The organism is Parabacteroides acidifaciens (assembly GCF_003363715.1).
In the GTDB taxonomy this organism is placed as follows: domain Bacteria; phylum Bacteroidota; class Bacteroidia; order Bacteroidales; family Tannerellaceae; genus Parabacteroides; species Parabacteroides acidifaciens.
In genome coordinates this window covers 1-53,520 of the sequence record NZ_QREV01000033.1, presented here as the reverse complement: position 1 = coordinate 53,520, position 53,520 = coordinate 1, and the positions used below count along the sequence as shown (strand labels likewise).

47 protein-coding genes are annotated in these 53,520 nt (G+C 46.4%); 24 read left to right on the top strand and 23 right to left on the bottom strand.

Features of this window, described 5'->3' with window-relative positions; translation table 11 throughout:
* Positions 1–427: 427 nt before the first annotated feature.
* From DWU89_RS13515 to DWU89_RS13505, 3 genes are read right to left on the bottom strand one after another with little or no spacing between them, the layout of a single operon-like run.
* Entirely contained in the window at positions 428–757 is a 330-nt protein-coding gene (locus DWU89_RS13515; protein WP_115500156.1) for a DUF5056 domain-containing protein, read from the bottom strand.
* A 16-nt stretch (positions 758–773) separates the two neighbouring features.
* Entirely contained in the window at positions 774–1,310 is a 537-nt protein-coding gene (locus DWU89_RS13510) for an RNA polymerase sigma factor (protein ID WP_115500155.1), read from the bottom strand.
* Positions 1,300–1,674, bottom strand: coding sequence for a DUF6249 domain-containing protein (locus DWU89_RS13505; RefSeq protein WP_115500154.1), 375 nt, complete (start codon positions 1,672–1,674; stop codon positions 1,300–1,302). The genes DWU89_RS13510 and DWU89_RS13505 overlap by 11 nt, the downstream gene beginning before the upstream one ends.
* Positions 1,675–1,816: 142 nt before the next feature.
* On the opposite strand from DWU89_RS13505, the gene DWU89_RS13500 reads away from it, so the two are divergent.
* Positions 1,817–4,729, top strand: a complete 2,913-nt coding sequence (locus DWU89_RS13500; RefSeq protein ID WP_115500153.1) for an ATP-binding cassette domain-containing protein — start codon at positions 1,817–1,819, stop codon at positions 4,727–4,729.
* A gap of 34 nt (positions 4,730–4,763) precedes the next feature.
* A complete protein-coding gene (locus DWU89_RS13495) occupies positions 4,764–5,594 on the top strand; it encodes a hypothetical protein (RefSeq protein ID WP_115500152.1) in 831 nt (276 codons plus the stop codon).
* Positions 5,595–5,674: 80 nt separating this feature from the next.
* Here the strand turns inward: DWU89_RS13495 and DWU89_RS13490 are convergent, their stop codons facing one another.
* Genes DWU89_RS13490 through DWU89_RS13470 form a run of 5 tightly spaced genes read right to left on the bottom strand, consistent with a single transcriptional unit; the run spans position 5,675 to position 9,538 of the window.
* Entirely contained in the window at positions 5,675–6,838 is a 1,164-nt protein-coding gene (locus DWU89_RS13490) for a PP2C family protein-serine/threonine phosphatase (protein WP_115500151.1), read from the bottom strand.
* A 19-nt stretch (positions 6,839–6,857) separates the two neighbouring features.
* Positions 6,858–7,691: a sensor histidine kinase gene (locus DWU89_RS13485; RefSeq protein WP_115500150.1), complete on the bottom strand. Its 834-nt coding sequence runs from the start codon at positions 7,689–7,691 to the stop codon at positions 6,858–6,860.
* Positions 7,684–8,805, bottom strand: coding sequence for a sensor histidine kinase (locus DWU89_RS13480; protein WP_115500149.1), 1,122 nt, complete (start codon positions 8,803–8,805; stop codon positions 7,684–7,686). Before DWU89_RS13480 ends, DWU89_RS13485 begins: the two co-directional genes overlap by 8 nt.
* A gap of 1 nt (position 8,806) precedes the next feature.
* Positions 8,807–9,217 (bottom strand): ATP-binding protein, encoded by a 411-nt coding sequence (locus tag DWU89_RS13475; RefSeq protein WP_115500148.1) that lies wholly within the window; start codon positions 9,215–9,217, stop codon positions 8,807–8,809.
* A gap of 21 nt (positions 9,218–9,238) precedes the next feature.
* Entirely contained in the window at positions 9,239–9,538 is a 300-nt protein-coding gene (locus DWU89_RS13470; RefSeq protein WP_115500147.1) for an STAS domain-containing protein, read from the bottom strand.
* A 139-nt stretch (positions 9,539–9,677) separates the two neighbouring features.
* Here DWU89_RS13470 and DWU89_RS13465 point away from each other — a divergent pair, with 139 nt between their 5' ends.
* On the top strand, positions 9,678–9,902 hold the full coding sequence (locus tag DWU89_RS13465; RefSeq protein WP_115500161.1) for a DUF6722 family protein: 225 nt from the start codon (positions 9,678–9,680) through the stop codon (positions 9,900–9,902).
* A 160-nt stretch (positions 9,903–10,062) separates the two neighbouring features.
* Here DWU89_RS13465 and DWU89_RS13460 read toward each other — a convergent pair whose 3' ends face one another.
* Positions 10,063–12,747, bottom strand: a complete 2,685-nt coding sequence (locus DWU89_RS13460; protein ID WP_115500146.1) for a calcium-translocating P-type ATPase, PMCA-type — start codon at positions 12,745–12,747, stop codon at positions 10,063–10,065.
* A 162-nt stretch (positions 12,748–12,909) separates the two neighbouring features.
* Positions 12,910–14,304 carry a methyltransferase RsmF C-terminal domain-like protein gene (locus DWU89_RS13455; RefSeq protein ID WP_115500145.1) on the bottom strand — a complete coding sequence of 465 codons (1,395 nt, stop codon included), beginning with the start codon at positions 14,302–14,304 and terminating at the stop codon, positions 12,910–12,912.
* Positions 14,305–14,389: 85 nt separating this feature from the next.
* On the opposite strand from DWU89_RS13455, the gene DWU89_RS13450 reads away from it, so the two are divergent.
* Together DWU89_RS13450 and DWU89_RS13445 are read left to right on the top strand one after the other, a co-directional pair.
* Positions 14,390–15,094 carry an SAM-dependent methyltransferase gene (locus DWU89_RS13450; RefSeq protein WP_115500144.1) on the top strand — a complete coding sequence of 235 codons (705 nt, stop codon included), beginning with the start codon at positions 14,390–14,392 and terminating at the stop codon, positions 15,092–15,094.
* The gene (locus DWU89_RS13445) at positions 15,095–15,673 is read left to right on the top strand and encodes an acyltransferase (RefSeq protein ID WP_115500143.1); all 579 of its coding nucleotides are present in this window, start codon (positions 15,095–15,097) and stop codon (positions 15,671–15,673) included.
* Between the two features lie 143 nt (positions 15,674–15,816).
* On the opposite strand, the gene DWU89_RS13440 is transcribed toward DWU89_RS13445, so the two are convergent.
* The 3 genes from DWU89_RS13440 to DWU89_RS13430 form a co-directional block, all read right to left on the bottom strand.
* Positions 15,817–16,074, bottom strand: coding sequence for a DUF6722 family protein (locus DWU89_RS13440; RefSeq protein ID WP_222940356.1), 258 nt, complete (start codon positions 16,072–16,074; stop codon positions 15,817–15,819).
* Positions 16,075–16,156: 82 nt separating this feature from the next.
* Positions 16,157–17,014 carry a carboxylating nicotinate-nucleotide diphosphorylase gene (nadC, locus tag DWU89_RS13435; protein WP_115500142.1) on the bottom strand — a complete coding sequence of 286 codons (858 nt, stop codon included), beginning with the start codon at positions 17,012–17,014 and terminating at the stop codon, positions 16,157–16,159.
* A gap of 8 nt (positions 17,015–17,022) precedes the next feature.
* Entirely contained in the window at positions 17,023–17,394 is a 372-nt protein-coding gene (locus tag DWU89_RS13430) for a DUF4783 domain-containing protein (RefSeq protein ID WP_115500141.1), read from the bottom strand.
* 90 nt (positions 17,395–17,484) lie between these two features.
* On the opposite strand from DWU89_RS13430, the gene rlmH reads away from it, so the two are divergent.
* On the top strand, positions 17,485–17,958 hold the full coding sequence (gene rlmH / locus DWU89_RS13425) for a 23S rRNA (pseudouridine(1915)-N(3))-methyltransferase RlmH (protein WP_115500140.1): 474 nt from the start codon (positions 17,485–17,487) through the stop codon (positions 17,956–17,958).
* Between the two features lie 94 nt (positions 17,959–18,052).
* On the opposite strand, the gene aroC is transcribed toward rlmH, so the two are convergent.
* Both aroC and DWU89_RS13415 read right to left on the bottom strand, forming a co-directional pair.
* A complete protein-coding gene (aroC, locus tag DWU89_RS13420) occupies positions 18,053–19,123 on the bottom strand; it encodes a chorismate synthase (protein ID WP_115500139.1) in 1,071 nt (356 codons plus the stop codon).
* A 6-nt stretch (positions 19,124–19,129) separates the two neighbouring features.
* Positions 19,130–19,708 carry an FKBP-type peptidyl-prolyl cis-trans isomerase gene (locus DWU89_RS13415; protein ID WP_115500138.1) on the bottom strand — a complete coding sequence of 193 codons (579 nt, stop codon included), beginning with the start codon at positions 19,706–19,708 and terminating at the stop codon, positions 19,130–19,132.
* Positions 19,709–19,891: 183 nt separating this feature from the next.
* Between DWU89_RS13415 and DWU89_RS13410 the strand changes: the two genes are divergently transcribed.
* Complete coding sequence (locus DWU89_RS13410; RefSeq protein WP_115500137.1) at positions 19,892–21,703, top strand: LTA synthase family protein; 1,812 nt, start codon at positions 19,892–19,894, stop codon at positions 21,701–21,703.
* A gap of 19 nt (positions 21,704–21,722) precedes the next feature.
* On the opposite strand, the gene DWU89_RS13405 is transcribed toward DWU89_RS13410, so the two are convergent.
* The 5 genes from DWU89_RS13405 to DWU89_RS13385 form a co-directional block, all read right to left on the bottom strand.
* Entirely contained in the window at positions 21,723–22,898 is a 1,176-nt protein-coding gene (locus DWU89_RS13405) for a MalY/PatB family protein (RefSeq protein ID WP_115500136.1), read from the bottom strand.
* An 80-nt stretch (positions 22,899–22,978) separates the two neighbouring features.
* A complete protein-coding gene (locus DWU89_RS13400; protein WP_115500135.1) occupies positions 22,979–23,665 on the bottom strand; it encodes an outer membrane beta-barrel protein in 687 nt (228 codons plus the stop codon).
* Positions 23,666–23,868: 203 nt separating this feature from the next.
* Positions 23,869–24,972: a hypothetical protein gene (locus DWU89_RS13395; RefSeq protein ID WP_115500134.1), complete on the bottom strand. Its 1,104-nt coding sequence runs from the start codon at positions 24,970–24,972 to the stop codon at positions 23,869–23,871.
* A gap of 16 nt (positions 24,973–24,988) precedes the next feature.
* A complete protein-coding gene (locus DWU89_RS13390) occupies positions 24,989–25,354 on the bottom strand; it encodes a DUF3244 domain-containing protein (RefSeq protein WP_222940355.1) in 366 nt (121 codons plus the stop codon).
* 198 nt (positions 25,355–25,552) lie between these two features.
* Entirely contained in the window at positions 25,553–27,208 is a 1,656-nt protein-coding gene (locus DWU89_RS13385; protein ID WP_115500133.1) for a helix-turn-helix domain-containing protein, read from the bottom strand.
* Between the two features lie 1,535 nt (positions 27,209–28,743).
* Between DWU89_RS13385 and ilvD the strand changes: the two genes are divergently transcribed.
* The 14 genes from ilvD to leuB all read left to right on the top strand — a co-directional run bounded on the left by ilvD (position 28,744) and on the right by leuB (position 45,650).
* The gene (gene ilvD / locus DWU89_RS13380) at positions 28,744–30,579 is read left to right on the top strand and encodes a dihydroxy-acid dehydratase (RefSeq protein WP_115500158.1); all 1,836 of its coding nucleotides are present in this window, start codon (positions 28,744–28,746) and stop codon (positions 30,577–30,579) included.
* A gap of 23 nt (positions 30,580–30,602) precedes the next feature.
* Positions 30,603–32,303 (top strand): biosynthetic-type acetolactate synthase large subunit, encoded by a 1,701-nt coding sequence (gene ilvB / locus DWU89_RS13375; RefSeq protein ID WP_115500132.1) that lies wholly within the window; start codon positions 30,603–30,605, stop codon positions 32,301–32,303.
* A 12-nt stretch (positions 32,304–32,315) separates the two neighbouring features.
* On the top strand, positions 32,316–32,873 hold the full coding sequence (ilvN, locus tag DWU89_RS13370; protein ID WP_115500131.1) for an acetolactate synthase small subunit: 558 nt from the start codon (positions 32,316–32,318) through the stop codon (positions 32,871–32,873).
* Positions 32,874–33,046: 173 nt separating this feature from the next.
* Positions 33,047–33,778, top strand: coding sequence for an acyl-[acyl-carrier-protein] thioesterase (locus tag DWU89_RS13365; RefSeq protein WP_115500130.1), 732 nt, complete (start codon positions 33,047–33,049; stop codon positions 33,776–33,778).
* Between the two features lie 44 nt (positions 33,779–33,822).
* On the top strand, positions 33,823–34,866 hold the full coding sequence (ilvC, locus tag DWU89_RS13360; protein WP_115500129.1) for a ketol-acid reductoisomerase: 1,044 nt from the start codon (positions 33,823–33,825) through the stop codon (positions 34,864–34,866).
* A gap of 160 nt (positions 34,867–35,026) precedes the next feature.
* On the top strand, positions 35,027–36,529 hold the full coding sequence (locus DWU89_RS13355) for an InlB B-repeat-containing protein (RefSeq protein WP_115500128.1): 1,503 nt from the start codon (positions 35,027–35,029) through the stop codon (positions 36,527–36,529).
* Positions 36,530–36,554: 25 nt separating this feature from the next.
* Positions 36,555–37,721 (top strand): metallophosphoesterase, encoded by a 1,167-nt coding sequence (locus tag DWU89_RS13350; RefSeq protein ID WP_115500127.1) that lies wholly within the window; start codon positions 36,555–36,557, stop codon positions 37,719–37,721.
* Positions 37,722–37,725: 4 nt separating this feature from the next.
* Positions 37,726–38,532, top strand: coding sequence for a carboxypeptidase-like regulatory domain-containing protein (locus DWU89_RS13345; RefSeq protein WP_115500126.1), 807 nt, complete (start codon positions 37,726–37,728; stop codon positions 38,530–38,532).
* A gap of 336 nt (positions 38,533–38,868) precedes the next feature.
* A complete protein-coding gene (locus DWU89_RS13340; RefSeq protein WP_115500125.1) occupies positions 38,869–40,365 on the top strand; it encodes a 2-isopropylmalate synthase in 1,497 nt (498 codons plus the stop codon).
* Between the two features lie 8 nt (positions 40,366–40,373).
* Positions 40,374–41,768: a 3-isopropylmalate dehydratase large subunit gene (gene leuC / locus DWU89_RS13335; RefSeq protein ID WP_115500124.1), complete on the top strand. Its 1,395-nt coding sequence runs from the start codon at positions 40,374–40,376 to the stop codon at positions 41,766–41,768.
* Between the two features lie 41 nt (positions 41,769–41,809).
* A complete protein-coding gene (gene leuD / locus DWU89_RS13330) occupies positions 41,810–42,400 on the top strand; it encodes a 3-isopropylmalate dehydratase small subunit (RefSeq protein ID WP_115500123.1) in 591 nt (196 codons plus the stop codon).
* A gap of 27 nt (positions 42,401–42,427) precedes the next feature.
* Entirely contained in the window at positions 42,428–43,936 is a 1,509-nt protein-coding gene (locus DWU89_RS13325; protein ID WP_167451682.1) for an alpha-isopropylmalate synthase regulatory domain-containing protein, read from the top strand.
* 102 nt (positions 43,937–44,038) lie between these two features.
* Complete coding sequence (locus DWU89_RS13320) at positions 44,039–44,482, top strand: methylglyoxal synthase (RefSeq protein WP_115500122.1); 444 nt, start codon at positions 44,039–44,041, stop codon at positions 44,480–44,482.
* A gap of 97 nt (positions 44,483–44,579) precedes the next feature.
* Complete coding sequence (gene leuB, locus DWU89_RS13315; protein ID WP_115500121.1) at positions 44,580–45,650, top strand: 3-isopropylmalate dehydrogenase; 1,071 nt, start codon at positions 44,580–44,582, stop codon at positions 45,648–45,650.
* 50 nt (positions 45,651–45,700) lie between these two features.
* On the opposite strand, the gene DWU89_RS13310 is transcribed toward leuB, so the two are convergent.
* On the bottom strand, positions 45,701–46,522 hold the full coding sequence (locus DWU89_RS13310) for a tetratricopeptide repeat protein (RefSeq protein WP_115500120.1): 822 nt from the start codon (positions 46,520–46,522) through the stop codon (positions 45,701–45,703).
* A gap of 220 nt (positions 46,523–46,742) precedes the next feature.
* Between DWU89_RS13310 and DWU89_RS13305 the strand changes: the two genes are divergently transcribed.
* Both DWU89_RS13305 and DWU89_RS13300 read left to right on the top strand, forming a co-directional pair.
* Complete coding sequence (locus tag DWU89_RS13305) at positions 46,743–47,525, top strand: mechanosensitive ion channel family protein (RefSeq protein ID WP_233547782.1); 783 nt, start codon at positions 46,743–46,745, stop codon at positions 47,523–47,525.
* Between the two features lie 375 nt (positions 47,526–47,900).
* Positions 47,901–50,402 carry a DUF6383 domain-containing protein gene (locus DWU89_RS13300; RefSeq protein ID WP_115500118.1) on the top strand — a complete coding sequence of 834 codons (2,502 nt, stop codon included), beginning with the start codon at positions 47,901–47,903 and terminating at the stop codon, positions 50,400–50,402.
* An 82-nt stretch (positions 50,403–50,484) separates the two neighbouring features.
* On the opposite strand, the gene DWU89_RS13295 is transcribed toward DWU89_RS13300, so the two are convergent.
* A complete protein-coding gene (locus tag DWU89_RS13295) occupies positions 50,485–51,315 on the bottom strand; it encodes a hypothetical protein (protein WP_115500117.1) in 831 nt (276 codons plus the stop codon).
* 116 nt (positions 51,316–51,431) lie between these two features.
* Between DWU89_RS13295 and DWU89_RS13290 the strand changes: the two genes are divergently transcribed.
* Positions 51,432–52,865: a CCA tRNA nucleotidyltransferase gene (locus tag DWU89_RS13290; protein ID WP_115500116.1), complete on the top strand. Its 1,434-nt coding sequence runs from the start codon at positions 51,432–51,434 to the stop codon at positions 52,863–52,865.
* Here the strand turns inward: DWU89_RS13290 and DWU89_RS13285 are convergent.
* Positions 52,846–53,097, bottom strand: coding sequence for a hypothetical protein (locus DWU89_RS13285; RefSeq protein WP_392391931.1), 252 nt, complete (start codon positions 53,095–53,097; stop codon positions 52,846–52,848). The two genes, DWU89_RS13290 and DWU89_RS13285, sit on opposite strands and share 20 nt — an antisense overlap.
* Between the last annotated feature and the right edge of the window lie 423 nt (positions 53,098–53,520).

The window sequence follows — 53,520 nt, the reverse complement described above, 5'->3', positions numbered from 1 at the left end:
CCGCCATTACGACCGTCCTCTTTGCCATTACGACCGTGCTAATGTGTAGTGCACTCGGCACCTCGCGAAGATTAGCATGGTCGTAATGGCGATTTGGACGGTCATAATTAAAAAGAGGACCGTCTTTAGGGCAAAAAAGCCCCTAAATTTCCTTGCGATATTTGGAACGCCGTCCGTTTTATTTTCAAATATTCGATTCTCCGGGAGTTAAGCTTTATCACTTTGACGGCGTTTCCGGTTTTAGGGAAACAAATTGCACGTTTTTCGGGATGACCTCGGCAGCCCGCTTTTTTTAGTGTTAGCCGGAGAGGTTAAAACCAAGAAAAGAGTCAATCCAAAATTGATCAGAATTTCGGACGAAATAGAAAAACGCCAAAAAAGAGGGTTATTGTAATTTTCAGGTTTAGACTGATTCGTATAACCTGCCTCATTCTTTATCGTAAGAATATAACAATCCGAAGCTGATGCTCCCGATTAAGAGCAAGACTATGAGATAGTCGTTGATGGCTGTAAAAGAAGGAACCTGGGCGTAACTAAGTGATACGATCATTTCCTGTATCCCTTTGTACAGACTGCTATCGCCTTGCAACCAGAATGTCAGGACCATTCCCGATATCAGGCAGAGTGTAATAATAATCTGTGGCAACAGGCTGTTCCGTTTAGGCAGCCGCCTCATTACCCGTTTAGAAAAGCCGTTATCCGCGAACTCCGCCTTATTCGCTTTAAAGAGGTCGTATAGTTGTTTATCGTCAGACATAATTGATACTGTTACATTATATATTATACTCCGTGTTTTTGAAATACTCTGTCAGTTTCTTTTTCCCTCGCGACAGATGGGATTTTACTGTCCCGAGCGGTATGCTCATAATCCCGGCAATTGTTTCGACTGATTTGTCTTCCATGTAGAACAGAAGCACGACTGTCCGTTCGTCGGCACGCAGAAGTAAAAGTGCACGAGTGAAATCAATTCCCAAATCTTTATCCTGGCTGCCGGCTGGCAAGACGTCGCCCAATGTTTCCACATCCAGTTCTGCTGAAAGCTTCCGGCTACGAATATAATCATAAAACGTATTGTACGCAATCCGGTAGAGCCAAGTCGAAAAGGTGGAGATGGAACGGAAGGAACCGATGTTGAGCCATGCTTTCACAAAAGTATCCTGCGCCAGGTCTTTGCTCAGTTCTTCGTCTCCGCCCGTCAGGTTGAAGAAGAAGCGCCGCACAGGCGACTGGTAGGCTTCAACCAACCGATTGAATGCTTCCCGGTCACCCAGCAAAATAACTTTTGAAACAAGTAGGGTGTCAATCTTCATCTTCTATTCCGTGTTTTTCCCAGATAACATGGATAATCAGAAAACCGATTCCGAGCATAAGGGGGATCAGGCCGACAGACAGACTTTGGAATGTATTTGCCATATTGGAATTGAACAGTTGAAAGATCGAGATGCCGATACCAACCGAGATCAGGAGAATCGCTGTCTTGAGTGATTTGAACTTCTTACTTGGCTCTTTAATCAAGTCCTCCGGGAACTTTTCTCCTTTTTCGAGTGCTTTCACGTATAGTTCAGCTTTCAGTTGGTTACGCTTCTGATTTTCATTGCTTTTTATCCAGACCATAAAGATAACGAAGATAAAGGGAACTGTCAAAACAATAATCGGGATTAAATGATTGATCATAATCTTATACTTTTAAATTAAACATTCTTACAAATCTCATCTATTAGACGGAAGAAAGTAATCGTTTAGATGCAAAACAATGAAATATTCCTTTAAATCTTTATTATCTTTGCGCAGAATTCATCTTACACTGACGAAATAAATGAATGAGACCATATTAAACGGCTTATTAAATCTATTTGCTATTTTTGCTTCCTCCGTGCGGATTGAAAGGGAGCAGGCAAGTCGTGCCGTTCATTCGTATCTGTCCAGTCACTTCGGAGTACGTTCCCATAAAGAATATATCGAACTTTACAATGCGTTGCGCGAGATGTACGACGATTCGCTCTTTGTGCTTGACAAGGAGCAGATTGTCCGTAATATCTGCGAGCAGATGAAAGTGAAATTGCGTGCGGAAGAGCAGTTGCTTCTGCTGATCCGCTTTGTGGAGTTTGCCTATACGAACAGCGAAGAGGCGGAGAATCACCTGGAACTGTTCCGCCTGGTTGCCGATATTTTTGCGATTCCGCAGAAGGAGTTCGACGACTCGCTCGCTTTCATTACGGGCAAACCTTCTTCGTCTTTGCTGACCATCAGCGGGGAAGAGGAGGCGACCGGTAACCATATCGTGCGGAAAGGCATGGAAGGTTTTATCCGTGTCTTCTTTATCCGCCGCTTTGACAAGCAGATTTTCACTTATCACGGAAGCGGGCAGGTGTTCATGAACGATATTCCGCTTTCGCCGGATATGTTCTACGCCTGGCAGCACAGCAGTGTGTTGAAAGGACCGCTGTTCCTGCCTGTCTACTACAGTGACCTGCTGACCGTTTTCAATAAGAACGAGCGTAAGGAGGTGATCCGTCTGGCCGGGCGTGATATTGATTTTACTTTTAAGAATAGCCATAACGGATTGCATAATTTCTCTTTCAACCTTGAATCCGGACAACTTGTCGCCATCATGGGAGGTAGCGGTGTCGGGAAGTCTACGCTGTTGGGTATTATGAACGGGAATATTCGTCCCGACCGGGGAACGATTACCGTGAACGGCCATCCGCTCGATTCGCCGGAAGCGCGTCAGTTGATCGGTTTCGTGCCGCAGGACGATTTGTTGATCGAGGAGCTGACCGTCTACCAGAATCTGTTGTACACGGCCCGTCTCTGTTTTGCCCGTCTTTCGGATAAAGAGATCGGAGAACGCGTGGAGAAGGTATTGAAGGAGTTGGACCTGGAAGAAATAAAGGACCTGGAAGTAGGTTCCCCGATCCGTAAGACGATCAGCGGCGGGCAGCGGAAACGCCTGAACATCGCGCTCGAGCTGATACGCGAACCGGCCATCCTGTATCTCGATGAGCCGACTTCGGGACTGTCGTCATCCGATTCTGAGAAAGTCATTATGTTGCTGAAAGAGCAGACACACCGGGGAAAGTTGGTGGTCGTGAATATCCATCAGCCTTCATCTGAAATATATAAATTGTTCGATCGGCTATGGCTGTTGGACAGAGGCGGTTATCCGATTTATGACGGGAACCCGATCGAAGCCATTACCTATTTCAAGCAGGCGGCCAAATATACCGATCCCGATATCAGCGTTTGCAGTGCCTGCGGAAATGTCAATCCCGAACTGATCCTGAATATCATCGATTCCAAGAAGATCGACGATTCGGGTAACCAGACGAATATCCGGAAATTCACGCCGGAGGAATGGCACGAGGAATATCTGAATTCCCGTCCCGTCTTTCCGGCTGTAAAGGAAGAGGCTTTGCCGGAAAATCAGCAAAAGAAGCCTTCCTGGTGCAAACAGTTTCTGATCTTTCTGGAACGGAATATCCGTACGAAGCTGACGAACAAACCCTATTTAGCTATCACACTGTTGGAAGCCCCTCTGCTGGCCTTGATCGTTGCAATGCTGACCCGCTATATGGACGGGGATGAATATACGTTGCTTGCCAATAAGAATTTTGTTTCCTATATCTTTATGTCGGTGATCGTTGTCACCTTTATGGGACTTAGTATCAGTGCCGAGGAGATTATAAAAGACCGGACGATCCTGAAGCGGGAACATTTCCTCCGGTTGAGCCGGAGCAGTTATCTGACATCCAAGATGGTTTATCTGCTGACCGTTTCCGGACTGCAATCCTTATTGTTCATCTTGGTGGGGAATGCGATTATCGGAGTGGGAGGCGAAATGTTCCTGACGTGGTGGACTATTTTGTGGGCAACCTCTTTCCTGGCAAACCTGACGGGGTTGATCCTGTCTCAGACAATGAGTTCGGTGGTTGCCATTTATATTACGATCCCGCTTCTGTTGATCCCGCAGATATTGCTTTGTGGCCTGGTTATTAAGTTTGACGACCTGAATACCCGCGCTTCGGATGAGAATATCGTGCCGTTGATCGGAGAGGTGATCCCTTCCCGTTGGGCCTTCGAGGCATTAATGGTCGAGCAGTTCCGGGATAATGCTTACAACGGCCCGTACTTCCCGATCGAAAAGGAAAAATACCTGGCCCAGTATTATGAGAACGTGCATGCCCCGGAAGTACGCAGCCTGGCTGAACAGCTTGCCGGGAAGGATGATCCGGATAAGCGGAAAACCGTAGAGAATGAACTCGTCGTATTAAGCCGTGCCGCCCGTATCGCTCCCCGTGCCGCGAATGAGGATTATCTCTCTTACCTGGATAAAGTCGATGCCGCCCTGCATGAGCGGGCGCATAATTTTACGGCTTATCTCGATCAGGTACAGCAGGAACGGAGCCGGGAAAACGGAGCCGAATGGTTGACGGAGTTGAAGAAAGCCCATCATAATACGGCAATCGAAGACCTGGTAATGGGTACCGGAAGCCGCCATATGTATAAGGAAACGAACCACCGTATCTACCCGCTGATCGGGACGGTTTATGTGGAGCCGGATAACGCCTGGGGACGTGCCGCCTTCTACAGTCATGAGAAAAATTGGGCCGGATATCATATTTCTACTTATAAATTTAATTTATTGGTTATAGGTTTCTTTGCATTATTGGCGATTATCGCTATATTCGCAGAGTTTCCGGGACGTTTCCTGAAACGGGACGAATTTTGAGGTTCGAGAGTAATAAATTATTAAATTATACAATATGAAAAAGAGTGTATTAAGCATGCTCGCCGTAGCAGCATTAGTGTTTGGAATGACTTCCTGCAACGGAGCCAAAAAAACAAACGAGGAAGCCGAAAAGACTGAAGAAGCTGCTGTTATAGCAGGTAAGGCTCCGAAAGACCTGTTGACTGAAGAGTTGAAACAGGAGACAATTCAATTGTTGAAGGACATGCCGGATTCGGAAATTCCTTATCGCCTTTCTACAGGTGAAGTAAAAGTAAATGTTGGTGATGTTAAATACATGGTGCCGGTTAGCAAGGCTGCCGAATTGAGCACTCCGACACAGAAAGCCCGTGCATTGGGTATGTACATGGCTGATTATAACGTATTGAAAGCTGTTGGCCAGCCGACTGCTGAGGTAGAAGCCGTGATTGCCAAGTTAGCTACAGACTTGAATGTATCTTTCGTATTGGATATCCTGAAAGAACAGGCTCCGAAAGATGCGACTAAAGAACAAATGCAGTCTTTCTTGAAAGAACAGGAAAACCAGATCATCGACAAGATGGCTGCTGAAAACAAGATAGATGCCGAAGTTGAAATGTTGGGCGCTGCTTCTGCCGAATATGCTTGCCTGATCGCTAACCCGACATTGGTTGTACAGGGTGATGCTACTTCTGCAGGTCTTTCTGCAAATATGGAAAAACGTGTCAGCATGTTGGAAGAAGTGGTTGCAGATTTGGCCGCTTATTATCCTGATCTGAAACAGTTGGGCGAAACAATCTCTCCGTTGAAAGAAAAGGTTAACTCTATTCAGGAAGCCAGAGCTGCAAATGCAGAGATTATGGGTATCCGTGATGCATTGCTGAAATAAGAATTCCTATACATTAGATAATAAAAATAGCCCGGCTTTCTTTTGAGAGCCGGGCTATTTTGCTTTTAGCATTAACTTTCTTATCCCTTGTAGGCGATCGAAAGCAATGTGATATCGTCCGATTGGATCGCGCCAACAACAAATTCGCCAACTGTTTCGGTTATTTTTTCTACAACCTCTTTCGGGTCTTTCCCCGCCAATGAGCGGCAGTTTTCGAGCAGTCGTTGTTCGCTGTACTGTTCGTGCTTCGTGTTCATGGCCTCTGTCACCCCGTCGGTATAGAGGAACAGATTATCGCCCGGAGACAGCCGTAATTCCTTCTCATGATAGCTGACATCTCCGATTGCACCCAATACCAGATCGTTAGTTGTCGGGACTTTGGACACGGAGCCGTCTTTTTTCATCAGAACAGGTGGATTGTGCCCGGCATTGCAATACGTGACAACACCTGTCCGGATATTCAGGATACCGTAGAAAACGGTGACAAACATATCGTTCACACTTTCCTGGCAGAGTATGGCGTTGGAACGCTGCATACACATCGAAGCCGAATTTTCGGTGAGGGCGATGGCACGTATAACCGTCCGGCTGATCGCCATGAAGATAGCTGCCGGAACGCCTTTACCCGATACATCGGCAATGACAAAGCCCAAACGGTCCTGCCCGATGCGGAAGAAATCGTAGAAATCGCCTCCCACATATTTGGCCGCATTCATATAGGCATACAGGTCGAATGATTTCAGCTCCGGGAACGGAGGGAATGTCTTAGGCAGGATTGTCTGCTGGATCTCCTGGGCGACATGTAGGTCGTTTTGGATGGATTCCAACTGCGTGTGTTCCTTTTGCGCCTGTTTGATGAAAGCGATCTGTTCGGCCGCCTTTTCGATCGTCCGTTCGAGGTCTTCCAGATTGATCGGCTTCGTAGTGAAGTCGAACGCTCCCTGGTTCATCGCGCTACGGATGTTTTCCATATCGCCGTAAGCCGATACCATAATACATTTGAGGGCCGGGTTACGCATCTCGTTGATCTTCGTGAGCAACGTCAGTCCGTCCATCTCCGGCATATTGATGTCACTCAGGATCACATCGAAGTCCGGCGTGGCAAGTAGCATCTGGAGTGCTTCCAGTCCGTTGTGGGCGAAGTGGAACTCATATTCGCCCTTCTTTATCTTGCGACGGAAATATTGGGTAAGCAGTATTTCCAGGTCCAGTTCGTCGTCTACACTTAATATTTTTATAGCCATAGCAGCATTGTTTCTCTGATTATTGAATCGGAATCGTGATGGTGAAACGGGTGAACTTGTCCGGTTCGGATTCCATCTCGATTGTTCCGTTGTGTTTTTGTTCGATGATTGATTTGGTGATGGAGAGGCCGAGCCCGGTTCCTTCGCCTACCGGTTTGGTAGTGAAGAACGGGGTGTAGAGCTTCTCCTTTACCTCTTTGGTAATGCCGGACCCGTTGTCTTCAATCACGAGGCGTACCTGGTCTCCGTCTTTTTTCAGGCTGACCTGGATTGTCGGGTTGTAAGGGTTTTCCGTGACGCCTTTTGATTTGCTGAACACAGCATAGCAGGCATTGTTCATCAGGTTGAGGACCGCGCGACTGAAATCTTGCGGGATCACTTTGACCGGCGGAAGTGTCTCGTCATATTCTTCTTTGATGGCAACATTGAAACTCTTGTTGTTGGCACGCACAGCATGGTAGGATAGCCAGACATATTCTTTTGTCAACTGGCAGAGATTGGTCGGGATATATTCATCGTCTTTTCCGCGTGAATAGAGCAGGATGCCCCGGACAATGCTTGAAGCCCGGTTCCCGTTATCCTCGATCTTGACCATATTCTCTTTCAGGTCGTCCATGATTTCCCGGATTTCATCGTCCGCATCTTCCGGCAGTTTGCTCTCCAGTTCATCCAGAACATCTTCCATATCTTCCAACAACTTGCGCGATAGTTTGCTGAAATTGATCACAAAGTTAAGCGGGTTCTGTATCTCGTGTGCGATACCGGCGCTCAACAGTCCGAGTGATGCCATCTTTTCCTGCTGGCTGATCTGTTTTCTCAGACGTTCTAACTCATTTCTACTGTTATCATCCATTGTCGTTGTTCTTTTGGTAGATAGGAATCGTAATCATAAATTCGGTAAAGTTATCCTTCTCGCTCTTTACAATAATAGAGCCCTGATGGTTCAGGATCACTTCCCGGCAGAGGTATAAGCCGACACCGGCCGCTTCGGCGGTGGGCTTCGTGGTAAAGAACGGTTCGAATATCCGGGCTTTGATGCTGTCTTCGATACCGATACCGTTGTCGCGGATAGAGAGGAAAACCGTTCCGTTCAGCCGTTTTTCCACCTGGATGGTGATGAGCGGGGAGAATTCCTGCTTCTGCAACTTCTTCAGCAATGCATATACGCTGTTTTTGAGTAGGCTGAGCATTACCTTGTTCATTTGTTCGATGTTGATCTCCGCCATGGCCGGTTCTTCCGGACACAGAAGCTCGATCTCTATCTTATTCTTTTCAATGTCTTCCTTGAATAACTTGTTGATCACATCTACATTTACCTTGCAGAGGTTTCCGATGTCGGTGGAAGTGACGTCGCCATGCCGGTCTTTCAGCAGTTCTTCCATCGCCTTGACGATCCGGACCGTGTTGCAACCATGTTCGTTTATCTTCTGGAGGTTACTGTTGATCATGTCGAGAATCTCAATCGTGTCGTCATAATTCTCTTTAGACATGGTTTCCCGTTCGTTTGTGATATTCGACTTCAGGTCCTTGATCATACCAGCGGAAAGCCCGGCAAAGTTATTGATGTAGTTGATCGGGTTCAGGATACGGTCAACCAGACCTTTTGTCAATTGTCCGACCGTCGCCAGTTTCTCTTTGCGAACCAGCTCGTCTTGCGCCTTAGCTAAGGCATCGAGGGCATCGGACAGTTTTTTGGATTCGTTCAGCACCTGGTCGCGCTGGATGCGGAGCTCGATTGTCCGTTCTTCCACGACTTTGGCGAGATACTCTTTTTGTTTCAGCTGTTTGCGCAGTTTCCCCTTGTAGATATACAGGATGAATTGGGCAACGATCAAGGTGGCGATCCATCCTCCCCAGTCGTAATACATCGACAGGATAATCAATATCCAGTCGACTAATACAAGCTTCTCTACAATTTGCAGCCTCACTTTGAGTGATGCTATTTCTTTAATGTCGAAATCTGCCATATCAATGCATGTCTTTTGTCATTGTAAGTATATTCTTTCCTGCTGAACGACTGTAAGTGACTTCCGTCATCAGTTGTTTGACAAGATAGATTCCGAGTCCGCCTATCGGGCGCTCTTCCAGCGAAAGTGTCAGATCCGGTTCCTGTCTTTCCAGCGGATTGAAATCCGTGCCGGTATCTGTTATGACGATTGTCAGCCGTTTGTTTTCGTAGCTCATATCGATGCGGATATCCTGATCCTTCTTATCCGGATAGGCGTACAGGATGACGTTCGTCACAGCTTCTTCAAGTGCCAGCTTGACCTGCATCAATTGTAGTTCTTCCAGTCCGTAAGTAACAGCTTGCCGGTCCAGAAACGCGTATAGACGGGTTAACTGCTCCAGTTCGTTTTTTATAATTAGCGTGTTTGTCATCTGCCGGAATAGGGACGCTTGTTATTCGATCGTGAGAATGGATGAGAACCCGGTGATGTTCAGTATATCCATGATGTCTTTCTGGATATTCTTTAACCGGAAAGTTCCCCCTTTGGCTTTCATCCCTTTTTGCAGCGTGAGGAGCAGGCGAAGGCCGGCACTACTGATGTAGGTCAGTTCCGCCCCGTTCAGAACGACTGCCTCTGCCTCTCCGTGCAGGATAGGCGCGATCTCTTTTTCAAGATCGACGGAGGTCAATGTATCCAATTCGCCGGAAAGACTGATGACTGTTTCTTTCCCGTTGTCTATTGTTATTTTCATATTTTTTGTTCTTAATTTTTCTGTCCAAGCAAAAGTAAAGATAATCCTTTATGTGACCAAGTTATTTGCAACGATTTATATCCTTCATCCGAATATTTCGTTTATCTTTGCCGGTGTAGTAATCAAAATAGTATTGGCTATGAAAAAAGTAACACATGATCAAATTGTGATTAATGAGAAGTTAGGCGACTTCTTTGTTGATATTGCAAAGCTTGTCTTTGTAGGTGTAGTGCTGAGTACGCTGTTGGATATGGCGGAAAGTAAAGGATTTGTATTGTTTATTGGAACTTGGTCGACGGTTGTATTAGGCGCTATGGGATTTATTATTTATGATAAAGCAAATTATTTAAAAAGAAGGAGGTAATAGTATGGAACCTGCAGTAATGTTATTTGGCGGTTTAGCCATATTTGGAACAATAGCTTGTATCGTTCTCTTGATCCAAAATCACAAATTGAAGAAAGAGTGTGAAGAAGAAGAAAACGAATAAAGCAAAAAGGCTGTCGAAACCGACAGCCCTTTTTAATTATCTTTTCTTTAATCTTCCTATCCACCGTCCGATTTCCCCGATCCAAAGAACCAGTGAAGTTGAACCGATGATGATTCCCCAGTCTTTTAAGGACAACGGAATGACGCTGAACATTTCGCCTCCGAAAGTAACAATCAGGTATTGTCCGATGATGATGAGCAGTGCGACCAGCAGGAAGCTCTTGCTCTCTTTCAGGTTGGCAAATGCCGAACGGCCTTCCATAAATGCTTTTGCGTTGAACATATTCCAGAATTGGAGCATCACGAAGAAGCTGAAGAACCAGGACAGGTCGTGCGGTGTCAGTCCGTCCTGTGCGTGGAAATAAAGCAGAATCCCCATCAGTACGATGACGAATGCCAGTCCGACACCGAATATATTGTAGGCCATCGGGCGGGTGATGATAAAGTCTCCATTCTTTCCGCTCCGACGAGGTTTGTCTTTCATGACCCGTTCGTTAGGCGGTAACGATGCCAATGCACCGGCCGCGAATGTATCCATGATCAGGTTCACCCAAAGCATCTGTGTGATGGTAAGCGGCGATTCGGTTCCGAGTAACGAGCCCAACAGTACGATCAGACAAGCTGCCACATTGATGGTCAGCTGGAACAACAGGAACTTCTGGATATTCCGGTATAAAGAACGTCCCCACATCACCGCACGGGTAATGCTGCTGAACGAGTTATCCAGGATGGTAATATCGCTTGCCTCTTTTGCGACAGATGTCCCGTCTCCCATAGACAAGCCCACTTGTGCCGCTTTCAGGGCAGGCGCGTCGTTGGTCCCGTCACCCGTTACGGCGACTACGGCCCCTTTCTGTTGCAGCAACTGCACGAGGCGCTGTTTGTCGGTGGGGCGGGCGCGGCACATGATTTTCAGGTCGAGTACCCGATCCAATGCCTCTTCGTCCGTCAAGGCTTCGAAGCCCGGTCCGGTGATCCAGTTACGTTCCGTATCTTCGGGCTTCCAGATACCGATCTGGCGTCCGATCTCTTTAGCCGTTCCCGGCGTGTCGCCGGTTACGATCTTAATGTCGATGCCTGCATCCAGACAGCTTTGTACGGCAGCCGGCACATCTGCGCGTACGGGGTCGGAGATGGCGACGATTCCCAAATAGGTGAGGTCTGTGTTATGCAACCGGCCGTCGGCGAAGAACGCCGCATCCTGTCCGTCCTCGAGTATCTGGTAGGCAAACCCCAACGTACGCATCGCCTGGTTCTGGTAGTCCAGTAATTGCTGTTCGATACCGGTCCGGCAAGCCTCGACTGTTTTATAGGTTCCGTCGATCGCCACCCGGTTGCTGTTAGCCAGCACAATTTCCGGTGCGCCTTTGACATACAATACCCGCTTGCCCAATAAAGGCGATTGTACGACTGTCGCCATATATTTCCGTTCGGTGGAGAAGGTCAACTGATCCAGCACCCGTGCGTTTTCCCTTATTTCCAGGTAATTCTGGTGCTGGCCGTTCAGCCATAACAGTAGGGCTGCTTCGGTCGGATTCCCCAATGTCTTTATTTTCTCGTCCGAGAAGTCGAGGTAAGCGGTCGAGTTGACCGATATGCCTTCCTTAATCAGATTACTCAGCTCGTCGTCCCCTAACTTCTGGTCTTTCAGGTTATAGAAATTCGTCTGGTACACCTGCATCTGGTTTTGGGTAAGCGTCCCTGTTTTATCGGTGCAGATAACAGTCGTTGCCCCCATTGTTTCGCAAGCATGCATCTTGCGGACCAGGTTGTTCGTTTTCAGCATACGGTTCATGCTGAGCGCCAGGCTGAGGGTCACACTCATCGGCAGTCCTTCCGGCACGGATACGACGATCAACGTAACTGCAACCATGAATATATTCAGGATATGGGCAATCAGGTCCATGACCGGCATTCCGGACGAAGCCAGCAACAGCTTTGTCAGCAGCGCTATAAATGTGATGGCCGCAATCGTATAACCCGCTTTGCTGATCACTTTCGCCAGTCCGGCCAGCTGGATCTGCAACGGCGTGTCGATATTGTTTTCTATCTGCGAGCCTTCATATACTTTTCCGTATCCGGTTTCATCGCCTACTTTTTCAACTTCCATTACGCCGTGCCCGTCTACGACAGTCGTTCCGCGCATCACAACATTGGAAGGATAGGTCGCCTCTTCGTCGAAGTCCGCTTCGTTTGTCGTCTTGCTGATAACCGGTTCGCCGGTCAGTGTCGATTCGTTAATTTGCAGGGAGATCGCTTCCAGCAGGTGTCCGTCGGCGGGTACTTCTTCGCCTGTTTCCAACACGACGATATCACCAACAACCACCTCTTTTCGCGGAACCTGGCAGATATTCCCTTCGCGAATGACCTTCACAAAGATATCGTCGTTGACTGTATTCAACACGTCAAAAGCCTTGTTCGCTTTCACTTCAAAAAAGAAACCGACGCAAGACGCCAGCATGATGGCAAAGAAAATACCGATCGGTTCGAGGAATGCCGTAAAGCCTTTCGCTTCCGGTCCCCAGCAATGAACGCCTGCTATAATCATCGACAGTAGCCAGGCTACCAGCAGAATCTTTATAATCGGGTCATTAAACTTTTCGATGAATTGGCTCCACAAGGAGGCTTTCTCCGGTGGGGTAAGGATGTTTTCGCCATGAAGGCGCCTGCTTTCTTCTACTTCTTGTTTGGTTAATCCTTGGTACTGATGTTTTTTCTCCATAAATTTATTAATCTGTTTCAGAAAATTGAGAGAGCAAATAAAGTAAAGTTAAGGGACATATACAAATACAAGGTGTTAATGTTTGTGTCGGCAGGTGACCGCTGCAGTATAGATTTCAAGCATGTTGAAATCGTTCATATCTGTCAAAAAATGAATCATTCTTCATAACAACGTCGTCACCTTCTCCGGTATATAGCTGGTGCGGATGCGCCATTCCTGCGGGTAAAGGTTATTGGCCCGGTTGCCGAGATGTTTGGCGAAGCCGAGGGGGAATCCTTTATAGCGAAGTAAAACGTAGCCTTTCTCTGTGTCATCGGGTAGGAGAAGGGCTTCTTTTTTCAGATACCGGATCGCGTTGTCCCAGTCCAGCTCGACCGAGGGAAAAGCGTCCGGATGCAGAGCGGTACTGAGCGCCAGCTCTTGGGCAGGGATGAAGTCTTTTCCTTTGGCTTCGCCGATGCAGATGCCGGCGGAGAGGATGCGCAGGTGTTCGCGGAGCAGCGGATAAACCTGCCGGACGGATTCGGGATGCATCCGGAGGAAATTGCCGTTCCATTCGGATGAAAACAGGTTGGCATCCGATAGATACGATTTGACAGCTTCGGGCGTGGCTGGTACGGTTTTCCCTTTCTCCTTTTTGTTTTTACTTTTGAACCGTATCTCTTCCGTTTCCCCTTCGGCTTTCCGGAGGACGGCCAGGAAGAAGCCTTCGCCTTTAGTCTTGTGTGGGAAAAAGCGGTAGACCGGGTGATCGTATTTGAGTGGGCCGGTCGTTTGCCATTCTTCTTTCACCGGAATGGACAGGGCTTCGGCGCCTAACTCCTCAATTATATAATGTATGTTTTCCTCGTCCTCTTCGGTATTGTAGGTACAGGTGCTGTAGACCAGCAGGCCGCCCGGTTTCAGGGCGTTCCAGATGTCATGGATGATACGGCGCTGGCGTCCGGCACAGAGTTCGACGTTGGCCACGCTCCATTCGCCTGTGCTGTCGGTGTCTTTGCGGAACATGCCCTCGCCTGAGCAGGGCACGTCGGTGACGATCACGTCGAACAGGTGTGTGAGACGGCCGATCTCCTCCGGATCGTTGTTGGTGACAATGCTGTTCGGGTTTCCCCATTTGGCGATGTTTTCAGCCAGGATGTTACTCCGGCTGCGGATCACTTCGTTGCTGACAAGCAGGCTTCCTTCCGGCAGCAGGCTGAGCAGGTGTGTCGATTTTCCACCCGGAGCGGCACACAGGTCGAGGCACCGGACCGGCGCTTTTACATAATTCCGTATCGCCTGTTCGAGGAACATGGAGGAGGCTTCCTGCACGTAGTAGGCACCAGCATGGAACAGCGGGTCGAATGTGAACGACAACCGTTCCGGCAGGTAATAGCCCGTTTCGCACCAGGCAACCCGGTTGTCCGGCGCTCCTGCTTGGGGAGCAGGTGTCCCTTTCTTCTCGTTTATACGGATACTGACGGGGACGTCGGCCCCTAACGCAGCCTCTAACCTGTCGAACTCATTTCCCAGTAATGCACGGGTACGTGTGATAAAATCTATAGGAAGTGCCATCTTATTCTGCTTGTTTGGCACAAAAGTACTATTTTTGTATCGAATAAAAAACGGTCATCGGTCCGGCATATCCGATTTATGAACTATGCAAGCATCTCTTTACCTCATACCGGTTACGCTTGGCGACGTTGAACACCGCCGGGTTCTTCCCGAATACAACCGCGAAGTGATCCTTTCCATCCGCCATTTTATTGTGGAGAATGTGCGTACGGCACGTCGTTTCCTGAAGAAGACGGAGCCGTCTATCGTGATAGACGACCTGACTTTTTACGAATTGAACAAGCATACCTCATCCGAAGATGTGGCCGGTTATCTGGCCCCTTTGGCAAAAGGTGAATCGGTCGGCGTGATTTCAGAGGCAGGGTGTCCGGCTGTTGCCGATCCGGGTGCGGATGTTGTGGCGATTGCACAACGGAAGGGCTACAAAGTGGTCCCGTTAGTGGGACCGTCTTCCATCCTGATGTCGGTTATGGGTTCCGGCTTTAACGGCCAGAGCTTCGCTTTTCACGGCTATCTGCCGATCGACGCTTCGGAACGGACCAACACGATCAAGAAGCTGGAAGGCCGCATCTATTCGGAGAACCAGACGCAGTTGTTCATCGAAACGCCTTACCGCAACAACAAGCTGGCGGAAGAGCTGATTCGTACTTGTCGCCCGTCCACTAAACTTTGTATTGCTTCGAACATCACCTGTGAGGATGAATATATCCACACGCGTCCGGTAAAGGAATGGGCCGGTAAAGTGCCCGATCTGAGTAAGAAACCGACAATCTTCTTAATCTATAAATAAATGGCAGCTTATCAGGCACACGAAACAGCGGTTATCGACCCCGGATGCACGATCGGCGATAATACCCGTATCTGGCATTTCTCGCATATCATGTCCGGTTGTACGATCGGACAGGACTGTAACATCGGACAGAATGTAGTGATCTCGCCGGAAGTGGTTCTCGGGAATAACGTGAAAGTCCAGAATAACGTATCCGTTTATACCGGAGTGACGTGTGAAGACGATGTCTTTTTAGGTCCCAGTTGCGTATTCACCAATGTGATCAATCCCCGTAGTGCCGTCGTTCGCAAGAACCAATATCAGAAAACCCATATCGGCAAAGGGGCAACTGTCGGAGCGAATGCAACTATCGTTTGCGGCCATACTATCGGTGAATATGCTATGATCGGCGCAGGGGCCGTTGTGACCAAAGATATTTCCCCTTATGCCTTGGTTGTCGGTAATCCGTCCGTTCAGATCGGCTGGGTAAGCGAATACGGCCACCGCCTCGATTTCAACGAAAAAGGTATTGCCGTATGTCCCGAAAGCGGGCAGCAATACCTATTACATCATAACAATGTCGTAAAACGTATCTTATAGGGGCGGGGGTCGCTCGCCCTTAACAGCTGTGATGATAATCAATCTCCATTAAGCCATCTTTTCCCTTTTGGCGTGAGTAAAAAGATAAGGAATGCACCTCCAAAAATAATAATCGTACTACATAAATAGATAAAAGTCATAATTTACTCCTTTCCTTTTATAAATAAGATAAAACTAATACAAGCCAATAACGTAACCGCAATAGTTCCAAGAACAAAAATAAAGAATTTATTGACATCAAGGCTCATGATGTTTACTAAAATAACACCGGCGAAGACTAACTTAGATAAATCGAGGCCATATTTACTGATTTCTAAATAGATTGCTTTTAATAGTCTTCGATTCTTTCTTAGCGAAGTCTTTTTAGTGTAATAAACTTGTTTTGCAGGTATTTTGCTCATAGTTAATTATTTTGATTGTTAATAATGCCCCAAAGATATAAAAAAGGCGGACAAGTTAATCATCCGCCTCCTCTTTTATTTTTTAGCAAGCCTTGAAGCTTATATCCAGTCCCTTGACGGAGTGGGTCAGTGCTCCGACCGAGATATAGTCCACACCGCATTCTGCATAGTCGCGAAGTGTGGCAAAGGTGATACCGCCGGAAGATTCCAGCTCGTAACGGCCGGCAACTATTTCGACAGCTTTCTTCGTATTCTCGATATTGAAGTTGTCCAGCATGATGCGGTCGATGCCGCCGACACGCATGGCTTCCTGCAATTCGTCGAAGTTACGGACTTCGATTTCGATCTTCAGATCCTTGTTCTTCTCTTTCAGATATTGATGACAACGTGTGATCGCCGCTTCGATGCCTCCGGCAAAATCCACATGGTTATCTTTCAGCAGAATCATGTCGAACAAACCGATACGATGATTTACGCCGCCGCCGATTTTAACCGCTTCCTTTTCGATCATGCGCAGGCCCGGAGTCGTTTTACGCGTATCCAACACGCGTGTTTTCGTGCCTTCCAGCGCTTTTACGTATTTGCGCGTAGTCGTTGCGATACCGCTCATACGCTGCATCACGTTCAGCATCAGGCGTTCGGTCTGCAAGAGAGACTGCACTTTTCCTTCTACGACGAAAGCGATATCGCCCTTTTTCACTTCAGTCCCGTCCTGTATAAACGTTGTCATCTTCAAGTCCGGATCGAAAGCCCGGAAGATGCGTTCGGCCATTTCGACACCGGCCAGTACGCCGTCTTCTTTTACGATCAGCTGGCTTTTACCCATTTCCGTTGCCGGGATACAACACAGCGTTGTATGGTCGCCATCACCTATATCTTCTGCAAATGCCAGGCGGATTAGTTCCGCAATCAGTTGTTCTTTTGTTTCTTTTAAGTTCATATCCTTTATTATTCTATTCTGACAGATTGTATAATCGCTTTGTCTCCTTCCGCCCGGTAGGTCACGTTTACACGGTATTCACCGGATGCGGTAGGCAGTTTGCCGACAAAGAAACCATTCTCTTTTTTATCAGCATGATGCACGACTGTGAATCCTGTCGGTTTATGACTTCCGAAGAAGGCATTCAGCATTGAAACAGCATCGTTTGCGTTGCACTTTTTGGACGAACCCGGTAGGGCCATGTCGACTTCCTTGTCCATTGATCCGCTGAGCGACGAGGCGTTGCCTCCCTTGAAAGCATTCGAAATCGGAGCGATATCGGCAGCCATCACACTCAGAACCGAGAGAACCAATGCCAACGTAAGAAATAATCGTTTCATAAGCTATCTCCTCTTTTTATGAGTACTATCATGCAAAGGTATGTATTTTTTCCTGTAATTTAGCGCCTTCAATCTCTAAAATGTAAACGAATGAAAATTGCGCTAATTGTGATAGGTAAGACGGATGCCGGCTATTTTGTAGAAGCGATCAATGAATATAAGAATCGTCTGGTCCATTATATCCCCTTTGAACTGGAAGTGATTCCCGACATCAAGAACGTCAAGAACCTGTCTGAACCGCAGCAGAAAGAGAAGGAGGGAGAACTGATACTGAAGGCGTTGCAGCCCGGAGATTATTTGGTTTTGTTGGATGAAAAAGGAAAAGAGTTTACATCTATGCAGTTTTCCGTATATCTCGAAAAGAAGATGCATACTGTTCCGAAGCGGTTGGTCTTTGTCGTCGGTGGCCCGTATGGTTTCAGTGAGGCTGTTTACAAAGCATCTGCCGAGAAAATATCATTGAGTAAAATGACCTTTTCCCACCAGATGATTCGTTTGATTTTTGTCGAACAGATTTATCGGGCGATGACGATCCTAAATAATGAACCGTACCATCATGAATAATGTATCAATGTGCAAATATGCCAATGTGCCAATGAAAACAGCAATCGTTTGTATCATCATTGGCACATTGGCACATTAAATAATTGCCACATTATTATTCCCTTGTCTTTTGTAGCAACAGATAATCCAGTAATGTCATAGCAGTCATCGATTCGACGATAGGCACTGCACGTGGCAAGACGCACGGGTCATGGCGGCCACGAGCCTTTAATATCGTATCTTCGCCATCCATATTAACCGTTTCCTGTTCCATCAGGATCGTGGCAACCGATTTGAAGGCGACGCGGAAGTAAATATCCTGTCCGTTCGAGATGCCTCCCTGGATTCCACCGGAATGGTTGGTGCGGGTGTTGATATGCCCGTTGTCGTTAAAGAAACGGTCGTTTCGTTCCGATCCCCGGTATAAGGCGGCATCGAAACCGTCGCCATACTCAAAACCTTTTACGGCATTGATCGTCAGCATGGCATGTCCTAACGCTGCATGCAGTTTTCCGAAAACCGGTTCGCCCAGCCCTACGGGAACCCCTTTGGCTACACATGTGATGACACCGCCGATCGTATCGCCTTTGGATTTGACTTCTGCTATCAGTGCTTCCATTTCGGCCGCTGTTGCCGCATCGGGACATCGTACGGCCGTATCTTCCACCTTGCCGAGATCATAGTCCATATAAGAACCTTCCAACTTGATATTTCCCACCTGGGAAGTATAAGCCTGAATGCTGATCCCTTTCTGGCGGAGCGCTAACTTGGCGATTGCACCGGCAACACAACGCGCGATTGTCTCGCGTGCCGACGAACGTCCGCCGCCCCGGGGGTCACGGATCCCGTATTTTGTCTGATAGGTATAATCGGCATGTGAAGGGCGGTAGACGCTCTTCATATTGTCGTAGTCCGACGAATGCTGATTCTTGTTCCAGATGATAAAGCCGATCGGAGTACCAGTCGTCTTCCCTTCATAAATGCCGGAAAGAAACTGTACTTCGTCGTCTTCCTTACGTGGAGTTGTGATTTTGGACTGTCCCGGCTTACGGCGGTTCAGTTCGCTTTGGATAAAAGCCGTGTCCAGCTCGATCCCGGCCGGGCATCCGTCAATCACGCCTCCGATTCCGGGACCGTGCGATTCTCCGAAAGAGGTCAGTCTGTATATGTTTCCGAACGTATTCACCTTATATTAGTGGCAACCGCCGCATCCACATCCACCATCATGATTGTGGTCTCCACAATCGCTTCCGCAATCGTCGCATCCGCAACCGCATCCTCCTGCCGGAGCAGAAAGAGCTGCTATTTCTTCGGCTGTCGGTTCGTGTACGTCGATAACATCACCGCTGAAATGCAGTGTTTCGCCTGCCAACGGATGATTGAAGTCCATTACGACTACATCGTCTTTCACTTCTAAAACAGAACCGTTCATGCGGTTACCGTTTGAATCCATCATCGGAACCGTGTTGCCTTCTTTGATCATTTCCGAGTCGAACTTGCCGTCCACTTCGAAAATATTCTTCGGCAGGTCCAAAACGTGTTCCTCCACATACTCGCCGTATGCATCAGCCGGAGCTATAGAGAAGTTAAATTTGTTGCCTACTTCCAGGTCTTTCAGAGCGTCTTCAAAAGCGGGGAGCATAGCGCCTGTGCCGAAGATAAATTTCAGAGGCATTTCGGCTGTTGCTCTTTCCATCAATTCGCGTTCTTCGCCTTCGCCTACGTTCAGGTCGTAAGTAACTGCAACGAACTTATTTGCTGTAATTTTCATTATAAAATTGTTTTTGTGATAAATAAAACGATGACAAATTTACGCATAATTTCCGATTTTGCGTTCTTAATCTTTGAAAAATAAAGATATGTAATGTTTTGAGATAGAATTAAGATAGAATATAGTTATCTTTGCCGCCTCAAACGTTGTTATATAGGTGTTGTCTAATTAAAGTGTTTACTTATGTTTGGTAATAGAATTTACAGTAAAGTACTGTATCTTTTTTTCATTTGCTTAGTCGCTAAATTCTTCTTTTTTGATTTCCTGTGGTGCCTGCAGACGACCTTTGTCTCTTGCTCAAGGATTGAAACCTATCTGGATGCTGTATTGGTGACATTGGTTTTATTATTGCCTCTTGTCTGTTTCCGGGCGGTTAAGACGACGCTTGCTATTTTCGTACTGGTCGATTTGTTATTGGTTACCAACCTGATGTATTTCCGGACTTATTTTACGGCTATCCCTTTAAGCAGCTATATGTTGGCCGGGAATCTGAAAGATTTCACAGCAAGTGTCTGTGATGCTTCGCGGTGGATGGATTTGTTTTTCCCTCTTTCCACTCTGTTTGCCGGATTTGTATGGTGGAAATATGGCCGGAATGAAAGTGCGGAAGTTCCGGGAAGTCGGTTCCCGCTGCGTTATTTCCTCCTGATTCTGGTTACCGGCCTGCTCTCGTTCGGGTTGATCGAAATGAAGAGGGGATATAAAGCAGCTTTCGAATCCCTTCAAAATGCCAATATGCATACTTGCGGGACTCCTATGTACACTGTTTTCGGTTCGCTTTATTATGATTATTTACGCGAACAGGTGGTGTACACGCCCGAAATAGAGAAGCATATCAATACCTGGTTGGCGGATAAACCGGCCTGGAAACCGTTACCGGTTAAGATCGAGGTACGCGATAATTGTATTTTGATTTTAGCCGAATCTCTGGAAAGTTGGGTGTTGGAAAAGACGGTGGAAGGCAATGAAATAACCCCCTATCTGAATAAATTGTTGAAAGACTCGACCACGCTATATGCGCCTTATGTCCTGACACAGGTAAAAGGAGGCCGTTCGATCGATGCGCAGCTGCTGTTCGATACGGGGCTGTTACCGATTGCGAACGGTGCCTATAGCACTAAGTTTCCCTCTTCTTATTACCCTTCTGTCGTTAAGGCGTTTAAAGAAAAATATCCGGGAGCACGGGCATACGGGATGACGGTTGATAAAAGGATTGTCTGGAACCAGAATATTGTCGCTCCGATGTTTGGCTATGACCAACTGTTGGATAAACAAAGTTTTATCCTTGATGAGCGTGTCGGGCCTCATAAAAAATTAGGAGATGTCTCTTTCTTCCGCCAGTGTGCTGATAAGATAGAAGATGGGGTGGTATGGAACAAAGATGGACATACGTTCCTGCAATGTGTGACCTATTCCGGTCACAACCCGTTTATTCTGCCGAAAGAATTAAAAAATATATTTTTTTCCGCTGAGATCCCTCAGCGGATGAATGATTATATGACGATGGCGAACTACACGGACAGGGCAATCGGTCTTTTTATCGAGCGTTTAAAACAGTCGGGGATATTGAATAATACGATGGTTGTCGTAACCGGTGACCACGAAGGCCTTGCCGATGCACGGAGTATGCTTTGTGATACGAAAGCGGGGAAAGGCCTTGTTTCGGATCAGCAGTTTACTCCTTTGATTATAATAAACTCACCGGTAGGCATGCGCTATGAAAAAGTGATGGGGCAGGTTGATATTTATCCGACACTGCTGTCCCTTCTCGGGCTGGATAATTATGCCTGGAAAGGATTGGGCCGCAGCATTCTGGACCCCGACAAAAAGGCTTTTGCCATTGATCCGAATTACAAAGTGGTAGGAGATGCGGGGGATGTTTCGGATGAGGAACTCCGGTTTGCCAAAGATGCATGGACCGTTTCGGACATGATCATCCGTTGTGATTATCTGGGGAGAATGAATGAGGGCAGTTCTTCTGTGAATCAGAAATGAACCGCCCTTCATATAAATTTTATTTCTTATTGACCGCTTTCTTCAACGCTTCCAGAGCCGTTTTCAGGACTGAACGCGGGCAACCGATGTTCAGGCGCATAAAACCTTCGCCGCCGGGCCCGAACATACTTCCGTCGTTCAGCAACAGGCCGGCTTTTTCCTCGAAGAGGCTGACCAGCTCCGGCTGGCTCAGTTTCAAGTCGCGGCAATCCAGCCAGATAAGGAAAGATGCTTGCGGAGGATATGCTTTTATTTTCGGCAGGTTGGCTTTCAGGTAATCATCCACGAAACGTACATTTTCCGTTATGTACATCCGCATCTGCTGTAACCATTCCGCTCCGTAAGTATAGGCTGCTTCCGTTGCCGTATAAGCGAAGATTGTTCCGTCGCCGAACTCGCCGGCTTCCATAAAGGAGTAGAACTGCTCCCGTATCCCGGCATTGGGAACGATCGAATAGGAGGTTACGATCCCGGCAATATTGAAAGTCTTGCTCGGTGCCATAAAGGTGATGCTGCAATTGGCTGCCGCTTCGGAAACCGTTGCAAACGGATGGTGCGTATATTGCGGATAGGCCATCTCTGCATGGATCTCATCCGAAATAACCAAAATATGATGCTTCGCGCAGATCTCAGCCAACCGGACCAGCATATCCTTTTTCCAGACGATGCCGCCCGGATTATGAGGATTGCAAAGGATCAAGACTTTGCACCGATCGTCGATCACCGATTCCAGGTTGTCGAAATCCATTTCATAGACGCCATCCACCATTTTCAGCGGGTTGTACACCACTTCGCGGTGCATACTTTCCGGAACGATACGGAACGGATGGTAAACCGGTGGCTGGATAATCACTTTGTCGCCCGGTTGGGTGAAACACTGAAGGACGAAACCGATTCCCTTTACAATGCCGGGAATGTAGCTGAGCCATTCACGCTGTATTTTCCAGTTATGTTTATAATGCACCCATTCGATAATACTATTATAGTAAGAGTCCGATCCGTATGTATATCCGAAGATCTCGTGTTCGCAACGTTTCCTGATAGCATCGACTATAAAGTCCGGTGTCCGGAAATCCATATCGGCAACCCAAAGGGGAACCAAGTTCTCATTGCCGAATCGTTCCTTTAAGGTATCAAACTTGATGCAATTGGTGCCCCGGCGTTCGATGACCTCGTCAAAGTTGTACTGTTTCATTTGTTTATTATTTCAGTCTGCGGGGGGCAAATATACAAATTATCTCTTTGTACCTATATGTTCGATTCCGGAAATAGTTGTTATAGCTGAAACTTATATCCGATTGCCAAAGTTGCGTTCCGGTTTCTCAACTGTTTATAAAGCCCGGCCTGCTCGAATCCTTTCCACATGTCTTTTAATCCTAAGTCATAGTTGAAAGACAGGCTGATTTGTCCGATCTCGGCATTCAGTCCGAAACGCAATCCGCTATCGAAGCGGTTGAAGGCATAAGCGAGCTTTCTTTCCGATTCAGTAGTATAATAGTAATGCGACTTAAAAGGATTGGACCATTCCGTTACGTTCATAGACTCATTGGGATTATATCCTGTGGCGCTTTTTTCAAACTCACCCGTACCGTTGACTCCCCAGGCAAAATATGCACCGACAGAAGGTGTCAGATGGATATTGGATGCTACCGGTATTCGATAACCGACCTGTAAGGGAATTTCTATATATCCTAATCTGGCAAGCAGTTCGTATCCGAGTTTGTCTGCACAAATCGTATTTGCACCTTTCATTGTATGAAAGACTCCGGTAGACAGATTGATCCGGTTTTTAAAAGCATAATCCACCGTCAATCCCCCATGAGATCCAATCTGCGTATGATTGGTTACGATATTCACACTCGACAGGTCGATACCGGCCTCTGCACCTAAGCGCCATTGTGCCTTTGCTGGAAAAAAACAAATACAGAACAGTGCTGCAATCAACAATTTTGTAACTTTCATGACTTTAAAATATTAATGTTATATATTGTAAGACTTGAATTTCTTGAATCCCCCTATTTATGGCAGCATGAAAAATCTTAAGGATGTTATTATGTGCGAAACACGGGATTACATTCGGATTACTATTATTCAAATGAAAAGAGATTATCCAATGCATCCCGTGTTAAGGTAAACCGGAGACTTTTGTAAATTATTTTCTTATATTATCTGCTATAAACATTTTGATGGAGGGGGCAAATGTCAGCAACACCTTTAATACAATTTTGTGGTGTTATGTACTTTCCTTTATAATAATTGTAGCCAACACCTTCAGGTCCAGTTCCTCTTGTTTCTGCTTTGAAATGTATGCAATCAGGAGCTTTTAAAGGATCTGACATATTACGGACAGAAAAATTCATTAAGTTTTTTGTGTAAAATCCCATTTTACCTTCTCCTAATGAGACTTTAGCTGGAGCATCAATGGTTATTGTTCCATAAGATTTTACGTATCCATTAGGATATGTTTCGGTTGGTATGCCATTAAATATACCTTTTATTTGTGATACTGAATATTCTGTTGAATAATGCTTCCATCCTGTAGGACGTTTCTTTTTGCCATCAACCTTTATTTGGAATTGTACCATTATTTGATTAGAGCCATGACTATCTTCAAATGCTGTATTCTTGATTAAATAACACTCGGCATAAGCTCGCTTAGTATTGTCACTTTTTGTATAGCTGAACAGATCGAAGTTGATTTGTTCACTTCTTTCTTTTGATGAAATCGGATTTAAATAAGCTATTCTCTGGATTGATTTTGAATTATCAGTCGTTGCTAAAGTTATGTATTTACTATCAACAATGTTCTTGATACCATTTATATAAAAGATTCCATTTTTATTGATGATGTTTTGATAGGCCCTTGATTGGATAGTGGAATATACAAGGCTATCTTCAGTCATATATACAAATTGTTTATTTTGCTTTAAGAGTTCAGTGACTTTTGAAGGTGCGTCGTCCATTGCGGTGTAAATGGCTTCAATGATGTTATCCGTATAAGTACGGTATGATTCGAACTGGTTTAATGTTTCCCAGTTTCTAAACTCTTTCTCCGATAATTTTGCTAAAGAATCAGATATCTCAAAATAATCTTTTGTGGATCTGAAGTTTAATGCACCATCATTTTCTACATGATAGGGTACATCTAATGAAATAGAGGGAGATATGCCTATGTTAGCAGATGTTCCTTCTATTACCTCTGCTTGTTCACATGATACTAATGCCAATGTACTTGTGCAAAGCAATAAAATAATGTTTTTACTTTTCATGATTTTGTTTATTAAATTAATAATTAGAGAGATTTCCAGATGCTATATTATTTCCGTCTGTGATATATATTACATCACCTTGTTTTACTTTTTCATTCAAAGCAATGATAGTAGAAGATGTGCTGTTTGTATCAACAGACTGTTTGTATATCACGTTTCCTGTAGAATTTGTTACGATTACTTCTACTGTTCCTATATAGGAAGAGAATTCTAACAATAAAGAGTCGTTGTTATCTTCTACCCAAACTTGGATAGGTAATTTTACAATGATAGATTTGTACTGTTCTCGCCATACTCCTGATAGCGGTACCTTTTTTTTAGCGAAACTTGGTAATGTAACAAGTAGTGCTAAAACTATACAACTTAATTTGTTTTTTGACATAATGGATTGTTTAAAATTTTGATGAGGCAAAAGTAGTGGGTTTCATAGCCCTAACAAATGATTTGGTTCAAATAGGTATGGACAGAGAGTCTTTTTCTTGTGTGGTTTTTTTATTTGGTATTCAGATAGTTATATGGAGTATGGCATGGACAATGATATGTTTTATCAAGACAGGGGTGCTATGTAATTTGCTAAAAATTAAAGCGTTGTGAGAAATGTATAAATACTCTTGTCAGAATTGGTCAAATTAAGCTTTTGACGGGTTCTAAGTCTGCGTTTGCTGACAGAATCCGGATTTATGTCTAATAAGATTGCTTCTTCTTTAACGTCAAGTTGTAAAAAACTAAGACTACATATTTCGATTTCTTTTTCCGTCAAATTGAATGGATTTTTCTCTATAAAAAGAGCGACATTGGGATAGAGGATGTTGATAAGAGCAGTCAGGCTGTTCCAATCTTTGGTTGTTAATGTTTGTTCTTTATAGGGTGTGACATTTTTACAAAGTTTCTTTATTCGCTTTGTGATTAACGCAGCTTGAAATATAGAACTTCTAAGAACGTTCAATTCTATTTTTGTTCTCTCTACTTCTATTAGAATATCTTTTGTGTCTTCAAGCCTTGAGTTTTTTTGTTGTATTTCTAATTCTAACTCCCTTAGTTTGATTTGTTTTTGCTCTAATGCGGTTTGTTGGTCATTTATCTTTTGAAGCCTGTTTTTGTCTCTTGTTTGATAAATTAGATAGACAATTAGAGCAATGATAATTGAAATAGAAAAGAGAATAATATATAAATATTTAGTGAGAAGAAGTTCTTTGTTCTGTTTAAACAAAATAGTTAGATTATGTCGTTTCTCAGCATCTATGATGTCAACTTGCATCTCTTTGTTATATAAAGAATCCTTTACCTCAATGTATTGTTCTAAATAATTCAATGCTTTATCAGTCTCATTAGCATCTTTTTCGATTAAATATCCCATATATAGACAGTCAATAGGCGTATCTTGATTAGATGTAGGACTATTAGCTTTTCTTAGATAGTATCGTGCAGAATCTAGCATATCATTGTTATAATATAAAGAACTTAATGCTAAATAATTGGGTGCATTGTCTGTTGTGTCTATTGATTTTAGATAACATTGCATAGCTTTATCTCTCTCTCCTAGTGCTTCATATATAATACCTAAGTTATTTGTTATTTCATTTATTTCGGTTATGTTGCCGATCTTTGAAATAATGGAGTCAGCTTTTAATACATAGTTTAAGGCTATAGAATCGGAGCTTTCCATATAATAGGTTTTAGCAATATCTCTCAACGCAAACGCATAACTTCTCATATTTCCAGCCTTTTTAAAATAGCCCGCTGCTTCTTCTGTCTTTCGTCGTTTTTCGGTTCTTTGTCCCATATAGGTATATAAATCTCCCATATAGCTACAAATATATCCCGCTACATTATATATATGCCCATCCAATGCTGTTTTCAACGCATCCGAATAAGCGTTAGTCGCCGGTACGAAAAGTTTATCTTCTGCATACGAGCGACCTAAATACAGGCCGATCCAAGCTTGCTGTTCGGCAGTTCCGTGTTTTGTGTACCATTGCAGGGCGCGTGTAAGTTGTTCCACATAAGGCATATCCTCATGTAGTTTGTCTGCTGTTTTTCCTTGTAACATACACCAGCGGGCAAAAAGCTTGTCATTTAAATTATCAGGAGTTTGTATGCTGTCCAAGAGCATACGGGTACTGTCTGCCTGCGTTTCGATAAATAATTCAGCTTGGTCAAGCAATTGGCGGGCTGTTTGATCGTTCTGGCAGGAGAAAAAGGTTGACAAAAATATAAATAATAGTATGTTCCTCATCTTTATATGTTGATTTTGCAAATGTAGCTGATTTTTGTATGATGTACAAATTTGTGCCATTAACAAACCCGCGATCGCGATCAGGTGAATATGTTAAACTATACAATAACCCCCCTTTTCGGCGGTTTTTCTATTTCACCTGAAAAGTTGATCCGTTTTGGATTGACTATTTGTACGGGATTGGACCTTATTTCTGACAACGGGAGAAATGAGGTGCCGTGACCGTTTCCAAAAGCATTCTTTTTGATTGCCGAATGCCGGATAAGCCGACAAAGTGGAAAACCTTAACTCCCGGAGAATCGAATATTTGAAAATAAAACGGACGGCGTTCCAAATATCGCAAGGAAATTTAGGGCCTTTTTTGCCCTAAAGACGGTCCTCTTTTTAATTATGACCGTCCAAATCGCCATTACGACCGTGCTAATCTTCGCGAGGTGCCGAGTGCACTACACATTAGCACGGTCGTAATGGCAAAGAGGACGGTCGTAATTGTTGAAAACACTCAAAAAAGAGGAAAAAGTCTCTTTTTGAGGTCAAAAAAGTGGATTAACATTTGTTTTGTTTTGGATGTCTTTCTGATTAAAAAAATACGTTTTATACAATAAGCCCCCCGGGGATAGTTGAAAGTTAAGAGTTGAAAATTGAAAATTAGAAGGTTTATCTGTTACTTTTGGCTTGACCCAAAAGTAACCAAAAAGTCAAGGCTTAACCGTCCGGGCTACTCCGGGTAAAGGCTACGCTGTCGCCTGCGAAACTCGTTTCGCTCAGACAGCGCAGGCTCCTGTCGCTTCGCTTTTACCCTCCGCTTTACGCCCGTCCGCTTAGGCCTTTCTCTTGGGATGGCCGATACTGCCTGTTTCTTTGCGGCCCCGTGTCAAGCACGGGGACAAGGATAGAGCCAACTTGTTCCCGCACTCGATGCGGGATCGCATAGGAACTGTCGGTCTCACAATCCTCAATAGAGCCGTCAGGCTCTATCTCCGGCCTAAGCTGGTGAGCGTAAAGCGCAGAGACCGCAGTGAGCGCTCGGAGCGTCTGCTGTTTGAGCGAAGCGAGTTTCAGACGCGACAGCGAACGGAGGGAACGGAGTAGCGAAGCAGGTTCGGCCTTGATCTTTTGGTTACTTTTGGATCAAGCCAAAAGTAACAGATAAATCATCATTCACAGTTCATTCTTGTCAAAAACAACTATACAAGTTTGATTCAAGCAGAGATTTCTCCTTTATGATAATAAATAATGAGCCAGTCTTCCTTTTTTATTGAGAAATGTAAGATAAAGTGATATTTTTCTTTTAAATTCTTTGGTGGTACGAATTATTGTTCTACATTTGCAGCGTCAAACAAAAAATAAAGACATAAGAAAAGATGATGAACAATGTATTGCATATTATTCTCGTGGTGGTCCTTCTAGTCATTAGCAGGTAAGGAGAAAGGTGTGCAAGAAGTCGTGAAGTCGTATAAAGATATTTCTTAAGCCTTTCTCCATATAGAGAAGGGCTTTTTTAATGTATAAAAATAACGTAAACAAACAATATGATGAAGAATCCGTTAAGAAGTTCATACAGCACTGAGGGCAGACGCATGGCCGGAGCCCGTGCCTTGTGGCGCGCCAACGGCCTGAAAGAAGAGCAGTTCGGCAAACCGATTATAGCCATTGTGAATTCATTTACCCAGTTTGTACCCGGACATGTGCATCTGCACGAGATCGGGCAACAGGTAAAAGCGGAGATCGAAAAGTTGGGTTGCTTTGCAGCCGAGTTCAATACGATTGCCATCGATGACGGTATCGCGATGGGGCACGACGGGATGCTTTACTCGCTCCCTTCCCGCGACATCATTGCGGACAGCGTTGAATATATGGTAAACGCGCATAAGGCCGATGCGATGGTTTGTATCAGCAATTGCGACAAGATCACGCCGGGTATGCTGATGGCATCCATGCGGCTTAATATCCCGACCATCTTTGTTTCCGGCGGTCCGATGGAGGCCGGTGAGTTGGATAACCGCCACCTCGACTTGATCGATGCCATGATTGAATCGGCCGATACGTCGGTGAGCGACGAACGGATCGCACAGGTCGAACGGAACGCCTGCCCCGGATGCGGTTGCTGCTCCGGTATGTTTACGGCAAACTCGATGAATTGCCTGAACGAGGCGATCGGTCTGGCGCTTCCGGGTAACGGGACGATTGTCGCTACGCATGCTAACCGTACACAGCTGTTCCGCGATGCAGCCAAACAGATTGTGGAAAATGCTTATAAATATTACCGCGATGGTGACGACTCGGTTCTTCCCCGCAGTATCGCTACCCGTCAGGCTTTCCTGAACGCCATGTCGCTGGATATCGCCATGGGCGGATCGACCAATACGGTACTTCACCTGCTGGCTGTTGCCCAGGAAGCGGAAGCCGATTTCACGATGGACGACATCGATATGCTGTCACGCAAGACTCCCTGCCTTTGCAAAGTCGCTCCCAATACACATACCTATCATGTTCAGGATGTAAACCGTGCCGGTGGTATTATGGGGATTATGAATGAGTTGCTGAAGGGCGGATTGGTAGACGGCGGTGTGAAACGTGTGGATGGCATGACACTGGCCGAGGCTGTAGACAAATTCGCAATCACTTCGCCGAACGTAACGGATGAGGCAATCAAGAAATATAAGAGCGCCCCGGCCCATCGTTTCAGTATTCAGATGGGATCGCAGGAAACTTACTATAAAGAACTGGATACCGATCGTGCCGGAGGATGTATCCGCGACGTGGAACATGCTTACTCCAAAGATGGCGGCCTGGCTGTCCTGAAAGGAAATATCGCGTTGGATGGTTGCGTGGTCAAGACCGCCGGAGTGGACGAGAGTATCTGGAAATTTGCCGGCCCTGCCAAAGTTTTCGATTCGCAGGATGCCGCTTGTGAGGGTATTCTGGGTGGAAAAGTTGTTTCGGGCGATGTGGTCGTGATCACGCACGAAGGACCGAAAGGCGGTCCGGGCATGCAGGAAATGCTTTATCCTACCTCTTATATAAAGAGCCGCCATCTTGGTAAGGAATGCGCCCTGATAACGGACGGACGTTTCAGTGGCGGCACATCCGGCCTTTCTATCGGCCATGTGTCTCCCGAAGCGGCAGCCGGCGGAGCAATCGGCCTGGTAAAGGATGGCGATATTATCGAGATCGATATACCGGAACGTACCATTAATGTGAAGGTCTGCGATGCGGAATTGGCAGAACGCCGCAAGGCGGAAGAAGCCCGCGGAACGAAAGCCTTTACGCCTCCTTACCGCCAACGAGTCGTCTCGAAAGCCTTAAAGGCTTACGGCAAGATGGTTTCATCGGCCGACAAAGGGGGAGTAAGAATTGTAGAAGATTAAACATCAGACTAAAATAGAGAGATATGGAGAAACAAAAGATAACCGGTTCGGAAGCTTTGCTGAAGACACTGATCGCTGAAGGAGTAGACACTATCTTCGGTTATCCGGGAGGGCAGGCAATTCCTATTTACGACAGCTTGTATGATTACAGAGATCAGTTGAAACACGTCCTGGTCCGCCATGAACAGGGAGCGACGCATGCCGCCCAGGGATATGCACGCGTATCCGGCAAAGTGGGAGTGACCTTGGTTACTTCCGGTCCCGGCGCAACCAATACCATTACCGGTATTGCCGATGCTTTGATGGACAGTACGCCTATGGTAGTCATAGCCGGACAGGTGCCTTCTCCGCTGCTCGGAACGGATGCTTTCCAGGAAGTCGATGTGATCGGTATTGCCCAGCCAATAACGAAGTGGGCTTATCAGATCCGTCGGCCGGAAGAGATCGCCTGGGCTGTCTCGCGTGCCTTTTATATCGCTTCTACCGGCCGTCCGGGACCTGTTGTCCTTGACCTGGCAAAAGATGCGCAAGTCGGTTTGGTCGATTACGAATATAAGAAGGTGGACTTTGTCCGCAGCTATCAGCCGGAACCGGAGATCAACCGGGATCGGATTAAGACGGCTGCCGCTCTGATCAACAGTGCAAAGAAACCGTTCTGCCTGGTCGGGCAAGGTGTCTTGCTGGGAGGGGCTGAAGAAGAACTGAAAGCATTCCTGCTGAAAAACGATATACCGGCCGGTTCGACTGTTCTGGGCTTGTCGGCTATGCCTTCCGATTTTCCTTTAAATAAAGGTATGCTGGGTATGCATGGAAATGTAGGACCGAACCGGAAGACGAACGAATGTGATGTCCTGATCGCCATCGGAATGCGCTTCGACGACCGTGTGACGGGCGACCTGAATACGTATGCCAAGCAGGCCAAGATCATCCATCTGGATATCGATAACTCTGAAATCGGCAAGAATGTTCCGGTAGACGTGAAAGTGCTGGGTAATGCCAAACACACGATCCCGATGATTACGGAACTGCTGGAAGAACGGAAGCGTCCGGAGTGGAATGCCGAATTTGAGCCGGATGCCCGGGAAGAATACGAGAAGGTGATTGAAAAAGAACTGTCTCCGGCCAGTGGCCAGCTGAAGATGGGCGAAGTGGTCCGCAAAGTATCCGAGGCGACAGGCAACGATGCCATCCTGGTGACGGATGTAGGCCAGAACCAGATGATGGGTGTCCGTTACTTTAAATATAAACAAACCCGCAGTGTGGTTACATCCGGCGGTCTCGGCACGATGGGCTTCGGCCTTCCGGCAGCTATGGGAGCCAAGTTTGGCGCACCCGACCGTACGGTCTGCTTCTTTACCGGCGACGGAGGTATGCAGATGACGATCCAGGAGTTAGGAACCATCATGCAGGAAAAACTCGATGTAAAGATTATCATCCTGAATAATAATTTCCTCGGTATGGTACGCCAGTGGCAGGAACTGTTCTTCCACGAACGCTATTCCAACACGACGATGGAGAATCCCGACTTCGTGGCAATTGCCAAGGCTTACGGCATCGCCAGTCGGGCGGTCGACAAGCGGGAAGAACTGGACGAAGCCATTGCCGAGATGCTCGCGCACGACGGCGCATATGTGTTGGTAGCCAATGTGGAGACATGCGGTATGGTATTACCGATGGTGCCTGCCGGAGCAAGCGTAACAAACATGATATTAGGAGATAAGTAAGGAGGCGAAGCTATGACAACAAAAAAATTATATACCGTTATTATCTTTTCAGAGAACACAGTAGGTCTTCTGAACCAGATTACGATTATCTTTACGCGCCGGCAGTTGAACATCGAGACGCTTTCTGTCTCTCCGTCTGCGATACAGGGTATCCACAAGTTTACGATCACGACCTTTGCCGATGAGGATATGATCGACAAGGTGGTGAAACAGATCGACAAGCGCGTCGACATCCTGAAGGCTTATTATAATACGGATGAAGACCTGGTCTTCCAGGAGATCGCCCTTTACAAACTGAGCACGGAACTGTTCATCAAGATGGGTACGGTCGAGGACCTGATCCGCAAGTACAACGCCCGTATCCTGGAAATGAACGAGACGTGCGTGGTGTTGGAAAAGAGCGGTCATTACGACGAGACGCAGGCGCTTTTCAAAGAGTTGAGCGAATCGATCGGCGTCTTGCAGTTTATCCGTTCCGGACGTATCGCCATTACCAAAAGCCGCGTAGAGCGGTTGAGTGATATGTTGGCCGATATGGAACGCAAGCTGCAGGAAAGAAACGGACAATAACGTAGGAGATGTCAAAACTCTCATTCACTGCGTTTGTGTCCTGGCGGGCTTGACCCGCCATCTCATCCTAAACTGAATTACAGTAATTAGTATGAGGTTGCGGGTCAAGCCCGCAATGACACGCTAAAGCGTTGGTGGTTATTTTGATATATCTTTTTTTAAAATATAGAATTATGGAGAAAAACAAAGTAGGAGAATTTCATTTCGTCACAGAACCATATCTGTTGGATTTCCGTGGACGCGTAACGATCCCGATGATCGGAAACTATCTGATACACGTGGCGTCCACTCATGCCGCCGAACGTGGATTCGGCTTCAACGACATGTCCGAACGGCATACTGCCTGGGTGCTTTCCCGTCTGGCAATCGAGATGATTGAATATCCTGCCATGTCGGAGCCTATAACACTATATACCTGGATAGACGAGGTCGGCCGTCTCTTCACCAGCCGTTGTTTCGAGTTGGCGGACAGCAACGGGAAGACCTTCGGTTACGCCCGTTCCATCTGGGCGGCTATCGATGTCGAGACACGCCGTCCGACCTTGTTGGATGTGGCAGGGCTGAGCTCTTATATAACCGAGCGTTCCTGTCCGATCGAGAAGCCGGGCAAGATTGCGGCTGCGGAAAGTGAGTCGGAAGGTATTCCTTACTCGATCAAATACAGCGACCTGGACATCAACGGCCACCTGAACAGTATCAAATATATGGAACACCTCCTGGACCTCTTTGACCTGGAGATGTTTAAGACAAAAGATATCAAACGTTTCGAAATCGCTTACCAGGCTGAAGGCAAATATGGGATGGAACTCATGTTGCATAAGCAGGAAGCCGGTTCTGAAAAATATAATATGGCAATCTGTAACGAGGGCAAGGCGATTTGCCGTGCAGCCGTTACGTGGAGTTAGAGAATAGAATATTATTATTAAATACATTTTAAAGTAAAAAGAAAATGGCAGTAATGAATTTTGGCGGTGTTGACGAAAACGTAGTAACCCGCGAAGAGTTTCCGTTGGAAAAAGCAAGAGAAGTGTTGAAAGATGAAGTAATCGCAGTAATCGGTTACGGCGTTCAGGGCCCTGGACAGAGCTTGAACTTGCGCGACAATGGTTTTAACGTGATCGTAGGACAGCGTCCGGGCAAGACCTATGACAAGGCTGTTGCCGACGGTTGGGTACCGGGTGAAACACTTTTCGGTATCGAAGAAGCTTGCGAAAAAGCAACTATCATACAGGTTCTGCTTTCTGATGCCGCCCAGATCGAATGCTGGCCGCGTATCAAGAAATACCTGACTCCGGGTAAGGCGTTGTATTTCTCTCACGGTTTTGCAATCACTTACAAGGAACGCACAAACATCATTCCTCCCGCAGACGTTGATGTAATCCTGATCGCTCCGAAGGGTTCCGGTACATCTCTGCGCCGTATGTTCCTGCAGGGACGCGGCTTGAACTCCAGCTATGCAATCTTCCAGGATGCAACCGGCAAAGCATGGGACCGTGTAATCGCACTGGGTATCGGTGTCGGTTCAGGTTACCTGTTCGAAACAACTTTCAAGAAGGAAGTGTATTCCGACCTGACGGGCGAACGCGGTACGCTGATGGGTGCTATCCAGGGTCTGCTCCTGGCTCAGTACGAGACATTGCGTGAACACGGACACGAACCTTCCGAAGCATTCAACGAAACTGTGGAAGAGCTGACTCAGTCGTTGATGCCGCTGTTCGCTGAAAACGGTATGGACTGGATGTATGCAAACTGTTCCACTACCGCCCAGCGTGGTGCTCTGGACTGGATGGGCCCGTTCCACGATGCAACTAAACCGGTATTTGAAAAACTGTATAACGAAGTGGCTGCCGGTAATGAAGCACAGCGTTCTATCGACACCAACAGCAAACCGGACTATCGCGAAGGTCTGAACAAGGAACTGGAAGCCCTGCGCAACAGCGAAATGTGGCGTGCCGGTGCCGTTGTCCGCAAACTGCGTCCGGAAAACAACTAATACTTTTTGCGGCCCCGCGTCAAGCGCGGGGACAAGGAACTTCGGATGAATATCTCACAGGGATACAGAGCTCTGGGAATTGAATTTCCCTTTGTTTTGTATCCCTGTGTTTGTTTTTTGACTACATTTGAACGGGTTAAACATTAAATACTATTTGTCGATGAAAAAAATACTTTACACTTGTTTGGCTGCCCTTCTTCTGATGGGGGCTTTACCCGTCCGGGGACAGGGTTCTTCCGATCCGAAGCTGGTCGACGGATATTATCAGATTGAAAATGCGGAACAGCTGAAGTGGTTTCGCGATCAGGTGAACAGGGGGAATGTTTCGCTTAATGCGAAACTGATGGCGGACATAAAATTGTCAGAGTTGGAGTTGAATGCTGATGGCACAATCAAAGGCACGGCTCCTGCCGAGCAGTGGGTGCCGATAGGTTCTTATGGGGATGGAGGAGCTGATAATTTTCCATATTGTGGTATTTTCGACGGGCAGGGACACACGGTCAGTGGTGTCTATATCAATACGACTGATAATGGTGCCAAAGGTTTTATCGGTGCGATAGAGAAGAGGGCTGAAGTGAAGAACCTCGGTGTCGTTAACAGTTATATTTCGGCTGTCGATTGCGTCGGTGGTGTTTGTGGTCGGGCGGATGGTGAAGACCATAAAGAAGAAAATGGTGCACGTATCAGTAATTGCTACTTTTCAGGAGTGGTTTGTGCGACGGGGCATGATGCTTATGTCGGTGGAATTTGTGGTGAGAACGATGATGCCGCAAAAAATATCGACTGTTACAACTTAGGTCTCGTGAAAGCTGTAGGTGATGTATGGGCTGGTGGCATATGTGGCAGAAACGAAGGTTCTATCCTTAATTGCTATAATACAGGCAAAGTCATGAATGAATATTCGTCTATCGGTACACAGGTCGGTGCCATCTGTGGTTTAAACGATGATGTTGCGTATGCGCATGCTGTTATCGTTGATAATTGTTACTATCTTGATGGAACGGCTGCGGTAGGAGTGTATAAAAACCAGAGTACGGTCAGCAACGTTATCGCTAAGACTGCCGAACAGTTTGAAGGTGGTGAAGTTGCCGCTCTTCTCGGTAATGCTTACGGTCAGTCGCTGTCCGGAACAAAAGCTGCCGGCTTGAAATCGACACCCGTTCTTCTGGCTTTTTATCCGGAGGAGGAACAAGCCGCTTTGAAAGTTTATTCTGTCATTTACGACTTGAATTATGAAGGCGCAGCAGCCCTCGATACGATCTACGGCAATACAGGCAGAACTATCCGTCCGTTGGCCAACGTGCCCGTCCGTGAAGGATATTCGTTTGTCGGTTGGTTCGATCAGAAGGAAGGCGGAATGGAACTGGCTTCTCCATCCTCGATCGGTACGGCGGACAGGACGTTTTATGCGCATTGGGAAAAGACAGACGATCCGACTGCTCTCGATAAGGTCACTGATCCCTCAAGTGGTATCCGTGTGCTCGATGGCCGTATTTGTATCACGACGGATGAACCGGTCGGAATGCGTATTGTCAGCATTACCGGGCGTACGGTCCGTACAGGTCGTCTTGCCGCGGGAACAAGTGAGGTATCAGGTTTGCCGGGTGGTGTCTATATTGTGCTTTTGGATAATGGGATACGCAGCAAGGTTTTGATTCGGTAACTGAATAACTTAAATTATCTATATCATGAAGAAGTTTCAAGTTTTGATCATGTTTCTTTGGCTTTCTGTTTCCCTTGCGGGGGCGGTCGAGTCGAAGATCCAATTGGTGCACGGGCCTTATTTGCAGAATCTGGGACCTGATGAGGTGACAATTGTATGGATGTCGGATCAGCCTTCTGTCGGCTGGGTGGAGTTAGCACCGGATGATGGTTCCGATTTCTATGCGACGGAGCGTCCCCGCTATTTCGATGCCCGCAACGGCGTGAAGAATACCTCGACGATCCATACGGTGAAAGTCAAAGGGCTTAAGCCGGGAACCAATTATCGTTATCGGGTGTTTGCACAGGAGGTATTGAGCCATATCGGCCATAAAATCATTTACGGGAACTATGCCTCGACGGATGTCTATTCGAAGAAGCCGTTGGTCTTCAAGACAAGTAATCCGGCTGACAATACCGTATCGTTCGCGATGGTGAATGACATACACGGAAAAAATGATATCCTGTCCAATCTGGTTTCCAAATGTGACTTGAAAAAGACTGACTTCTTTATTTTTAACGGTGATATGGTTTCCGTCTTTAACGAGGAAAACCATATATTCGACGGTTTTATGGACACGGCGGTAAAATTGTTTGCCTCCGAAATCCCGATGTATTACACGCGGGGTAACCATGAAACGCGCGGTGCTTTTGCAACCGAGTTCCAACGTTACTTCTCACCGAAAGAGGAGAATATCTATTATACTTTCCGGCAAGGTCCGATCTGTTTCGTGATTCTGGATACCGGGGAAGATAAACCGGATTCCGATATCGAGTATGCCGGTATTACGGTCTATGACGAATACCGGACGGAACAGGCCGAATGGTTGCGCCAGGTCCTGAACAGCAAGGAGTACAAGGAGGCTCCGTTCAAGATTATCGTAGCCCATATCCCGCCGATGGGTGGCTGGCACGGAAACCTGGAAGTGGAAAATAAGTTCATGCCTTTGCTTCGTGAGGCCAAACCCGATGTGATGCTTTGCGGCCACCTGCACCGTTTCATCCATCAGGATGCAACGGCCCAAACTCCGTTCCCGATAATCGTCAACTCCAATACCGCTGTCCTGAAAGCGACAGCCGATCCGAAAGAAATGAAGATACAGGTGGTGGATGTGGATGGTAAAGAACTGGATCAATTCTCTATAAAAAAGTAATATCATGAAATGTCTGCTTTTCTTTCTGTTGTTTTCATTGTTTGCTGCCAATGCGCAAGAGCATAAGACAGAGATAAACGGTGTGGTTAAAGATGCGAAGGGGAAACCTGTTGCTTTTGTCAATGTCGGGGTCATGGGAAAAGGCTTTGGAGGAATGTCTGACGAGGCTGGAAAATTCTGCCTGTTTGTGCCGGATTCCTTGTTGGACGATCAATTGACCATATCCCATATTGCATATAAAAAGTACTCTTCCCGCCTCCGGGAACTTGCCGGTTCGCCTGTTACCGTTGTATTGGAGGATAGCCTGCTGGTTCTCCCGGAAGTCTCTATTTCTCCCATGAAAGGAAAGTGGATCAGCAATAAGGGAATACGGGTGCCGGGAGGTGTGATGGCTACCGATAGCATCGGCAGTTTGGGGGAAGAAATCGGTATTTCTGTGAAATTGGACAAGGAAGGGCTGTTGGAACAAATCCGGTTACCCATTTTTCGATGCGGGTATGACAGTGTTTTGGTACGTATAAATCTGTATCATCTTTCTGATGAGATGAACCCGGAATTACTGCCGGTTCAGCCTATTTACCAAACAATCCGGAAAATGGAAAAGAAAGAAAAAGTCTTGTTTACCTACGATACGCCTCCCTTGATCCCGGCAGGAAATATCCGGGTTGGATTTGAGATTGTTCGTGTCTATGGCAAAGGCAAACTTTTCTTCCCGCTCTATTCAACCAGCAGCTTGCATCGTTCGGTTTCATTGGACACGTATAAGAAAGCGCCGTTCGGCATTAAGGCTTCCGTTTATGTGAGGCAATGATTTAGTTATGAATTGATTTTGCTTTTACTTATCTAACTTACGTTTTATAAGAAAATATATATAAAAAACTTCGATTTATATTTGGTGGTTTGGAAAAAGGCTGTATCTTTGCAGCGTTCAAACAGAAACAACGAAAAGAACAACATGAAACAGGAAATGCTAAATAGTCTCATTATTTCTCTAAATATTATTCTACTCTGGGAACGGGATAGGAAGTGAGACTGTATATGCTTTGCTGGGCATAAAGATATTAAAGAGCCTTTCTCACTTCCTTGTGAGAGAGGCTTTTTTTATTAAAGGAATAGTAAGTTATAATAAATTAAAGAGGATAGAACTATGTCAGACAGATTATTTATTTTCGACACTACATTACGCGACGGCGAGCAGGTGCCGGGTTGCCAGTTAAACAGCATTGAGAAGATTCAGGTTGCGAGAGCGCTGGAAGAACTGGGTGTCGATGTGATTGAAGCCGGTTTCCCCGTGTCGAGCCCGGGTGATTTTAATAGCGTTGTTGAAATATCGAAAGCCGTAACATGGCCTACTATCTGTGCGCTTACCCGTGCGGTTGAAAAAGATATCGACGTGGCTGCCGAAGCTCTGAAGTTCGCGAAACGCGGACGTATCCATACGGGTATCGGTACATCCGACTATCATATTAAATATAAATTCAATTCCAATCAGGAAGAGATTCTGGAACGTGCCATTGCGGCAACCAAATATGCCAAGAAGTATGTAGAAGACATCGAGTTCTATTGCGAAGATGCCGGACGTACGGACAACGAATATCTGGCACGTGTGGTAGAAGCTGTTATCAAGGCCGGCGCTACGGTTGTGAATATTCCCGATACGACCGGTTATTGCCTGCCGGACGAATATGGTGCGAAAATCAAATACCTGATGGAGCATGTAGATGGTATCGAGAAGGCTGTCATCTCTACCCATTGCCACAATGACTTGGGAATGGCAACCGCCAACACCGTACAGGGCGTGTTGAACGGAGCCCGCCAGGTGGAGGTCACCATGAACGGTATCGGCGAACGTGCCGGTAACACCTCTTTAGAAGAAATCGCCATGATTTTCAAGAGCCATAAGGAACGTGAAATCATCACTAATATCAATACGACGAAGATCTACGGTGTCAGCCGTATGGTGTCGAGCCTAATGAATATGCCGATCCAACCGAACAAGGCGATCGTCGGACGTAACGCCTTCGCCCACTCTTCCGGCATTCACCAGGACGGTGTCTTGAAGAACCGCGAAAGTTATGAAATCATCGACCCGAAAGATGTGGGTATCGACGATAATGCAATCGTATTGACCGCCCGTAGCGGACGCGCTGCCCTGAAACATCGCCTGCAGGTCTTGGGCGTCGAGCTGTCACAGGAAAAGCTGGATAAGGTATATGAAGAATTCCTGAAGTTGGCGGACCGCAAGAAAGATATTAACGATGACGATGTCCTGATGCTTGCTGGCAAAGACCGTACGGCTATGCACCGTATCAAATTAGATTACCTGCAAGTGACTTCCGGCGTCGGCCTGCAATCCGTTGCCAGCGTTTGCCTGGATATCGCAGGTGAGAAGTTTGAAGCTGCCGCTTCTGGAAACGGGCCTGTCGATGCGGCAATCAAAGCAGTGAAATCGATTATCCACCGCACGATGACTATCCAGGAATTCCTGATCCAGGCTATTAATAAGGGCAGTGACGATATGGGTAAAGTGCACATGCAGGTGGAATATGAAGGAAACCGTTATTATGGTTTTGCCGCCAATACCGATATCATTGCCGCTTCGGTAGAAGCATTCATCGATGCAATCAACAAATTTGTAAAATAAAAGAAATTATGAATACACTATTTGACAAGATTTGGGATTCCCACGTGGTCACGAAGATCGAAGAGGGACCCACACAGCTTTACATCGACAGACTTTACTGTCATGAAGTAACCAGCCCGCAGGCCTTTGCCGGTATGCGTGCACGTGGTTTGAAACCGCTTCGCCCGGAACGTATCTATTGTATGCCGGACCACAACACGCCGACACACGACCAGGACAAACCGATAGAAGACCCGATCTCGAAGAACCAGGTCGACACGCTGGCACGGAATGCCGCCGACTTCGGCCTGACCCACTACGGAATGCTGAATGAACGCAACGGTATCATCCATGTGGTCGGTCCCGAACGTGCCTTGACCTTGCCGGGCATGACAATCGTCTGCGGCGACTCGCACACCTCCACGCACGGAGCTGTAGGAGCTGTCGCTTTCGGTATCGGAACCAGCGAAGTGGAGATGGTGATGGCTTCACAATGTATTTTGCAGGCAAAACCGAAGACCATGCGTATCAGCGTGGAAGGCACATTGGGCAAAGGCGTAACAGCAAAGGACGTGGCGCTCTACCTTATGTCGAAGGTGACGACCAGCGGGGCTACCGGATATTTCGTGGAATATGCCGGCTCGGCCGTTCGCAGTCTGTCGATGGAAGGACGCCTGACTTTGTGTAACCTTTCGATCGAAATGGGTGCGCGTGGTGGCATGATTGCCCCCGACGAAACGACTTTTGCCTATCTGAAAGGACGTGAAAATGCTCCGGTAGGTGAAGAATGGGAGAAGGCTGTCGCTTACTGGAAGACGCTGAAGAGTGGCGATGATGCCGTCTTCGATAAAGAAATCCGGTTTGATGCTGCTGATATCGAGCCGATGGTGACTTATGGAACCAATCCGGGCATGGGTATGGGGATCACGCAGCATATCCCGACTGTCGAGGGCATGAGCGAAGTGGCTAAGACTTCTTTCCTGAAATCAATGGCTTATATGGGTTTCGAACCGGGCGAATCGTTGCTTGGAAAGAAGATCGACTATGTCTTCCTGGGTTCTTGTACGAACGGACGTATCGAAGACTTCCGCGCTTTTGCCTCTATCGTGAAGGGCCGGAAGAAAGCGGATCATGTGATTGCCTGGTTGGTGCCCGGCTCCTGGATGGTAGATGCTCAGATACGCGAGGAAGGTCTGGATAAGATATTTGAAGAGGCAGGTTTCCAACTCCGTCAACCGGGTTGCTCGGCTTGTCTGGCGATGAACGATGATAAGATCCCGGCAGGCAAGTATGCCGTTTCGACCAGCAACCGTAATTTCGAAGGTCGTCAGGGACCGGGCGCACGCACGATTCTGGCTGGTCCGCTGGTAGCAGCCGCTGCCGCCGTGACGGGCGAGATTACTGATCCGAGACAGTTCATTTAATCGTACGAAATCAAATAGTAAAACGATAAAATATCAAAGATATGAAACAGAAATTCAATATCATAACATCTACTTGTGTTCCACTCCCTTTGGAGAATGTGGACACAGACCAGATCATCCCGGCCCGTTTCCTGAAAGCGACAGACAAGAAAGGTTTCGGCGAAAACTTGTTCCGCGACTGGCGGTATGACAAGCAGGGAAACAAAATCGAATCGTTCGTCTTGAATGATCCGACTTATGGCGGCCAGATTCTGGTGGCAGGAAAAAACTTCGGTTCCGGTTCCAGCCGCGAACATGCAGCCTGGGCAATAGCCGATTACGGTTTCCGGGTGGTTGTCTCCAGCTTCTTCGCCGACATCCACAAAAACAATGAGTTGAACAACTTTGTTCTTCCGGTGGTTGTAAGCGAACAATTCCTGGCAGAACTCTTCGACTCTATCTATGCCGATCCGAAAACAGAAGTAGAAGTCAACCTGCCCGCCCAGACGATCACCAACAAGGCAACCGGCAAAAGCGAACATTTCGACATCAACGCCTACAAAAAGGATTGCCTGGTCAATGGTCTCGACGACATCGACTACCTCCTGTCTAATAAGGAAAAGATAGAGGCATTCGAAAAGGGACGTAAATGACACATCATTTATGAAAAACAAACAATTATGATAGAAATAATGGATACCACCCTGCGTGACGGGGAACAGACATCAGGAGTTTCTTTTGCGGCGCATGAGAAACTGAGTATTGCCCAGGCATTGCTCGACTTGGGTGTGAACCGCCTCGAGATCGCATCTGCGCGTGTCTCGGACGGCGAGTTTGAGGCCGTGAAGCGTGTGGCTTCCTGGGCGGAACGTACCGGAAATATCCAGAAGCTCGAAGTGCTCGGCTTCGTCGATGGCGATGTCTCGCTGAACTGGATCGAGGCTGCGGGGTGCCGGACCGTGAACCTGCTTTGCAAAGGCTCTTACAAGCATGTGACGGAGCAACTGCGTAAAACTCCCGAACAGCATTTTGCCGATATCCGCAGCGTCATCAACCTGGCGACGGAACGGGGGATAGGAGTGAATGTCTATCTGGAAGACTGGTCGAACGGTATCAAGAATTCGCCGGAATATGTCTATCAGTTTGTCGATTCGCTTCGTGACCTGCCGGTGCGCCGGTTCATGTTGCCCGATACGTTGGGTATCCTGAATCCTGGTAACACATACGATTATTGTAAGGATATGGTGATCCGTTATCCGGATCTGAAGTTTGATTTCCACGCTCACAACGATTATGACTTGGCCGTTGCCAATGTCTATTCTGCCGTCCGTGCCGGAATCAATGGCGTTCATACCACGCTGAACGGCTTGGGCGAACGTGCAGGAAACGCTCCTCTCAGCAGTGTGCTTGCCGTTCTGAAAGACCAGTTGGGAGTGGAAACAACGCTCCGGGAAGAGAAGATCAACTATGCCAGCCGCCTGGTGGAAACCTTCTCCGGCGTCCATATCCCCACAAACAAACCGATCATCGGCGAACATGTCTTTACGCAGTGTGCCGGTGTCCATGCCGATGGCGACAGTAAGAACAATCTCTATTGTAACGACCTGCTGCCTGAACGCTTCGGCCGCGTCCGCGAGTATGCACTCGGAAAAACATCCGGCAAGGCGAATATTCGCAAGAACCTCGAATCATTGGGGATCGACATCGACGAAAACTCCATGCGTAAGGTGACCGAGCGGATCATCGAATTGGGCGATAAGAAGGAAATGGTTACGACGGAAGACCTGCCGTATATCATCAGCGATGTGCTTCACCACGATACAATTGCCGATCAGCGCATCCGCATATTAAATTATTCTTTATCTTTGGCGCAGGGCCTGAAACCTGTTGCAACCCTGAAGATAGAGATCAATGGGGAAGCCTATCAGGAATCGGCTTCCGGCGATGGGCAGTATGACGCCTTTGTACGTGCCCTCCGGAAAATATATTCCGATCTGGGCCGTCCATTCCCGATGCTGACCAACTATTCCGTATCCATCCCGCCCGGCGGACGAACCGATGCATTCGTGCAGACTATCATCAGCTGGAACTATGCCGGAGTAGACTTTAAGACACGCGGACTCGATGCCGACCAGACGGAAGCAGCCATCAAGGCGACATTGAAGATGCTGAACAAGATAGAGCAATGAATAATGTGCCAATAGATCAATGTGCTAATGTGCCAATTTGTGGTTACATCGGTTTTTCATTGGCACATTGGCATATTTGCAAATTAATAAATTATTGAAGTTATGAAGAAGTTAACAATCGCGCTTGTAGCGCACGACAATCGTAAGGCTGACATGGTAGAATGGGCTGTTCACAATGCTGAATTTCTGTCCCATCATTACATTGTATGTACCGGAACAACCGGAGGTTTGGTTCGGCAGGCTATGGAAGAAAAAGGTGTACAGTCAGAAATAACCTGTATGCATTCCGGCCCGCTCGGTGGCGATGCTGAGATAGCCGCAATGGTAGTGCGTAAAGAAATCGACCTTGCCGTATTCCTGATTGACGACCTGAACCCACAGCCGCACGAAGCCGATATCCAGATGTTGCTTCGCCAATGCCGCGTTCATAACGTACCTATTGCCTGTAACCGTTACAGTGCCGATCTGATGATCACAAGCACACTGTGGGATGATGACAGCTACGTCCCTACAGAACCTAAATATGTCTATTTTAAAAGAGAATAAGAATGTGCCAATAAACAATATGCCAATGTGCCAATTAGTGGGTGCATTGGCTTTTCATTGGCACATTGGCATATTCGCAAATTAATAAATTATTTATATGAAATTGAATATTGCACTGCTCCCCGGTGACGGAATCGGTCCCGAGATTATCGAGCAAGGAATGAAAGCCGTTAAGGCCATCTGCCAGAAATATGGCCATGACCTGAGTTACAAACAAGCGTTGGTAGGTGCCTGCGCGATCGACGCAGTTGGTAATCCTTATCCCGACGAAACGCACGAACTCTGTATGCAGAGTGATGCTGTTTATTTCGGCGCTATCGGCTCTCCTAAATATGATAACGATCCGTCTGCCAAAGTACGTCCCGAACAGGGACTGTTGGGGATGCGCAAAAAACTGGGTCTGTTTGCCAATATCCGCCCGGTTACAACATTCCCTTCATTGCTGCATAAATCTCCGCTGCGCGCCGAATTGGTGGAAGGTGCGGACTTTATGTGTATCCGTGAACTGACAGGCGGTATGTACTTCGGACGTCCGCAGGGTCGGAGCGAAGATGGAAATACGGCCTATGATACTTGTGTTTACAGTCGTGAGGAAATCGACCGTATCGTTCGTCTGGCTTATCAATATGCACAGAAACGCCGTAAGAAAGTGACGGTTGTGGATAAGGCGAATGTCTTGGCTACTTCCCGCTTGTGGCGTCAGGTCGCACAGGAGATCGCAAAGGAGTTTCCGGATGTGGAAACCGAATTTATGTTTGTCGACAATGCTGCCATGCGGTTGGTTCAGTGGCCGAAGAGCTTTGATGTGATGGTTACGGAAAACATGTTCGGAGACATTCTGACGGATGAGGCTTCGGTTATCACCGGCTCGTTAGGTATGCTGCCTTCCGCTTCTATCGGCGTCCATACTTCCGTATTCGAACCGATTCATGGTTCATGGCCGCAGGCTGCCGGAAAGAACATTGCCAATCCGTTGGCTACTATTCTGAGCGGTGCCCTGATGCTTGAATATGCTTTCAACCTGATGGAAGAAGGAGCTTTGATTCGTGAAGCGGTTGCTGCCTCTATGGATGCAGGTTTCGTTACCGAAGATATTGCCGACGGTGCAAAATCCTATTCAACAAGCGAAGTGGGCGATTGGATTGCCGACTATATTGCAAAGAAATAAGTATTTTCTATTGGACGCAGATTTCTCAGAGTCTGCGTCCTTTTTATTTATTATTTGGCAAGTTTCATTAACTCTTTGATGACCTCTTTATCATATCCCATCGATTCGGCTTTCTTAAAGTCGATGGCTGCCCGTTCCTTTTCGTACTGTGCCAGTTTAATCTTGCCTCTCAGCACGTAGAGAGCTGCACTCGGTTCGCTTTCAGTAAATACTTTTTCGATGTCCGCCATGGCACGTGCATTCTTTCCCATCATAAAATACAGGTCTGCCCGTCCTTCGTACAAGACCCAGTCGCGAGGCATTTCACCGATCAGGTAATTGAAGATCCGTTCGCTTTCGGTATAGTTGCCACGCATCTTTTCCAGAATGGCATGACCAAGACGGGCACGGACGGATTTTTCGTTTATCAGTAGAATCTTGTCGAAGTCCTGTTCCGCCCACATGTAATTCTTTTGTTGGATATAGAGTAATCCGCGGCAATAAAGCGCTTCTTGATGCTCGGGATTTTCAATCAGCAGCGTGTTGTAGTCGTTCAAAGCCTTTTCCGTTTCGCCTAATTCCGTATAGAGGGATGCCCGGTTTTCCAGAATGGTGATGTTATTGGTATGGCCGCTCAATGCGGAGGTATAGGATATGAGTGCATCCTCCAACTTCCCCTGCCGGCGCTGTATAGTTCCTAAGTTGGTGAGCAAGGCGTAATTCAGCGGGTTTGCCGGTTCTTTGCGCATAGCGGCTTTGAGACTTTCTTCTGCGGATACCAAATCATTTTTGTCGACAAAATCATAGCTTTTCTCAATCAGCTCTTCATAAGACTGTGCAAAGCTGTTTCCCATAAATAGGAACAAACCTATAATAATCAAGAAAGTCCTCATTCTCTATTGTTTATATCTGTTATTTGACCGGGTACAAAACTACGTAATTAAATCGGTTCTTCGTCTGAATAAAAAAACTTTATACCTTTGCTACAAATTCTAATACTTTTTGAACGTTTGATTGTTGTATGAATAGTAAGAAATTCAATAAATATAAATAATTATGATTTTAGCAGCCATTGACTTTTCACATGGAGTGGAAGGTATTTTAAATTCCCTGATGACCCAAGGGGCGGCATTAGGATGGACGCTGATTAAGGCGTTTTTAGTTTTTATAGTCGGACGACTACTGATTAATCTGGTGAATAAACTGATTAAAAGAGTCTTATTGAAGCGCGATATCGAGCCTTCGGTAAAGAGTTTTGTCGGGAGTCTGGTGAATGTCGTACTGACTATTCTATTGATAATCTCGGTTGTCGGGGCTTTAGGTGTTCAGACGACTTCGTTTGCAGCTTTGCTGGCGTCTGCCGGTGTCGCTGTCGGTATGGCTTTAAGCGGTAACCTGGCCAACTTCGCGGGAGGATTGATTATTCTTCTGTTCAAGCCTTTTAAAGTCGGAGATTATATCGAGGCGCAAGGGATAGGAGGGACTGTCAAAGAGATACAGATCTTTCACACTATATTGACGACGCCGGACAATAAAACGGTTTATATCCCGAATGGTTCGTTGAGCAGTGGAGCGGTTACGAACTTCAGCCGGCAGGATACCCGTCGCGTCGATTGGACATTCGGTGTCGATTATGGGGAAGACTATAATAAAGTAAAGCAGGTGATTGAAACGATCCTTTCACGTGATTCCCGCGTTTTGACTGATCCGGCACCTTTTGTTGCTTTGCACGCTTTGGCAGATAGCAGTGTGAATGTTGTCGTCCGTGTGTGGGTGAAAAGCTCGGATTATTGGGATGTTTATTTCGGGATAAATCAGGCAGTTTATGAGACATTCAATGCCGAAGGTATCAACTTCCCATTCCCGCAACTCACTGTACATCGGGCTAATAACTGATTTGTCCTTAAAAGAAAAGGATTTGTTCAATAATCGATAGGTTTGGTTCGGTGTCTTCAGGGAAGACGCAATTTTAAACAAAAAGATTTATCTTTGTCAATCAATAAAAAAGAAAGCAATCATTAATGATTTAATGAATACAAGATATTTAGAACTTTATTTCATTGCTTTAGTATTATTATTTGATTATAAGAGAAAAACAATTCCTGGCCCGTCATTCCGATGACGGGCTTTTTTTATTTATAGCATGAATAATCGTGTTTTTGTACAGTATGTCCTATGATAAGTATCTTTTGGCTTTTATTATAAGCTTATGAAACTGAAGTTTTATATCTTTGTCACTGTTAAGTAATTGAATGATTAAACAATTTGCATATGAATAAACATTTTACACTTTTAGCTGCGGCTTTGATGACAGTAGGAACTTTTACTGCGGCGAATGCGGCAGATGATAATCCAAGTAAAGATTGGACTGCAGGTAATTATTATTACTTGAAAAATGGTAGTGACAAGTATTTGTCGCTGGATGGAAATAAGTCTGATTCTGTTGTCGTAAAAGCAATCCCTTCATTTGTTGATGTAAACAAAGCTGCTCGTGATTCTGCTTTATGGGAAATTGTAGGAATAAATGAAACGGCAGGAACTGTTTATCAGTTTAAAAATAAAAAAACGAATGCTGTTTTGTCATTTGCTGCATCTCAAGAGGCTAAACCTGTTTTAGCGGCAGGAGTAGATAAATGGACGTTTACAGATGGAGGAGGTTTAAGTGCTTCACTAAGTGACGGCAGTAAAATGATATTAGCTTTAAATGATGATGGCAGTGTTGCTTTTACTGGGGAAGCTTTGGACCTGACAGTCACTGAGCCTGACACAATGACCATGACTCCACAAGATCTTGGTGATGGCTTCAGCACATTCCAACTAATATTTGATGATAAATATGAAGGAAATATCTTTACTGGCAAAGATTTGATAGCCAATTCTGTAGGGAATAACGGTTTTATGACTCTACAAGTGAAAGGTGATGAAGCCTATTCAAATGGAGTAAAGAAGTTTTTAGGTGTTGATACACTCAAAACAACAATTAACAATCAGCAGAATGTGTTTGGTGCAGGGTTCGCTTTGGATTCAACTCGCAAAGTTTTGCGTCCGAATGAACTTTGTCAGCATTTTAAATTTGTTGTTAATTTGCAGAATGATTCAATTGCTATGTTTGTAGCAGGTGCTCCTGATTTTGATGACGATTTAAAAGTTAAAGAAGCAGAGGGTGATACAGTTCGTGTTGTTTATGCTCAAACCGGTAATACCAAGGTTTTAACTGTTTCTAAGTTTGGAGCAAATGCCCAGCCTATACAGGGAAAACTTCCTATGATTGGAGTTGCAAAGGGCACTCCTGTTACGATTCCGACAGGTTCCGGCGTTTATTTCTTGAAGAAAGTAAGTAAGGGTGCCGACAATGGCAAGTATTATGTTGCAAAGAAGGCCTTTATGGGAGGTGACAGTGTTCCGTCGGTCAATCAAGTGAGAGGGCAATGGTATATTAAAGAAAACAATGGTAAATATTCTATTGTGGACCGTGAGTCGGATTCTGACCTGATTTTAGATAAGGAAGTTTTCGCAGTGCAAGGGATGGAGGACACTTACTTGATTGGAAGCGATTCCATCACAGTTGAACAGATGAATGTTGATCTGAAGAATAAATATTTAGGTTCGTTTGTCGCATCCGAACAGGATTTGGTGAATAAGGGATATTATCTGAGCCTCTTTTCCGCAACTCCTGGTGTACCGGAACTGTTTATGTATGCAAGCGATTCTATATTGAAGGGAAGTGCAGTAGATATGCAGCTCTTTAAATTGTTCCCGATGAAACCTGTAAAAGTGGCTGGAGCCAAACAATTGGGAGATACAGTTTCGGTGATTCCTTATCAATTGGGCGGCTATTTCCTGGATGGTAAAGTGGCTAAAGACGAAGAAAAGGGTGTATTGAAGTTCTCGACGACATCAACTCCTCTTTCTTTCCGTTTCCTGTCTGATGCCAACGGACAATTCTATTCAATGGCAACAGATGCTGACAACAAGTATGTAGGAATTGATGTCAACACTTCCAACCTGCAATTGACGAGCACTAAGACAATTGTGAATATAGCACCTGTAGATGCGCCCGAATATGCAACATTCGAAGCCGGACATAAGCGGTTGGTTTCTGATGGTAATTCTTTGGTCATGAATCCGCTTAATCTTTTTGCACAGATGAAAACGGAAGGTAGTGAGATCACGAAAGCTACTTACGAAAAAGATAATTTCAGTTTGTGGGTTGAACCGGATACGATGGTTGCCGGCAAGCAACTCTATCTCATCTCTTCAGGTAGCGAGACAGGAACACGCTATTATATGTCGGTAAAAGATACTTCTTTTACAGGGATAAACTATGATAAGTATGCGATGTTCGTAGAGGATAATGACACAATCAAGACAATGAAAGACAGTCCGGCTTTATTTGCTTTCAAAGTTAATGAGCATGGTGGATATCTCTTGGAAAACTACAAGGAATTGAAGAATGGGGGCAAGCCGTATGTTGGCGTGGTGAATGGTTTTGTTGTGTTGGAACAATTCCCGCACGTAGCATTTGAAGTTGAAACTGCTTCCGCTCCGACTCCTAATGAAGAAATAAACGTTTCTGAAATTAAGGTAATCAGCAGTGACGGCCAGGTAATCGTAACGAATGCTTCCGGCAAAAAGATTACGCTGTCTAATATCCTGGGTCAGACAATCGGTGTTCGCAGAGCAAGTTCCGAATACTTCTCTATGCCGGCAACATCAGGCATTGTACTGGTAACAGTGGAAGGTGATACCACTTATAAAGTAATTGTAAAGTAAAGAATTGTAATCCGATAATAGAAAAGGCGGCTTCCGGTAACGGGAGCCGCCTTTCTTTATGGCTATGATAGAACGGGAACTCTTATTCCCCGCCCGAAAGTTTCTTTTCCAGATATGCCAGTTTTTTGATCGCCTTTTCCTTCTCTTTCGTCAGTTTCTCAATGTCGCTTAATACTGTTGCCAGTTCGTAAGTCGAAGCAATTGCTTTCTTATCGGCATCGGCTATATAGAGAACATAAGGTTTGCCGCCGGTATATTCCACTTTGATACGCTCTTTCTGGTTGGCAAAGATGAACTTGACAGCATCTTCACATTTCTCTCCCTGATAGGTGACAACTTCCGTTGTATTTCCCAAATCCTTGAACCGGTAGTTCAAGCCACCGTCATAAGGAATAGCGGGAGTTTCGGCGAAAAGGCCGTCCTTCGTACTCAGCTTGATGCCGGTATGGTTGAGCGGATTGGCTCCGAAATAGACGCTGGCCAGATACATTTCGCCTTTCTCGTTTACACCCGAACGAATGTAACAGCGTTGGATGTTACGTTCGATAGTCTGCTGTTTGGAGACGTAGTTGCCGATCTCGTTGTAGGCGGAATCTTTCTCCAGGTTGAAGCCTTTCTTCAGGCCTTCCAACTCCTGTTGCCGGATCGGAATCAGACTGTCGCAAAAGGCCAGGTTGCGTTCCGCCTCCTTTTGTTCCACCTGGCGCATCAAGGTCAGACCTTCGCGGATAACCTTGAATTCTTTCGGATACAGGATGCGGATACTGTCTATCTCGCTCTTGGCGGCAAAGAGTTCGTTCCGTTCATACATATTCCGGGCACTGTCCAGCCGTGCCTGTGCTTTCTTCTCGTCATTGCTGCAACCGGTCAGTGTTACGGCTGCAAGTGCTATACAGATTGCTGACTTCTTCATTATGATAATTGTTTAATTGTCCACCACTTAATTCCTTGCAAAGATATTGCAAAAAGGGAGAATTAGCATCCCCGTAAGAATTTAATTATCTTTGCAGGCCAAATGTAAATACGAATATGTATATAGAGCAAGAAGACATATTAAAACATATTTCAGCGAAACCCTTCCGGTTGGTTTCGGAAGCGGCGGACGAGTTAGGGGTTGAGGCTTATGTGATAGGCGGTTATGTGCGGGATATTTTTCTGCGCCGTCCGTCCAAAGACATCGATGTTGTAGCCGTAGGCAGCGGTATCGAACTGGCAAAAGCAGTGGCCAGGAAGTTGGGACGCGGCGCCCACCTTTCCGTATTCAAGAATTTCGGCACGGCACAGGTGAAAGCCGGCGATCTGGAACTGGAGTTTGTCGGTGCACGCAAGGAGTCTTATACACACGACAGCCGCAAACCGGTTGTCGAAGACGGTACGCTCGAGGACGACCAGAACCGCCGCGACTTTACGATCAACGCCCTGGCCCTTTGCCTGAACAAAGACCGCTACGGCGAGCTTGTCGATCCGTTCGACGGGCTGACCGATATGGATAACCTGCTGATCCGCACGCCGCTCGACCCGGATATCACATTCAGCGACGACCCGCTGCGCATGATGCGTGCCGTCCGGTTCGCCACCCAGTTAGGCTTCTTTATCGATCCCGACACGTTTGATGCGATCGAGCGTAACAAGGAGCGTATCTCTATCATCTCCAAGGAGCGCATTGTGGATGAATTGAATAAGATCGTCCTCTCGCCCAAGCCCTCTGTCGGCTTTGACCTGCTGGACCGTTGCGGCCTGTTGCCTTTGATTTTCCCGGAACTTTGCGCCCTGAAAGGCGTGGAGACGAAAGAAGGCATCGGGCATAAAGACAACTTCGCCCACACGCTGATGGTGCTCGACCGCCTGAGCAAGACGACCGATAACCTGTGGCTCCGCTGGAGTGCGCTTTTCCATGACATAGCCAAACCGGCGACGAAACGTTTCGATCCGCGTTTAGGCTGGACGTTTCACAACCATAATTTCATCGGGGAAAAGATGATTCCCGGTATCTTCCGCAAGATGAAGCTGCCGATGAACGAGAAGATGAAATATGTTCAGAAGATGGTCAGCCTGCACATGCGTCCGATTGCCTTGTCGGACGACGAAGTGACGGACTCCGCTATCCGCCGCCTTCTGTTTGATGCGGGAGACGACATAGACGACTTGATGAAACTCTGCGAAGCCGATATCACCAGCAAGAACCCCGAAAAGGTGCGCCGCTTCCTTGCCAACTTCCAGAAAGTCCGCAGCAAGCTCGCCGAGATCGAAGAGAAAGACCGCGTCCGCAATTTCCAGCCGCCTGTAACGGGAGAGGAGATCATGGAAACTTTCGGCCTGCCGCCTTCGCAGCCGGTCGGTGTGCTGAAAGAAGCGATCAAGAACGCGATCCTCGACGGCGTGATACCTAACGAACACGAAGCCGCCCATGCCTTTATGCTACAGAGGGCGGAGAAGATGGGACTTAAACCGGTTGGGAAGTGAGGGTAAACTGTTGAGTGGTTGTTCGGAATTTCCGAACAACCACTTCTTCGTTAAGTTCTCCCTTTTCGAATATATGCTTAACGTGTTCGCTTATTGTCGCTTTGGATTTCCCGAACAACGTACAAAGCTGTGCTTGTGTCAGCCATACGGTTTCCCCTTCAAACAGAACATCAACTTTGATGGTTCCATCCTGGGACTGGTAAATTAGTATTTCGTCTTGTCGATCTTGCATGATTCTAAATTAGCTATCAGATTACAACAAAGATAGTTTATTATTCCGACCCTCTAACCGTTTCTTCCTTATATTTTAATTCATACATCACATTCCATTACCTCTTTTCTGGCATACAATTAATCGTCCGCCGCCCAGTGAACGATCGTTCGGCGCCAAGCGGACAACTTGCGGACAACATAGAAAGGGCTAAAGGATAGGGATAAAAGGGCTCACCCGATATTTCATGGGGGGGGACTTCATTCACTTTCTTGGAATATCTATCGCTACTATAATAGTCTTGTACAGGCTTGGAAGTTGATACGAAAGCGAAGTTGTCACATCTGTATTTTGGTAAAAGCTGATAATATACCTGCATTTACGGTCTAAAAACCCCGAAAATTCAATATTTATAAAAATAGATTGTTTTTTATTTGTTTACGT

Bases quoted from the DNA above. Each gene is read 5' to 3' on its own strand.
- DWU89_RS13410 (WP_115500137.1), top strand. From the start codon at position 19,892: ATGTTTGGTAATAGAATTTACAGTAAAGTACTGTATCTTTTTTTCATT.
- ilvD (WP_115500158.1), top strand. From the start codon at position 28,744: ATGAAGAATCCGTTAAGAAGTTCATACAGCACTGAGGGCAGACGCATG.
- DWU89_RS13515 (WP_115500156.1), bottom strand. From the start codon at position 757: ATGTCTGACGATAAACAACTATACGACCTCTTTAAAGCGAATAAGGCG.
- DWU89_RS13445 (WP_115500143.1), top strand. From the start codon at position 15,095: ATGGCAGCTTATCAGGCACACGAAACAGCGGTTATCGACCCCGGATGC.
- DWU89_RS13500 (WP_115500153.1), top strand. From the start codon at position 1,817: ATGAATGAGACCATATTAAACGGCTTATTAAATCTATTTGCTATTTTT.
- DWU89_RS13325 (WP_167451682.1), top strand. From the start codon at position 42,428: ATGATAGAAATAATGGATACCACCCTGCGTGACGGGGAACAGACATCA.
- DWU89_RS13320 (WP_115500122.1), top strand. From the start codon at position 44,039: ATGAAGAAGTTAACAATCGCGCTTGTAGCGCACGACAATCGTAAGGCT.
- ilvN (WP_115500131.1), top strand. From the start codon at position 32,316: ATGACAACAAAAAAATTATATACCGTTATTATCTTTTCAGAGAACACA.
- nadC (WP_115500142.1), bottom strand. From the start codon at position 17,014: ATGAACTTAAAAGAAACAAAAGAACAACTGATTGCGGAACTAATCCGC.
- DWU89_RS13430 (WP_115500141.1), bottom strand. From the start codon at position 17,394: ATGAAACGATTATTTCTTACGTTGGCATTGGTTCTCTCGGTTCTGAGT.
- DWU89_RS13385 (WP_115500133.1), bottom strand. From the start codon at position 27,208: ATGAGGAACATACTATTATTTATATTTTTGTCAACCTTTTTCTCCTGC.
- DWU89_RS13440 (WP_222940356.1), bottom strand. From the start codon at position 16,074: ATGAGCAAAATACCTGCAAAACAAGTTTATTACACTAAAAAGACTTCG.
- leuB (WP_115500121.1), top strand. From the start codon at position 44,580: ATGAAATTGAATATTGCACTGCTCCCCGGTGACGGAATCGGTCCCGAG.
- DWU89_RS13345 (WP_115500126.1), top strand. From the start codon at position 37,726: ATGAAATGTCTGCTTTTCTTTCTGTTGTTTTCATTGTTTGCTGCCAAT.
- DWU89_RS13340 (WP_115500125.1), top strand. From the start codon at position 38,869: ATGTCAGACAGATTATTTATTTTCGACACTACATTACGCGACGGCGAG.
- leuD (WP_115500123.1), top strand. From the start codon at position 41,810: ATGAAACAGAAATTCAATATCATAACATCTACTTGTGTTCCACTCCCT.
- DWU89_RS13450 (WP_115500144.1), top strand. From the start codon at position 14,390: ATGCAAGCATCTCTTTACCTCATACCGGTTACGCTTGGCGACGTTGAA.
- DWU89_RS13465 (WP_115500161.1), top strand. From the start codon at position 9,678: ATGAAAAAAGTAACACATGATCAAATTGTGATTAATGAGAAGTTAGGC.
- DWU89_RS13310 (WP_115500120.1), bottom strand. From the start codon at position 46,522: ATGAGGACTTTCTTGATTATTATAGGTTTGTTCCTATTTATGGGAAAC.
- DWU89_RS13400 (WP_115500135.1), bottom strand. From the start codon at position 23,665: ATGAAAGTTACAAAATTGTTGATTGCAGCACTGTTCTGTATTTGTTTT.
- DWU89_RS13305 (WP_233547782.1), top strand. From the start codon at position 46,743: ATGACCCAAGGGGCGGCATTAGGATGGACGCTGATTAAGGCGTTTTTA.
- DWU89_RS13395 (WP_115500134.1), bottom strand. From the start codon at position 24,972: ATGAAAAGTAAAAACATTATTTTATTGCTTTGCACAAGTACATTGGCA.
- DWU89_RS13300 (WP_115500118.1), top strand. From the start codon at position 47,901: ATGAATAAACATTTTACACTTTTAGCTGCGGCTTTGATGACAGTAGGA.
- DWU89_RS13405 (WP_115500136.1), bottom strand. From the start codon at position 22,898: ATGAAACAGTACAACTTTGACGAGGTCATCGAACGCCGGGGCACCAAT.
- DWU89_RS13480 (WP_115500149.1), bottom strand. From the start codon at position 8,805: ATGGCAGATTTCGACATTAAAGAAATAGCATCACTCAAAGTGAGGCTG.
- ilvC (WP_115500129.1), top strand. From the start codon at position 33,823: ATGGCAGTAATGAATTTTGGCGGTGTTGACGAAAACGTAGTAACCCGC.
- DWU89_RS13495 (WP_115500152.1), top strand. From the start codon at position 4,764: ATGAAAAAGAGTGTATTAAGCATGCTCGCCGTAGCAGCATTAGTGTTT.
- DWU89_RS13485 (WP_115500150.1), bottom strand. From the start codon at position 7,691: ATGGATGATAACAGTAGAAATGAGTTAGAACGTCTGAGAAAACAGATC.
- DWU89_RS13460 (WP_115500146.1), bottom strand. From the start codon at position 12,747: ATGGAGAAAAAACATCAGTACCAAGGATTAACCAAACAAGAAGTAGAA.
- DWU89_RS13350 (WP_115500127.1), top strand. From the start codon at position 36,555: ATGAAGAAGTTTCAAGTTTTGATCATGTTTCTTTGGCTTTCTGTTTCC.
- DWU89_RS13490 (WP_115500151.1), bottom strand. From the start codon at position 6,838: ATGGCTATAAAAATATTAAGTGTAGACGACGAACTGGACCTGGAAATA.
- DWU89_RS13470 (WP_115500147.1), bottom strand. From the start codon at position 9,538: ATGAAAATAACAATAGACAACGGGAAAGAAACAGTCATCAGTCTTTCC.
- DWU89_RS13355 (WP_115500128.1), top strand. From the start codon at position 35,027: ATGAAAAAAATACTTTACACTTGTTTGGCTGCCCTTCTTCTGATGGGG.
- DWU89_RS13290 (WP_115500116.1), top strand. From the start codon at position 51,432: ATGTATATAGAGCAAGAAGACATATTAAAACATATTTCAGCGAAACCC.
- DWU89_RS13285 (WP_392391931.1), bottom strand. From the start codon at position 53,097: ATGCAAGATCGACAAGACGAAATACTAATTTACCAGTCCCAGGATGGA.
- DWU89_RS13415 (WP_115500138.1), bottom strand. From the start codon at position 19,708: ATGAAAATTACAGCAAATAAGTTCGTTGCAGTTACTTACGACCTGAAC.
- DWU89_RS13505 (WP_115500154.1), bottom strand. From the start codon at position 1,674: ATGATCAATCATTTAATCCCGATTATTGTTTTGACAGTTCCCTTTATC.
- DWU89_RS13365 (WP_115500130.1), top strand. From the start codon at position 33,047: ATGGAGAAAAACAAAGTAGGAGAATTTCATTTCGTCACAGAACCATAT.
- ilvB (WP_115500132.1), top strand. From the start codon at position 30,603: ATGGAGAAACAAAAGATAACCGGTTCGGAAGCTTTGCTGAAGACACTG.
- DWU89_RS13510 (WP_115500155.1), bottom strand. From the start codon at position 1,310: ATGAAGATTGACACCCTACTTGTTTCAAAAGTTATTTTGCTGGGTGAC.
- DWU89_RS13390 (WP_222940355.1), bottom strand. From the start codon at position 25,354: ATGTCAAAAAACAAATTAAGTTGTATAGTTTTAGCACTACTTGTTACA.
- rlmH (WP_115500140.1), top strand. From the start codon at position 17,485: ATGAAAATTGCGCTAATTGTGATAGGTAAGACGGATGCCGGCTATTTT.
- DWU89_RS13475 (WP_115500148.1), bottom strand. From the start codon at position 9,217: ATGACAAACACGCTAATTATAAAAAACGAACTGGAGCAGTTAACCCGT.
- DWU89_RS13295 (WP_115500117.1), bottom strand. From the start codon at position 51,315: ATGAAGAAGTCAGCAATCTGTATAGCACTTGCAGCCGTAACACTGACC.
- leuC (WP_115500124.1), top strand. From the start codon at position 40,374: ATGAATACACTATTTGACAAGATTTGGGATTCCCACGTGGTCACGAAG.
- DWU89_RS13455 (WP_115500145.1), bottom strand. From the start codon at position 14,304: ATGGCACTTCCTATAGATTTTATCACACGTACCCGTGCATTACTGGGA.